The 57,671-nt window shown below is 39.1% G+C and carries 41 protein-coding genes, 1 tRNA gene and 1 other RNA gene (1 of these 43 running past the window's edge); 14 read left to right on the forward strand and 29 right to left on the reverse strand.

What is annotated here, in order from left to right; translation table 11 throughout:
* The 19 genes from Q8S11_RS16225 to Q8S11_RS16315 form a co-directional block, all read right to left on the reverse strand.
* On the reverse strand, positions 1 to 668 hold a 668-nt coding region (locus tag Q8S11_RS16225; protein WP_305663175.1), incomplete at its 3' end, for a plastocyanin/azurin family copper-binding protein.
* Positions 669 to 738: 70 nt separating this feature from the next.
* A complete protein-coding gene (locus Q8S11_RS16230) occupies positions 739 to 2,112 on the reverse strand; it encodes an enolase C-terminal domain-like protein (RefSeq protein WP_305663176.1) in 1,374 nt (457 codons plus the stop codon).
* 35 nt (positions 2,113 to 2,147) lie between these two features.
* Positions 2,148 to 3,221 (reverse strand): dihydrodipicolinate synthase family protein, encoded by a 1,074-nt coding sequence (locus tag Q8S11_RS16235; protein ID WP_305663177.1) that lies wholly within the window; start codon positions 3,219 to 3,221, stop codon positions 2,148 to 2,150.
* Between the two features lie 30 nt (positions 3,222 to 3,251).
* A complete protein-coding gene (locus Q8S11_RS16240; protein ID WP_305663178.1) occupies positions 3,252 to 4,268 on the reverse strand; it encodes an NAD(P)-dependent oxidoreductase in 1,017 nt (338 codons plus the stop codon).
* A gap of 171 nt (positions 4,269 to 4,439) precedes the next feature.
* Positions 4,440 to 5,843: a putative oxidoreductase C-terminal domain-containing protein gene (locus Q8S11_RS16245; protein ID WP_305663179.1), complete on the reverse strand. Its 1,404-nt coding sequence runs from the start codon at positions 5,841 to 5,843 to the stop codon at positions 4,440 to 4,442.
* Positions 5,844 to 5,868: 25 nt separating this feature from the next.
* Positions 5,869 to 6,564: a DUF1080 domain-containing protein gene (locus Q8S11_RS16250; RefSeq protein ID WP_305663180.1), complete on the reverse strand. Its 696-nt coding sequence runs from the start codon at positions 6,562 to 6,564 to the stop codon at positions 5,869 to 5,871.
* 75 nt (positions 6,565 to 6,639) lie between these two features.
* Complete coding sequence (locus tag Q8S11_RS16255; protein ID WP_305663181.1) at positions 6,640 to 8,010, reverse strand: neutral/alkaline non-lysosomal ceramidase N-terminal domain-containing protein; 1,371 nt, start codon at positions 8,008 to 8,010, stop codon at positions 6,640 to 6,642.
* Positions 8,011 to 8,059: 49 nt separating this feature from the next.
* Positions 8,060 to 9,055 carry an amidohydrolase family protein gene (locus Q8S11_RS16260; RefSeq protein ID WP_305663182.1) on the reverse strand — a complete coding sequence of 332 codons (996 nt, stop codon included), beginning with the start codon at positions 9,053 to 9,055 and terminating at the stop codon, positions 8,060 to 8,062.
* Between the two features lie 17 nt (positions 9,056 to 9,072).
* Positions 9,073 to 10,158: an alpha/beta hydrolase gene (locus tag Q8S11_RS16265; protein ID WP_305663183.1), complete on the reverse strand. Its 1,086-nt coding sequence runs from the start codon at positions 10,156 to 10,158 to the stop codon at positions 9,073 to 9,075.
* Positions 10,159 to 10,208: 50 nt separating this feature from the next.
* A complete protein-coding gene (locus tag Q8S11_RS16270) occupies positions 10,209 to 11,309 on the reverse strand; it encodes a S9 family peptidase (RefSeq protein WP_305663184.1) in 1,101 nt (366 codons plus the stop codon).
* A 93-nt stretch (positions 11,310 to 11,402) separates the two neighbouring features.
* The gene (locus tag Q8S11_RS16275) at positions 11,403 to 12,476 is read right to left on the reverse strand and encodes a DUF5017 domain-containing protein (RefSeq protein ID WP_305663185.1); all 1,074 of its coding nucleotides are present in this window, start codon (positions 12,474 to 12,476) and stop codon (positions 11,403 to 11,405) included.
* Between the two features lie 19 nt (positions 12,477 to 12,495).
* Positions 12,496 to 14,310: a RagB/SusD family nutrient uptake outer membrane protein gene (locus Q8S11_RS16280; protein ID WP_305663186.1), complete on the reverse strand. Its 1,815-nt coding sequence runs from the start codon at positions 14,308 to 14,310 to the stop codon at positions 12,496 to 12,498.
* A 19-nt stretch (positions 14,311 to 14,329) separates the two neighbouring features.
* Positions 14,330 to 17,491, reverse strand: coding sequence for a TonB-dependent receptor (locus Q8S11_RS16285; protein WP_305663187.1), 3,162 nt, complete (start codon positions 17,489 to 17,491; stop codon positions 14,330 to 14,332).
* Positions 17,492 to 17,863: 372 nt separating this feature from the next.
* Positions 17,864 to 19,210, reverse strand: coding sequence for a hypothetical protein (locus Q8S11_RS16290; protein ID WP_305663188.1), 1,347 nt, complete (start codon positions 19,208 to 19,210; stop codon positions 17,864 to 17,866).
* Between the two features lie 62 nt (positions 19,211 to 19,272).
* Positions 19,273 to 20,661 carry a DegT/DnrJ/EryC1/StrS aminotransferase family protein gene (locus Q8S11_RS16295; RefSeq protein ID WP_305663189.1) on the reverse strand — a complete coding sequence of 463 codons (1,389 nt, stop codon included), beginning with the start codon at positions 20,659 to 20,661 and terminating at the stop codon, positions 19,273 to 19,275.
* 152 nt (positions 20,662 to 20,813) lie between these two features.
* Positions 20,814 to 22,016, reverse strand: a complete 1,203-nt coding sequence (locus Q8S11_RS16300; RefSeq protein WP_305663190.1) for a Rid family hydrolase — start codon at positions 22,014 to 22,016, stop codon at positions 20,814 to 20,816.
* Between the two features lie 165 nt (positions 22,017 to 22,181).
* Complete coding sequence (locus tag Q8S11_RS16305) at positions 22,182 to 22,565, reverse strand: high-potential iron-sulfur protein (protein ID WP_305663191.1); 384 nt, start codon at positions 22,563 to 22,565, stop codon at positions 22,182 to 22,184.
* Positions 22,566 to 22,606: 41 nt separating this feature from the next.
* Entirely contained in the window at positions 22,607 to 24,709 is a 2,103-nt protein-coding gene (locus Q8S11_RS16310; protein WP_305663192.1) for a PVC-type heme-binding CxxCH protein, read from the reverse strand.
* 236 nt (positions 24,710 to 24,945) lie between these two features.
* Positions 24,946 to 27,441, reverse strand: coding sequence for a heparinase II/III family protein (locus Q8S11_RS16315; RefSeq protein WP_305663193.1), 2,496 nt, complete (start codon positions 27,439 to 27,441; stop codon positions 24,946 to 24,948).
* Between the two features lie 148 nt (positions 27,442 to 27,589).
* Here Q8S11_RS16315 and Q8S11_RS16320 point away from each other — a divergent pair, with 148 nt between their 5' ends.
* The 3 genes from Q8S11_RS16320 (at position 27,590) to Q8S11_RS16330 (ending at position 29,604) form a co-directional block, all read left to right on the forward strand.
* Positions 27,590 to 28,141, forward strand: coding sequence for a fasciclin domain-containing protein (locus tag Q8S11_RS16320; protein WP_305663194.1), 552 nt, complete (start codon positions 27,590 to 27,592; stop codon positions 28,139 to 28,141).
* Between the two features lie 146 nt (positions 28,142 to 28,287).
* The gene (locus Q8S11_RS16325; RefSeq protein WP_305663195.1) at positions 28,288 to 28,794 is read left to right on the forward strand and encodes an RNA polymerase sigma factor; all 507 of its coding nucleotides are present in this window, start codon (positions 28,288 to 28,290) and stop codon (positions 28,792 to 28,794) included.
* Positions 28,795 to 29,604 carry an anti-sigma factor gene (locus Q8S11_RS16330; RefSeq protein ID WP_305663196.1) on the forward strand — a complete coding sequence of 270 codons (810 nt, stop codon included), beginning with the start codon at positions 28,795 to 28,797 and terminating at the stop codon, positions 29,602 to 29,604.
* A gap of 397 nt (positions 29,605 to 30,001) precedes the next feature.
* On the opposite strand, the gene Q8S11_RS16335 is transcribed toward Q8S11_RS16330, so the two are convergent.
* The 3 genes from Q8S11_RS16335 to Q8S11_RS16345 form a co-directional block, all read right to left on the reverse strand.
* Positions 30,002 to 30,535 (reverse strand): dihydrofolate reductase family protein, encoded by a 534-nt coding sequence (locus tag Q8S11_RS16335; protein WP_305663197.1) that lies wholly within the window; start codon positions 30,533 to 30,535, stop codon positions 30,002 to 30,004.
* Between the two features lie 66 nt (positions 30,536 to 30,601).
* A complete protein-coding gene (locus Q8S11_RS16340) occupies positions 30,602 to 31,384 on the reverse strand; it encodes a helix-turn-helix domain-containing protein (protein ID WP_305663198.1) in 783 nt (260 codons plus the stop codon).
* A gap of 236 nt (positions 31,385 to 31,620) precedes the next feature.
* A tRNA-His gene (locus Q8S11_RS16345) sits at positions 31,621 to 31,694 on the reverse strand.
* A gap of 198 nt (positions 31,695 to 31,892) precedes the next feature.
* Between Q8S11_RS16345 and Q8S11_RS16350 the strand changes: the two genes are divergently transcribed.
* Both Q8S11_RS16350 and rnhA read left to right on the forward strand, forming a co-directional pair.
* Positions 31,893 to 34,016 carry a cation-translocating P-type ATPase gene (locus tag Q8S11_RS16350; protein ID WP_305663199.1) on the forward strand — a complete coding sequence of 708 codons (2,124 nt, stop codon included), beginning with the start codon at positions 31,893 to 31,895 and terminating at the stop codon, positions 34,014 to 34,016.
* 22 nt (positions 34,017 to 34,038) lie between these two features.
* The gene (rnhA, locus tag Q8S11_RS16355) at positions 34,039 to 34,506 is read left to right on the forward strand and encodes a ribonuclease HI (RefSeq protein WP_305663200.1); all 468 of its coding nucleotides are present in this window, start codon (positions 34,039 to 34,041) and stop codon (positions 34,504 to 34,506) included.
* On the opposite strand, the gene fbp is transcribed toward rnhA, so the two are convergent.
* Genes fbp through Q8S11_RS16370 form a run of 3 tightly spaced genes read right to left on the reverse strand, consistent with a single transcriptional unit; the run spans position 34,503 to position 36,816 of the window.
* Positions 34,503 to 35,573 (reverse strand): class 1 fructose-bisphosphatase, encoded by a 1,071-nt coding sequence (gene fbp, locus Q8S11_RS16360; protein ID WP_305663201.1) that lies wholly within the window; start codon positions 35,571 to 35,573, stop codon positions 34,503 to 34,505. The genes rnhA and fbp overlap by 4 nt on opposite strands.
* A 21-nt stretch (positions 35,574 to 35,594) precedes the next feature.
* Positions 35,595 to 36,089 carry a metallophosphoesterase gene (locus Q8S11_RS16365; protein ID WP_305663202.1) on the reverse strand — a complete coding sequence of 165 codons (495 nt, stop codon included), beginning with the start codon at positions 36,087 to 36,089 and terminating at the stop codon, positions 35,595 to 35,597.
* Positions 36,090 to 36,102: 13 nt separating this feature from the next.
* Entirely contained in the window at positions 36,103 to 36,816 is a 714-nt protein-coding gene (locus Q8S11_RS16370; RefSeq protein WP_305663203.1) for a tRNA1(Val) (adenine(37)-N6)-methyltransferase, read from the reverse strand.
* A gap of 299 nt (positions 36,817 to 37,115) precedes the next feature.
* Here Q8S11_RS16370 and Q8S11_RS16375 point away from each other — a divergent pair, with 299 nt between their 5' ends.
* On the forward strand, positions 37,116 to 39,290 hold the full coding sequence (locus Q8S11_RS16375) for a glutamine synthetase III (protein WP_305663204.1): 2,175 nt from the start codon (positions 37,116 to 37,118) through the stop codon (positions 39,288 to 39,290).
* A gap of 234 nt (positions 39,291 to 39,524) precedes the next feature.
* Positions 39,525 to 40,718 carry an AIR synthase related protein gene (locus Q8S11_RS16380; protein ID WP_305663205.1) on the forward strand — a complete coding sequence of 398 codons (1,194 nt, stop codon included), beginning with the start codon at positions 39,525 to 39,527 and terminating at the stop codon, positions 40,716 to 40,718.
* Between the two features lie 129 nt (positions 40,719 to 40,847).
* On the opposite strand, the gene Q8S11_RS16385 is transcribed toward Q8S11_RS16380, so the two are convergent.
* Both Q8S11_RS16385 and Q8S11_RS16390 read right to left on the reverse strand, forming a co-directional pair.
* Positions 40,848 to 43,061, reverse strand: coding sequence for a S46 family peptidase (locus Q8S11_RS16385; RefSeq protein ID WP_305663206.1), 2,214 nt, complete (start codon positions 43,059 to 43,061; stop codon positions 40,848 to 40,850).
* Between the two features lie 129 nt (positions 43,062 to 43,190).
* A complete protein-coding gene (locus Q8S11_RS16390) occupies positions 43,191 to 46,487 on the reverse strand; it encodes a TonB-dependent receptor domain-containing protein (RefSeq protein ID WP_305663207.1) in 3,297 nt (1,098 codons plus the stop codon).
* Between the two features lie 243 nt (positions 46,488 to 46,730).
* Between Q8S11_RS16390 and lpdA the strand changes: the two genes are divergently transcribed.
* The 3 genes from lpdA (at position 46,731) to Q8S11_RS16405 (ending at position 49,386) form a co-directional block, all read left to right on the forward strand.
* A complete protein-coding gene (lpdA, locus tag Q8S11_RS16395; RefSeq protein ID WP_305663208.1) occupies positions 46,731 to 48,119 on the forward strand; it encodes a dihydrolipoyl dehydrogenase in 1,389 nt (462 codons plus the stop codon).
* 87 nt (positions 48,120 to 48,206) lie between these two features.
* Positions 48,207 to 48,536 (forward strand): multidrug efflux SMR transporter, encoded by a 330-nt coding sequence (locus Q8S11_RS16400; protein WP_305366263.1) that lies wholly within the window; start codon positions 48,207 to 48,209, stop codon positions 48,534 to 48,536.
* Position 48,537: 1 nt separating this feature from the next.
* Complete coding sequence (locus Q8S11_RS16405; protein WP_305663209.1) at positions 48,538 to 49,386, forward strand: MBL fold metallo-hydrolase; 849 nt, start codon at positions 48,538 to 48,540, stop codon at positions 49,384 to 49,386.
* A gap of 45 nt (positions 49,387 to 49,431) precedes the next feature.
* Here Q8S11_RS16405 and Q8S11_RS16410 read toward each other — a convergent pair whose 3' ends face one another.
* The gene (locus tag Q8S11_RS16410; protein WP_305663210.1) at positions 49,432 to 50,415 is read right to left on the reverse strand and encodes an aldo/keto reductase; all 984 of its coding nucleotides are present in this window, start codon (positions 50,413 to 50,415) and stop codon (positions 49,432 to 49,434) included.
* A gap of 166 nt (positions 50,416 to 50,581) precedes the next feature.
* On the opposite strand from Q8S11_RS16410, the gene smc reads away from it, so the two are divergent.
* The 4 genes from smc (at position 50,582) to Q8S11_RS16430 (ending at position 57,005) form a co-directional block, all read left to right on the forward strand.
* On the forward strand, positions 50,582 to 54,130 hold the full coding sequence (gene smc / locus Q8S11_RS16415; protein WP_305663211.1) for a chromosome segregation protein SMC: 3,549 nt from the start codon (positions 50,582 to 50,584) through the stop codon (positions 54,128 to 54,130).
* A 69-nt stretch (positions 54,131 to 54,199) separates the two neighbouring features.
* On the forward strand, positions 54,200 to 55,099 hold the full coding sequence (locus tag Q8S11_RS16420) for a M20/M25/M40 family metallo-hydrolase (protein WP_305663212.1): 900 nt from the start codon (positions 54,200 to 54,202) through the stop codon (positions 55,097 to 55,099).
* 20 nt (positions 55,100 to 55,119) lie between these two features.
* Positions 55,120 to 55,515, forward strand: an RNA gene (rnpB, locus tag Q8S11_RS16425) — RNase P RNA component class A.
* Between the two features lie 110 nt (positions 55,516 to 55,625).
* Positions 55,626 to 57,005, forward strand: coding sequence for a sigma-54 dependent transcriptional regulator (locus tag Q8S11_RS16430; RefSeq protein WP_305663213.1), 1,380 nt, complete (start codon positions 55,626 to 55,628; stop codon positions 57,003 to 57,005).
* A 51-nt stretch (positions 57,006 to 57,056) separates the two neighbouring features.
* Here Q8S11_RS16430 and Q8S11_RS16435 read toward each other — a convergent pair whose 3' ends face one another.
* Positions 57,057 to 57,671 carry the final stretch of an NAD(P)(+) transhydrogenase (Re/Si-specific) subunit beta gene (locus Q8S11_RS16435; RefSeq protein ID WP_305663214.1) on the reverse strand. The gene runs 792 nt beyond the window's last position, so 615 of the gene's 1,407 nt are visible here — the last part of the coding sequence; its start codon lies beyond the right edge, outside the window; it ends in the stop codon at positions 57,057 to 57,059.

The raw sequence follows: 57,671 nt of genomic DNA on the forward strand, positions 1-57,671 counted from the left end.
CAGGCAAAGCGTAATCTACAGGTACCTGCATCCCAGCAATAGGATAAATCATCGGGAAGACTTACTGCAATAGCCGCCGGACTCGCTCCTTCTATAAAAACCCGGTACAGATAGGGTGATACTGGAGTATATGAATGCAAAGGTTTGATCTTTTTAACCTGATCATGATCCTTATGAGAACTGTTTGCTATGGGATTATCCTCAGTTCTGCGATTTGGAGGTATATTAGGATCATTTTTAAGATCCGGCATTTCCCCCCCGGCATTAACATACATTGCACCAAACATGATAAAGCCATGGCCCGGCAGTGTACATACATAAGGGTATACTCCTTCCTGTATTGGTGCGGTAAAACTCAAGGTCCTCAACTGATTTGGATTTACAAGGGGGATTGCCCATAAAACAGAAGAAGATGTAGGAATAAAATCCAATGAAGGACCCTTCTCCCCTAATTTTAGGGCCTCATTTACAACATCAAGCCTTGTTCCGGGTTTTGTGATGAGAAGGTTATGACTCATATCATCACTATTGCTGAAAATCAGATTTAGTTTTTCGCCCGGCTTCACATTAAACCTAACCAGATCGAATTGAAGGCCAACAAGTACATCTATTTTTATGGTTCTGACTGTACTGGTATCAGATTGCGCATACAACTGTACAAATGCCAAAAAGGCCAGTATTAAGGAAAATATCTTTTTACCAGGCCTTATCATTGCATAATTGTGTCATATTAAAGATCTAAAACATTGACTGATAATGAACAGAAGGTTCAAATATCCCTCCGCTCCTTTCATAAAAATCAGAATTCAGTTCAAATACCCCATTTTTAGGAATCATCCAGGATGCGTGTGCAGCAGGATGATAATTCACCATATTTTTCCAGTTAACATAGTTCATATCTCCGTTTGTCTCCATCATTCCCATATTGATAACAGGAAAAGGAGCGAGATGAGCTGCAAGATTTTTATTCCAGTCAATTAAGATAGGATTCACAGTTAGATCAGCACACATACAGGGAACATTTCTGTCAGCGGCAAGTTTGGCAATTTTTACCGATAGACTGAGTGTCTTAGCGATACCTTTCAATACCATGACCTTATACCCCTGATCAAGGCGTTTTATAGCAGATTGTTCATCATGTACACTTTCGTCTGCACCAATCCTGAGGTCAATATCTGCGACACTTTCATCATTATTTTCATTCAATGGCTCTTCAATTAACAGAATCTGATCAAAAGCGCCAATCTTTCGGGCATGATCCAGGTATCTTAAGAGTGTTTCTTTCTTCTCATACCGGGCATTTGCATCCATTGTGTAGATTAATTTACCGTCCGGAGTCTGCCCGGTTCGCATATTTTTAAGGGTTTCATGAATCAGACTTAGTCTGCTCATATCAGCCTTTAACATCTCTGATTGGGAACCTGGAGCACCTGTTTTAATCTTAAAAACAAAATATCCCTGTTTTACAGCATTTTTCAGATCCTCCATAGGCATACCGTAAGGAATCTGATACATGATCGCTATTTTTTCATTTCTGTGGGATAAAGCCTTTTTATACGGCTCCGGGATCATAGTCTCAAAACTGCTGAACTTATTCTCAGCAGCATAGGTTATCCAGGCAGCATTATCGACACCAACAAGGGCATTATAGACAAAATTGAGGTTCAGATCCTGCTTTCCTGTAATCTTTTTTCCATCCTGAACTACAAAAGGTAATATTTTATCAATTAACTCAATCGGAGTCTTGAATGGAGTTTTTTTAACATGCTCAAGAGATTTATTGACCAGATCGTACATCATTGCATTCCCTACAGTTTCTGAATGCCGGGAGAATAAATCAGCATCCCCATAAAGTACGCTTTGGGTCCCAATTCCGATTCCGGATACACCGGATTCAGATTGCATTCTGGATGCGACCTGCCATAATTCAGTTAGATATCCACCCTTAAACCCGAATGGACGAATCAGTTTTTCACGTTCAAAATCTGACTGAGTCCGGACAATTTTGATCAATTTTAAAGCGGCAGAATCAGAACCATGAAGATCTGGGAGGTTCATAGAACTTAAGGCAGCCAAAACGCCGGCACTTTTAACAAATCTTCTTCTGTCCATCTTGTAATTTATGAAAATTAATATACCTGGAATAGCTATTTAGACAAAAATTCTGAAAGAAGAAGTTCCTTAACAAACTGATCATCAATTAGATGAGGATAGGCTTTACACACCCGATCAATCTCTTCCATCTGACCATTTGACAATTCTTCCTGAGGATTCAGACACCAGCGTCCCTCCAATAAGCCCTGTCTGCGTAAAACCTCGTGGATACCTGGTATACAACCATGGAAATTATTCGCAGGATCAAAGATTGCGGCATTCATATCCGTGACTTCAATTCCTTTCGTCAGTAATTGCGCAATCCCCTTATTGCCATTTGCTTTACAGGCTTTTATTTCATCCAGCAATTTAACAGCCGCTCTTGTCCATACAGCCCAATGGCCAAGTAAGCCACCTACAAACTCCTTCTCAACCCTTTTTCCATCGATAGCGAAGCTGTATTTAGTCAAAAGATCAGGTATGATATTATCATCATTTCCGGTGTAAAGATCAATCTCATTACATCTGGAGGATGCACAGACCGCCCTGACTACATCAAGTGTCTGATAACGGTTAAATGCGGCGACTTTAATTGCCTCTATATTTTTGATTTCGGCAAATTCCTGCCAAAATTTGTAGGTAAATATACGGCCCCCAACAGAAGGCTGAAGATAAAATCCAATAAGAGGCATTACAGCAGCCACATCACGAACACGCTGGAGGATGGCCTCCTCTGTCCAGGATTGAAGTCCGCCCATACTGAGCAGCCCAAGATCAAAACCGTATTTCAATGCCGTTTCAGCCTCCTTTACCGCCTGATCAGTTGGCCCGCAAATTCCTGCAATTTTTATAAATGGTCTTCCCGGATTTGCTGCATCTATCTCTTCTGAAACAACTCTCAAAACGGTTTCAAACAGATTAATTTCAGGATCCCTGATCTCAAATTGGGTTGAATGCACTGCAACTGCAAGACCACCAGCACCTGTAGCTACATAATACCTTGCAAGTCCCCTTTGACGAGCTTCATCAAACTGTCTTGAAGAGTTTAATGCCAGTGGAATTGCAGGTAGAACTGTTCCGCTTTTCAGTAAATTTTTAAGTGCGGGATCTAATGTTTGGGTTGACATATATTAACTAAATTATATACAAAAATATATTTAAAACTGGCCTTTTCTTTCCTGAAAATGGGTAGGCTTATTAATCATCTTACCTCCACCCTGAAGCCATGCTACAGTCATTTCAATCATATCACGGACTGTTACTCTTGGATAGCCAAATAATTTGTGTGCTTTGGATGCGTTATTTAATAAAGCATTCGGCTGCGGATCATAAACAAAAAGAGGTTCTTTATCCATTAATAGTCCAAACTGCTCTGCAAGCCATTTTACTGAGAGCGTCTCCGGACCTGTAACATTCAGAATATTAGCCGGAACTTCACAATGCAACAAAGATCGGATAGCAATCTCATTAGCATCACCCTGCCAGATCACGTTCACACTACCGGTTGTCAGATCAATAGCCCTTCCTTCATTTACTGACTTTGCAATTTCCAATAAAACACCGTATCGAAGATCAATGGCATAATTCAAACGATAAATCAAGGTTGGAATCTGGTATCTTTCTGAGAAATACTGAAAAACACGCTCTCTTCCTAAGCATGACTGACCGTATTCTCCTACCGGTGCAGGGTAATGGTCTTCAGAAAGGCCTCCTGAACCAATTGGAGTAAAGGGATACACATTTCCTGTAGAAAAGGCAACAATGCGTGAATTTTTATATCGCTCAGCAACACGACCCGGCAGATAAGAGTTCATTGCCCAGGTAAAAGGTTCCTTTCCTGTAGTTCCAAACTTAGTACCGGCAAGATAGATAATATTAGGTGCATCAGGTAAAGCGGCAAGGTCTTTTTCATTCAGCAGATCTGCAGCTATCGTTTCAATGCCGTCTGCTTCAAGTTCTTCACGTGTACCGGCTTCTGAGAAACGCGAAATTCCAATAATTTTTTTGTTGATTCCAGCCTGAGTAATTGCTCTGCGAGCTAATTTTGCCATACTCGGCCCCATTTTCCCACCTACACCCAACAGAATTATATCCCCATCGATCTTTGCAATATCATTGATCAAAGCATCTGTTGGCTTTAATAATTCTTGTTCTAATACTTCTAAATCAGTCATTTTAAATCTTAATTAAAAAACAATTCATTAATCGATCAGCTTTTATAAAGATGATCCGGCAAATAGGGAAAAGCCTCCAGCCAATCCCGAAAAATACAAAACAATTTTTATAAGCTTTATTCTATCTCAATAAACCTTTACTATTCAATTAAACGATTTAATTCCATTTAATCATTTGGCTTTTGCCATTTCTGCCGCCTTTGTGGTTGTATAATATTTAGCAAGCATATTTGGCACTTCCCATGCAGGGAGTTCAGTTCCTTTCAAATAAGTCAGGTAATTTTTTACAACTTCAGCAAAGTGTTCCTCATGAGGCACTTTATACTTATCAGGTATAATTAACTCCCATTCCTTTCCGGCTTTCTTCACAGCAATACCAGGATACACAGTTTGTAACCTTCCAATTGCATCCATTAAATTCTTCTCAGAGTTTGCACCTGAATTTAGTAGCTCAAGGTAAACCACGGGCTTATAAGCTTGTTCTTTTCCCTGCCTGATTAATATATTGGCTTTGGTTCCACGCATTTTTGCAAAATGCATATCTCCTGATCCTGCAGGTGCCTCATAATTCCATTTTATCCCTACACGTGCATGAACTCCTTTAATGGTATAATTCATCTCCCCGTTCGACATTACATTTAATATACCGTTTTTAATATATTTCTGGAGATAATCCGGGAACTGCTCCTTCATAGTTGATCTTTGAAACTGCTCTAAATTAAGCTGAGTTGCCCATTCCTTTGCTGAAATCATATTGATATCCTTCTTATAATCAAGAACCACATCGGGGAAACATTCCCATTGGATCAGATCGACCATATGAGTAGTAATATCAACCAATCCACGACCCTCCTGTTCCACATCAAAGAACCATGCCGGCCTAACCAGGGGCTTACCAGAAACATTCTTGTAGAAATGGTGAACACTCTCCTGCATCACCGCAGGATTATCAGGTGTCCCTTTTTCCAAAGAGCCAAAAAATGCAGTATCCTGACTTAATGCTCGCTGAAGAACATAATAAATATTATACCGTTCTGTCATGATATCGTACAGAACAACATTTTTCTCCTTTGCCTTAGCAAATGCATTTTCCAGTGATTTGAATCCATCCTGGTCAATTGCGAGCGGTTTATCAGCAAGTACATTCATGCCTGAGTCGATAGCCCGGCTGATATAGTTTGTCTTCAATTTATTATTACCAGAAATAATAACCACATTTCCCGCCTTCTCACTGAACATTTTTTCAAGGTAATCAGGACCGCGGTAAATTTTATGTTTCCATGTTGTTGGATTCTCTTCCCTTGAATTATAGCTATCAACCAATTTCATGTGATTATCTAATTCTGATCCGTCTGGAGCATAGATGTGAACCACTGAATCGATTTCTTCATACATTGATTTTTGCAATAAGGCAGCATGAAAATGACCGGGGTCAAGTGTGATGATGCGAATTTTCTCCTCTTTCATATCATTTGCAACCTGTTTATTTCCACAACTGCTTCCTGCAAGCATAATGGCTGTTCCAAGGATCAGGAAAGTATTCCCGACGAATGAATAAAACTGTTTGTTCTTCATAAATGTTTGTTTTTATGTTCAATTATTATAATTCCCTTAGTTGAATATTCTTAAAGTAAGCCTTATTACCATGATCCTGCAGACCTATCTTACCTTCTGGCGATAGACCATAATCCGGATATTCTTTCCATTTCCCTTCAGTTCTAAGTTTGTGCCATGCCTTAGTCCATGCTTTAAATTTAACAATCCGGTTTCCATTGAGCCAATGTTCCACCCTTCCATTCTTAAAGATAATCCGGGAAGTATTCCATTCACCTATCGGTTTAAGCACCTTTTTTTCATTTGGAGAATACATTGCATAATCGGCACCTGCCTTTTGCGAGTCTTCAAGTTTTGCAGGGAAATTTTCATCATCAATTATCTGATATTCGGGTGAGGTTTCTATTGCTCTTTTGTATTTTGGATCTTCGACAATGTGATAAAAAACCCCGCTATTGCTTCCCTTATCTACTTTCCAATCCCATCTTAGCTCAAAATTCCTAAATGAGCGATCGCTGATTATATCTCCGGATCCGCTGGGGCCTTTTGCTCCAAGACATACCAGTGAACCGTCTTCTATCTTCCAGTTTGTAATTTCTTTGGTGTTATTAAAGTGGTGCCAACCATTAAGACTGTGCCCATCAAAAAGACTGATCCATCCTTTCCCGGGATCAGGATAATTTTCTCCTTTTGAGGTAAAGCTGATAAATATCAGAGCTACAAGCAACAGTATTCTTTTCATAAATTCTCCGTTTACGTACACGTAAATATAGGGGATTTCATCCTGAATATTAATCAGTATGAAACCTATACTAAATTATTTGTTTTTAATCAGTCCGATTTTCTCTGATAGTTTAATTACTTCATTCAATATCCTTGTCTCGATACCAACCTGCCATTTAGAAGGTAATCCATAAACAGTATGTGATTCTCCTTCATATGAACCTTCTTTTAGTACCAGGGATGAAGGAACATAAGCCATAACATCGTTGGAATAACCATAAACAAATGCTTCAGCACCCAGCATTTGCTTAATTTTTATCGAATATTCGATCAGAAGTTCACCTCCCAGGCTAACAATTGGCTGATCTCCGATAGACCAAACCTGAACCGGAAAAGGATAAGAAGTCATTAACTTCTCCCCTGCCCTGATCTTTCCACGCATACGTTCAGCCCATCTCTTTTGATAAGGTACAGTTGTAGAGCCAATGTATTTTGTGTATTCTGCCTCAGTTGGTGGTGTTGCCAGTGGAAGATCCAATTCTGAGTAAGCAGTACTCAAACCTGAAGGTAATTTTCTCATATCTTCTTCCAGTACCCGCTCAACTGCTGCAGCGAGTTCCTTTCCATATTGCTTAGCTAAAGGGACGGTATGTCTGGGTAAAGGATTCTGGTCGGCGCCGGCACTTTGAAAAAAGAGTGCAGTGGCTCCCGGATAGGTTTTTTCAAGCTCTATCTGGGTAAATCCAGGATAATCCCCCGACCAATTATAATCACTTAAAACTGTGGGATGACAGGCATATCCAAAAGCAATGGCTTTGATATCCCCTTTGGCATTCAAAACTTTGATCACCGGTACAGCAAAATCATTAGGACCCTGAAGTTCGGTAAGCTGGGTAAGTAAGTTTGCTGCATTATTGCGGCGATTGACCTGAAATCTGGTAACACCATTCTGAGCATATAGCGCGGCTGGTTCCAGATTCTTCAAAGCCTCTCCCACCATATTTACAATCTGATCCTCGAGAACTTTTGTGTATTGCTTAATGCGTTCAATCTGTTGATTATCAAGAACATAAATATCCATCAGAGCGTCCCCAATTACAGGCCCTGAATGGGTATGGGAACTGTTCAGTATAATCTGAGCACGATCTAATCCAAATTGCGATTTTACCCGGTCCCTGATCCGATCAGAAACATCTTTAGGAAAACCCAAAAGATCAGTACTGATCATTACAGCCTTATTTCCCTTAGAATCTTCCAGAGCCAGGGCTTTTGCCCATAAGGGATGTAAAGTACCTTCTGATGAATGGGTTCGGGAGGCAAAACCTGCCATAGGCATGGCCATCTTAGGGGTAATATCAGCCTTGCTAACACCGGCTTTCCATACCAGGGCTGCATTATTCTGTGCCTGAACAGGATTGATAAATGCCAGGAAAACGATTAACAAATTAATAATTGAAATTTTCATTCTGAAGGTTTTTATGAGGTGTAAAAATTAAGGAATACCCAAAACTTATCTAAATTTTAAATAGTTTTTGTGCATTCCCGTAGAGTATTTTTCGTTCGATTGATTTATTTGGAGCTAATTTACGGATAGCCGATATGATATTAACCCCAAGGCAGGATTTTCCGGCACCCAGTGAATCAGAACAATCACTGCCAAAAAGCAATTTATCCTGATGACGCTCTAAAAAGCCGCGGGCGTGATCTTCATCCCGGGTGAGAGATCCCAAACCGGAACCTGCAGAAAAATCACCATACAAATTTGGATACTCAGTCAGAAGACGATCAGTAAGTCCGCCCCTGCTGACAGTCCCCTTAGGATATAGAATATTCGGATCGCTGTGATTCTTATCGATATCTGCCCACCAGGTCTGCGCATGACCTATAAAGTTCACTTTTGGGTATTTCTTCAGCATGGTATGGAAGCGTTCAATACCCCTGTTATACATATTGTGCTGCCAGTGCATCAGAACCGGAACATTATAAGAAGTTGCCAGTTCATAAATACTTTGCATAGCAGGTGAATCACAATCAAGCCCGAATTTGAGCTCCCCAATAACAGGTGCACCCAGCTTCAGATATTTTTCAATTTCCTGCACTGCACCCGGCATATCAGGGACTTCATTTGCCCCGAAAATAAATTCATCAGAATGAGTTTTGGCAAATTGATAACATACTTCATTACCGGTAGCTTTCGCCTGCAATCCATTACTATAACCATAATAGGTTGAACCATAACTAAGCGGACGGCCTGCAGGCAATAAAATTGTTTTGGTTATACCCATTGCACGCTGATGTGGAATCAGCAGATCATTTGATCTGCCACTATAATCTGTATGCTGGTGTATATCAATAATTGGCTCTGCCGCATTTCTAAGATCCCGGCCTGCATTATGATCCAGAGTATTTGCAATTAGGGAAGGAACAAATCCCATTGTTAGAGCTGCACCAAGCCCTGCATATGAATTTTTGATTATAAATTCACGTCTTGAGTATTCTTTTTTGAGCATTCCGAAAGCTGATTATATTATTTGAATTCAGTAAATCTGGGTGAATGACCCAATATTTTATCAATAAAAGCATAGGCTTCCTTACGATTTTCGAGTGGAAAATCGTGTTCATCATCAGGATATCGTACCTGCAGATTACTGATTAAACTGAGATCGCGGTAAATTGGTTCTACCAAGGCAATTCCGGCCTGAACTCCTTTATAATCAAAATTAGCATCCCTGGTTGGGGAAACGGAAAAGAATGCCCTGGGTGCTATTGCTGAAATCATCAGATTGAAGTCGAAAGGAACCTTTTTATTGTCGAGATTATACTTTGTTCTTAATAATGGCATATAGCGGGTTTGAGCCCAGGGACCAAGCCTTCCACCATATTTCTTTTCAGCCTCGGCTCCAATATTATAATAGTCCAGTTGGGTCCATCCGCAACTACTGACAGCCACTTTAACACGCTCATCCATTGCTGCCAGAAATATGGAATTATGTCCACCTAGCGAATGACCAAGAACCCCAATATTTTCAATATCTACATCAGCTCTGCTTTGAAGCAAATCAATACAACGCATATGGTTAAAAATACCTTTCATGGTACCAGATTTATAACGATCAGTATCAAAATTATAATCTTCAATATCTCCGAAACTAGGGAAATCAGGAGCTATTACAATGTAGCCTCTCTGAGCAAGTTCCCTTGCATGTGCACGGTTTGCCTTATTTCCCTGACCGTCAACAGCCTTTCTACCCAGTGGGTCAGTCTCGTGTAAAACCAGCATTGCCGGTAATTTTTTTTGGATACCGGTCTGTGATGGAATATACAGATACAAAGGGAGTACTTCATTCTTTGCGACTGTAAAAAGTATATTATAACGGGTGAAACCAGCTTCGATAATACTGTCAACTACTTGAATATCAGAACGTTTTAAAGCTGCTCGTTTAGGCAATTTACCCATTACCTTTTGCATATTCTTCAGTACTTCCTTTCTGTACTTTTGATGATCCCTCAGAACAGTATTGTCCTGAGCTAAGCCCAATGCCGGAAGGAGCAAAAAGAGAATTACCAAAATTGGTAAACAGCTTGTGATGGTATGTCTTTTAGTTTTTATCATGGAATGGAAATAATTTTAATAAATATAAGATCAAAATAAGCAGAAACGAATTACTTAACAGGGGAATATAATGGTGTATGTCTTAATGTTCTATCTAAAAAGCTATAGACATCTTTGCGGTTTTCAACCGGAAAATCATGGCCTGCATCCGGATAACGCACCTGGAGCATCTCAACCGCTCCTAAATTCCTGTAAACCTTTTCAGCCAATTTAACACCCACCCTTACCCCAGTCACATCAAAGTTACTATCCTTAAGAGGTGAAACAGAGAAAAAAGCCCTTGGAGCAATAGCTGCAATGACATCATCAAAATTGAAGGGAATGCGTTTGGCCTCCAGTTTATATTTTGTTCGGATTAATGGCATATACCTTGTTTGTGCCCATGGCCCAAGTTTACCGCCATATTTCTTAGATCCTTCTTCACCGATATTATAATATTCGAACTGGGTCCAGCCACTACTGGAAACCGCTACCTTTAAACGGGTATCAAAGGCGGCAACAAACATCGCATTATGTCCGCCGAGGGAATGTCCGATTACACCAATATTGTCTGGATCTACATCCGTTCTGCTCTGAAGCAGATCAACACAGCGCATATGATTAAAAATGGCCTGCATCGTTGCTGATTCATATCTGTCGGTATCAAAATCATGATCCTTTAAATCACCAAAGCTCGGGTAATCAGGTGCAATAACTACATAGCCACGTTCTGCAAGCTCACGGGCATGTGCACGGTTCGGTAAGGGTCCCTGACCATCTACAACACCTTTTCCGAGTACACTTGTTCCATGTAAAACAAGCATTGCCGGAATTCTTTGGATACTGCCTCTTTGTTTGGGAACATACAGGTAAACAGGCAATCGTTCATTTTCTGCAATTGCAAAATCAAGGGTATACCGGGTAAATTTTTCCTCCTTCAAACTGTCTGTTACCTTAGTATCAAAAGCAGGTAAATTAGAACGATCAGGAAGTTTGCCCATGGCTTTTTCCATATTTCTAAGAATCTGCTGTCTCTTCTTTTCATGAGAAGAAGAACTAGTAGCCGGAAGGTCTTTTACTGTAATTATATCTTTAAACCCTTGCCATACCTGAGCAGGTAAAAGATTAAAAGTTAAAAATAGAACTAAAAGAAATTTTGAAATTAATGCCATATCCTTTTAATTGTAAATATTGGGACTGTGCTATAAAAATAAAAGGATTAACCCGCAATTGCGAATTAATCCTTCTATCTGAATTGAATCCAATTACGGAGTTATTGTAATCGAAATATCCTTTGTAACTACTTTTTGCTGATCTATATTACCGTTAGCCGCAACAAAGGTAGCTGTATAGGTACCAGGCTTTAAATAAGTATAACGATACTCAGTCAGAGCCGGATTAGTAAGGCCTTTAATCGCTGTTGACCAGTCAGGACCTAAATCTATTTTATCAATACTTATCGCTTTACTAACTGCCCAATGCTCACTTTCAGGATCATTATTCGGGCTTGCCGGATCGAAAGGAACAAATGGCTTAAAGACTGCAGTTGGTTGATAAGCTGGATCCTGAGGATCGTAAATTCCATTTTTAGGATCAAAAATTGGATTTGCCGGATTAAATTGAGGCAAGCCTGCATGCAAATAGGTATTGCCTTGCAGGGTTAACCGGGTAGCGGTAACCGAAGACAGAGCAGGAGCTTTGTCTTTCAGGTCGTCAACAATTCTGAATCCTGTACCAGCCTGATCGGCAATGGTTAGTGTTAGTGAATTATCCAGCAATTTTTTACTGTTCAAAGTAAATGTCTGAATGAACCACTGACGGGCTAAACCATTGGTGGCCTGCTTCCTGGTATTGTATCGGAAGGCAAAATAAATTGGCTTACCAGCTACAAGAAGATCCGATATATCAACTGTCTTAGAAGCGAGAAAGGCAGTACCTGTACCAAGATTAAACCTGTTGGTTATATCGACCCAGGTTGCAGCTTTTAATTTAGCGACACTACCATAATCACCATTAAAATTTGTGGAGGCAAGAAGTGAGACCTGATTGGTCTGCGTTCCCAACTGCACACTGCTGGTAAATTGAAGTGTTGCACCAGCTCCGGCAACATCAGCTACCCTTCCGGTTCTTGATGCATAATCTTTCAGCAACTCCCCTGAGTAAAAGGCGATTGATTGCGCTTCCCCACCTGTGATCATAAATTTAACAACCTCTCCTGCTTTATAGGTAGATTTTTCAGCCACCACATCAAATGCCGGCGCCTCAGCTTCAATTGCAGGTTTTTCGCAGGACGCCATTATAAGCGCCGCAGCGAGCATACTATATATTTTTCGTTTCATAATTTCTAATTTTGATTAATTATTCCCAACCCGGATTTTGAGTCATTTTTAAGTTTGAAGACATTTCGTTGATTGGAATTGGCATCAAAAGATCACGGGTACTAACATTTGAGTAATATTTTACAAAATATTGTCCCGGACTTTGTTGCTGTAATTTGTTACCCATATCCTGATGAACTTTCAGGAATGTTCCCCAACGAAGCAGATCGGCCTTTCTGGTATTTTCAAAGTTAAACTCTCTCATCCTTTCATCCTGAATTGCCTCAAGGAATGCAGCTTTTGAGGCTGGATTGATATTACCATCGGTTGCCCTGTTAATGGTAGCAGTTGCAGTTGCACCTGAGCCACCACCACCACTGATAGTAATGGTAGGAACAGTAGTATATTTTCCTTCGTTAAAAAAGGTGACTGCCATCGGATCACGGGCAAGGGTAATTTCAGTTACTCTACCTCCTGAAATAGTTGCGGTTGCAGTAGCACCACCATTTCCACTGAATGTAACGGTTGGAGCTGTGGTATAACCTGAACCGCCATTTGTTACTGTAATGGTTTTAATACCTGTAGACCAGGCTCTTCTTCTAACTTTATTGAATTGTTCAATTGCATCAGCAGTTGGACCTTTCATTTCATTCTCTGCTTCTGCATACATTAACAAAATATCAGAATATCTTAACAGAACCATATTTATTGGAGTAGTAGTCGGACTCTGAGGTTTTAAAGTCTCATATTCCCTTCTCCATTTTCCAGGTTTCATAAGGTTCATCGCATTTTCATTGACTGGCAATAAGCTCATGGTTTTGGCGCCTGCAGCTGTATAGGTAAAATGAGCAATGCTAAACCATTTACGGTTATCTCCTGGCTCAAATTTATTATAGAACTCAGATGTGATATTCATGTAAGCATCTGCTCTTCCGGTTGAAGATGCCGCTCCGGCAGCAGGACCATTGATCCAGCCAATATTACCGGTTTCAACATACTGGTCGGTACGGTTTCCATAAAACTCAACTTCCCAGATACTTTCCTTGATATCATATTGATCAGCGGCAAGTTTCATGAAGATGTCAGGATAACTTGGATTCAAGGAATGACCTGCTTCAGCATCGTCAATTACCATTTTAGCCCATTTGCTAGCTTCTGCATATCTGGTTTTATCCTTGACCGGATCACCAGCCATGTGCAAATTAACCCTTGCCAAAAGACCACGAACTGCCGATTTACTGATCGCTCCACCAAAACCTAACGTTTTAATGCCCGGAACAAGTTTTTCAGCATCTTCCATGTCTTTAATGATTTGTAAATAAACATCCTTAACGGGTGCTCTTTCCGAATCTACATCAACAACAGAAGTAGTAGGAACTACTTTCAATGGAACACCTCCAAAATACTGCACCAACGTAAAATAATAATAGCCTCTCAAAAACAAAGCCTCCCCTCTGATTGCGTCACGCTTCTCTTTGGCGATTGCAGGATTCTTATCTACATTTTTAATCAAAACATTCGCTTTATTAATGCCCGACCAAAGGTTATTCCATAAACCTGCATTATATTGATCTGCAGAGGAATAGAAATAATTCCATGGACCTGTAGTCAATGTAGCTCTGTTCATATAACCTTCATCAGCGGTCCATGCGAGCAAATAACTTGCATAAGTACCATGTAAACCACCGGCACCCAGGTGATCATAGACACCTGCACGTGCGAATTGTAACTGAGCTTCAGTCTGATAGTAATTATCCGGATTCAGAAAATCCGTTGGAGTTGTCTCCAGATATTTCTTACATGAGCCTAAACTCAGTAAGAATAATGTTGCGAGTATATAATATTTAATTTTCATTTTCTTTCAATTAATTTCGTTAAAATCCTGCTTTAATACCAAAGGCAATGGTCGGTGATCTTGGGTAGGATGAATAATCAAATCCCGGTGTTAAGGTATTATTACGGGTAGATACTTCAGGATCCATGCCTGAATAATTCGTCCATGTAATCAGGTTCTGAGCTGAAACATTTACACTCAAATTACTCATATACGCAGTCTTAATTAATTTTGCCGGTAAATTATAATTTAATGAAACCGTTTTCATACGAAGGAAAGAACCGTCTTCTACAACTCTTGAAGAGTGGAAACCAATTGGCCCTTGTCCGCGGGTACGATAGTTTGCATTGGTTTGATTTTCAGGCGACCAACGGTTTGAATAGCTTGCGAACTGATTGATATTTGCCCATCCATTACTGTTACCCTCCATAATCAGTCTGTTAGCATTATAGATATCATTACCATAAGACCATTGGAAGAACACATTCAGATTGAATGCCTTATAGGTGAAATTATTTGAAAAACCACCTGTATGGATTGGCTGACCTCTACCGATGAACGTTAAATCAGCATCATTCATAATCCCATCACCGTTCATATCCCTGTATTTGATATCACCCGGCTGAATAGTATTACGAACGGCTCCATTGGTAGCTATGGAAGGCTTCAGGATGTAAACACCCGGAGAAGGATTTTCAAAATCGTCATACTGATAATTCCCTTCCCAAATAAAACCGATCATCATACCTGCTGGCTTACCAACTTCAGCCACATATAAAGGCTTATTAAATTGAGATACATATTCAGAATTACTGTTCAATGAGCGCTGACCACGGGTAAGTTCCATAACTTTGTTTCTGTTGAAACTGATGTTGAAATTACTTTCCCAGATAAAGTCCTTAGACTGAACATTAACAGTGTTTAAGGTTAATTCAAGACCATCATTTCTCAATTTACCAATATTTTTTACTGCAGAGGTAAATCCTGTAGATGGAGGCAAAATTGCATTAAGCAACAGATCCTCAGTTGTTTTACGATATAAATCAACTTCAAAGGTAATCCTGTCCTTTAATATACCTAATTCATAACCCACATCAACAGTATTCACTTTTTCCCATTGAAGATCAGGGTTACCAACTGCAGAAATGAAATTTGCTGCGATTGGAGTTGAATTATTAAATGAATAACCATTTATGCTTTGCTGCAAACGTGCATAGGTAGCAAAATCTGCCACTCTATTATTACCATTGCTACCATAACTGGTTCTTAACTTGGATGTTGAAATTCCAGGTAAAACTTTTGTAAAAAAGCCTTCTTTATGCATATTCCAGGCTAAAGCCGCTCCAGGGAAATAACCCCAGTGATTGATGAATTTAGAAGAACCATCAGCTCTGAAAGTACCGGTTACAATGTATTTGGATTTATAGTTGTAATCTAAACGAGCGGCATAAGATGCCATGGTGTTAACACTTGAGTAGGAACCCTGATTATAAGCCAGACCTTCATCCAATCCATCCATTCCAAGATTCTCATTCGGCAATAACCTGCCACCATAAGACTTGCCATTTGAATTATTACTATTAATCGCAAATAAGCCAAGGCCTGTAATCGTATGATCCTGCTTAAATGTTTTCTTGTAATTCAGGGTTGTTTCGTTTGAAAAACTATTTGAGAAAATGTTATTGATGGAACCATTAACTCCATTCACATTATTCGGACTTGGTCCGCCCTGAGCTGTTTTTGAATTGTAAAAACGCTCCAGCGTCAATTTATTATGACGGATACCTGCTGTTGTTTTTAAGATCAGGTCTTTATTTATGTCATAACTAATATACCCGTTTCCTTCAACCAGATTAGTGAGATTATAAGAATGCTGATTCTGAAGATCGATAAACGGGTTAACCCTGAAATCGGAAGCATTCATCGCTTCATCATCAACTGCGTCAGCCAGAAGGTCATCGTTTGGATTAGGTGTAATTGGACGGTATAACCAAGTTCTTGCCAAAGCAAAAGCTGTTGGGTTGCCTGAGGTCACCGCTCCCTGATTAATAATCTGACCGTTTTGTTTGATTCCGCTATAATTAGCAGTTACCCCTGCCTTAATTTTATTACTGATTGTTTGGTCAACAGTTACCCGACCTGAATAACGATTAAACCCGGTATTGATGATAGAACCAGCCTGATCAAATAAAGACCCGGAGATGGAGTATTTAGTTTGTTCATTACCACCTCTTAATGCAAGGTTGTAGTTCTGAACTGTTCCCTGTCTCAAAACATAATCCTGGAAATTAATTCCCTCAACCCCTCTGTAATCTTCAAGAGTTTTTCCATTGGCAAAAAATGCCCTTGTAGTTGCAGCATTGGGGTTTAATTCCGTCTGATATTTGATAAACTCATATGGACTCATCAATTCCATTGGTTTGGGAACTGCTTGAAGTCCATAGGAGCTGGAAAAACTAACAGTTGATTTTCCAACTTTTCCACGTTTTGTCTGGATCAAAATTACTCCGTTGGCAGCTCTTGATCCATAGATCGCTGTTGAAGAAGCATCCTTTAATATGGTCATTGATTCGATCTCTTCAGGATTGATCGATGCAGGATCCGGATCTTCAACCGGGAATCCATCAATAACGTACAATGGAGAGGTACTTTGTGTCAAAGAGCCGGCTCCTCTGATAACGATATTGATACCACCCCCTGGCTGACCATCAGCTGCATTTACCTTTACACCGGCAACACGACCAGCCAAAGCCTCAGCGAATGTTCCTACCGGAGCTTTCATCATATCATCCATTGGAACAACTCCAACAGATCCGGTAAGATCGGGCTTGGCAACTGTGCCATAACCAATTACCACAACTTCACTTAAAGAAGAACTTGAAACAAGTAAAGTAACGTCAATTGTGGTGCGGTTTCCAACCACAAGTTCCTGGGTTTGCATCCCAAGAAATGCAAACACAAGTGTTTCATTACTTGCAGCCTGAATACTGTACTTTCCATTTGCCAGGGTTGTAGTACCTCTGGTAGATCCCTTAACCCGTACGGTCACCCCGGGCAATGGCTGTCCATCCTCGAGAACTGTACCCGTAACATTCTTTAATTGCTGGGAAAAAGCCTGCTCAGAAAAACTGAGGAAAAGGATCAGCAGCATTACTACCCCTACTCCGGAGGGATAATACCTTTGTTTTTTAAACTTCATCATGTAAATTTTTAGCATAGTTTATAGTTAATAGTAAATAAATAGGCAAAGTAACTTAACGGGTGCGTACCCGTTTTTAATAAACAAAAAATTGCAGTTATTCGTCATTGTTAAGAAAAATAGTAATAGAATTGGTTTTAGTTTGTGTTAAAAAATGCTTAAATATGAATTTGACAAATTTTAATAATTGGCGGTTTTATATCCAAATAATTGGTGAAATTATCAATTCATACTGATTATACTAATACATTTTTCTAATGCTGCAACAATAGAGAAATAAAAACCGGTTACGTACACTAATATATTAATATTAATAAAATAATTAAATAATACTTATACTTTTTTTGACTGTTGGTAAACCTACAATAAATAAAACTAATTAAATGGATTAGCAACCTTTATCAGATCCGTACGTGTAGATCCATTTTCTGTAATCCTGGCCAGTGCATAAACTTCGCCATCCTTTCCAACAGCAATCGAATTTACATATAAGGGACGGTCTCCGTTCGGGTAAAATACAGGACCATGATCCTGATACTTACCTTCAGGTATATTATAAGTAATTAAGTGAAGATTTTCAAGAGCTTTTGCAGCACCTTTAGCAATTTCAGACTGACCGGTGACTCGTTTCCCATTGCTGTAAACCGGTCCGCCAGTAAGGTAATAAATGGTTTTACCATCAGGGCCAAGTTGAAAACCCAGATAGCCATAACTAAACTGATCGAACATACCACTTTTTGCCGAGGGCTCTGAAGTAATACGTCTTACCAATTCAATTTTGGATTTTTTAGGATCAAAACGGAATAAATATCCGGAATTTCCATGAACTCCATAAGCGACACCCTCGGGTTTATACCAGAAGATTTTTCTCCAGTTATAACCCATACTTCCTGGTCTTGTTGGATCGTATTTGCCAAAGTAATCGAGCCGGAGATTAACATTTTCAAGTTTAATGATTTGCCCGACTTCAGGATTATAGCTAAAAATATCACCTTCTGAAGTCGAAAAATATACAGTCCCATCAGAAGGATCTACCACAAGTGAACGGCATAATGAGCGAAAATCTTCACCAGCTACACCGCCTTCACCATTTCCGGATATTTGACCCAGATCTTTTAGTCTATTATTATCAATATCATAATGTATAAAATTACCTTTCGGCCAGGAAATACCAAAGATTTGGCCACGTTCCCGATCCATTGTCATGGATACCATACCTTCTCCATTGGGAACAAGGGCAAGATTTTCGAATACTCTGCTTTGCAGGTCATATGATAAAATCTGACCACCCGGATAGAGCTTGTAACCGGCGGGAGGGTTAACCGGCAGACGGTCCATTCCATCGATTAACTCATAATACCCCACATGGGTTGAAAAGTAAAGTTTACCGTTCATTTCAAAGAACCGGGCATGGCTTTTCCCCTGAGGGATAAACATTTGATCCTTTTCACCGCATATTTCAGTCAAATCTCCAAGCAATTCAGTTTTATCAGTCTCCGGATCATACAGGTACAGTTTACCTCCTACATGGATTTGGTCTGATGATAAAACATAATAGATTTTACCATCACTGGCAGCTGTCAAAGCATTGTATGTATCGTGTGCCTCTTGAAACCCCGAATTATAAGTCTTAGCAGTCAGATATTTTTCCTCAGCAATTTCATCTATAAAAGCAGTAGTATTTAATTGGTTCAACTCAACAATTCCGTCTAATTTGTTCATGCAATATTATTTCGTATCAAAAAATTCCAATAATTCAATTGGTTTGTTTGTATTTAGTTTTATTATTTTTCTAATGATTTTTTTACTGATTCTGCACTTGCCTGTATCTTGTTGATGGCATAGGCAATCGAATCCATATCTTCCCTGCTACCAAGAAGCAAGTTCTGAGTGAACCACACCATTTCGGTACATAAAAGGTCATTCTCAGGGCACTGATTTTGTTCCATATATTTATCATAATCAAGCATATCTTTATGATACATTCTCTTATAATTTTTTGAAGCAAAAGCATCTTTAAGAAATTCCTGTTTATTCAAAGGAGTATAACCGCCAGAACAAGGCACACCTTCTGCGCGTAAAGCCTGTAAAAATGCATTTCTGGATAAGCCTTTAAAGTCCTCTTTCTTATATCTGAATGAAAACAAATGGAATGAAACGCGGGTTGCACAATCATGTAGCTTATAAGGAACTATCCCTAGAATATTCTGAATCTTTGATTTTAAATACTTCGCATTCTCTTCACGAACAGTGGTTTGTGCATCAAGTCTTTGTAACTGAGCTAAACCTATGGCTGCCTGATATTCTGTAATACGTACTTTTGTTCCAATCCTGATGCTTCCGGCATTAAATGTCCCAACTGCGGTTCCAAAAGGCAATCCGAGATTCTGGAAAGAAACACAGCGATCCATAAAGGAGATATCATTACTTAGAATCGCACCGCCTTCACCAATCGGAATATTTTTTGAGTTTTGAAAACTGAAACATCCTGCATTCCCAATTGTACCAACCTTTTGATTATTAACTTCAGTAAGTGGTGCCTGGCAGGCATCTTCAACTACATATAGATTATGTTTTCTGGCAATTTCCATTATTCTTGGCATATCTGCCGGCATGCCTAAAATATGAACGGGCAAAATTGCTTTTGTACGAGGCGTAATCTTTGCTTCTATTTTAGCAGGATCAATCTGGTATGTTTCCGGATCTATATCAACAAACACCGGCATAGCTCCGTTCATCAATATGGCCTGAACCGTAGATATAAAAGTATAGGGTGGAACAAGAACTTCATCACCCCCCTTAATATCCAGTTGATTCAATGCAACAATCAAAGCATTGGTTCCATTGTTTACAACTAAACAACGTTTAGCACCGTTGGCATTTGCCCAGGCTGCTTCAAATTCGTTGACTACCCCGGCACGCGACCAAACCCCACTTCTAAGAACTTCAAGAACACGCTTTTCATCAGTTTCAGGTATCCATATTGGCCATTTGATCCATTTGGCTTTATCCCATGCCGATGGACCACCCAGAATTGCGGGTCTTGCTGAACTATTCAAATCCCCGGCTAACAATGAAGGAGTTAATCCCATTGTTAAAACAGTTCCCACGCCTGCCATGGAGCTCTGTTTTAGAAATTTGCGTCTCGATGAATCGGTGTTTTTATTTTTCATGGTTATTTTTTTGTAGATTAATTTATGGTTTTCTTATATAAAGAAAGAAAGATAAATTAACGTTTACGTACCCGAATATATAAAATATTTTTTTCTAAAACAATATTATTGATTGATAATCTATATGTAATATTTTGTTTTAAAGAATAAAATTACCTGATTACAACTCCAATCATGTCAATAGAAATTCCAGCATGTGGAAAACCAACATCTTTTACCATAGCCTTGGAGGCTGCCGGCGGACGAAGCGGATCATAGTATTTAGGACGAATTTCATTTAATTTTGCACTGTGTACATCGTTGCTAACATAATATGTGGCCTTCACAAGATGCCTGAAGTCACTTCCCGTGTTTTTCAGAATTGTACCCATTGATGTGAAAATGGAGGTCAGATCAGAATCTGCATTCCCCGTAATTTGTCCGTATAATCCTGATATAAATATCTTTTGCCCATAATTAATCCGGGTAACCTTACAGTAAACAGGTGAAGCTGTCATTCCCGGAGGTGTAATAAAATCCAATTGCTGATTGGACTTAGTTGCTGCATTTACTGATGAAGCAATTAATTCTATTTCAATAACAGGGTCTGTACTTGTCCACTCCACATTTACAAGTGGTGGAATTGTAGCGCCTTTAAAGAATTTGGCAAACTCCTGCTCTACAATCTTCAGATCAGACATCGGCCTGATAAAAGATTTAATCTGAACAATATCTTTTTTATCCAATCCAATGGATAGCAGAGTGGCCTGAAGTTGCTCTAATGTCCCCCGTGTTGCTTCAGCAAGTTCGCCCTTTATAGCCTGGCCTGAAACATAAACCACCGGACCTGCAGGCAAAATTGCAGCCCTGGCAGTGCCCTGATCAGATGACAAATCCTCAGGCATGTAATAATTAACACTTTCAGGCCTCATTTTACCTGCAACTGCAACGGCATCCATAGAAACCAATATATCAGGATGGGACAGATCACCCGCAACAAAACTCAAAGCAGGCTTTTTGCCTGTTTTAAAGCGCTTATTGATATGTGCCTGAACTACAGTTATCTGGTTTGAATTCCTGAGATAGACATTAAGTTTAACCACCATTTTCAGGTTTGAATCTGCCTTTTTTAAAGCTGAAGAAATATTAGAAAAAATCTGGCTGATCTGAGCATTGATATCACCGGATCCAACAATATTACCGGATTTATCCAAAGGGAGAAATTGGGTGGTATGAACAAGAGGTACATCATCAACAATTACTGCATCAGATGATCCTAAAAGGCTTGAAGTTCCTGAATACTGAATGTGTTGACCTTTTTGGGCAAAAACATATGTACCAAGAAATAAGAAATAAATACAGATCAGAGTTCTCATAAATAGTTGTCTGTTGTTAATTGTTAGATGTCTGTTATCTATTGTCAGTGATATCCTGCTAAACGTGAAAAGAACTGGGAATAGTCATTATTCTTTGTTTATTGTTCTATAACATTAAGCTTTCAATATACCTAATTCTCCTAATTTCTCAATACTCAACACCCCCTAATTATTAATCGGTGCCCAATAAGCACAATAACCTTCGGCGCGAACCGGTCCTTTAAACAACATACATCCACCACAAGGTTTGTCCTTAGCCGGTGGAAGATAAAGTGCACAATTGCTGCAATGATTATCCGGAATGGGTGTATCATTCACGTATGCAAGTTTTTTACGTTTTGCAACTTCTTCGGTACTTACTCCAGTAAGATCGTCACAAGGGTTTTTTTTAACAGGCTGAGGAGTTTTGGGTTGTTGCTGTGAATCTCCTTCTTTAGCCATGCTCATTACTGAACTGCCGGCAATCAACATACCTGTTCCTAATGTAACTGAACCGGCAAGTATATACTTACTAATGAACCTTCTTCTTGAAAATTTTTGCTTTTCCATCCTTTTTATTTTAACCGGTTAAATATTCTGTAAGAAAATTTTTAATTTTTTCTTAGTAATTGGAATCCTTCCTTAACATCTTCAATTGAACTGGCATTTAATTGCCCTGAAAGCTCTTTTGTATTCTCGTTTTTATTTAATCCTGCTTTTAGTCCTTTTAAAGCTGCAATTTGCAGGTTTGGTGCTGAAAGTGCAGCAGTAGAAAGAGTATTTAAATATGCTGAAAACTGTTCCTTGTTATACCTGGCTCCTATAATATTTGACAAATCCTGAAGAAAACTAAGTTTCCAGGTTTCTTCATTGCTAAAGAATTCCTTATCCTGAACAAGGGAATTTAGAATTTCAACTGAAGATCCGGCCTCTGAGCTAATTACTGCACTCCTGAACCAATCATTCTGGCCGTATTTCTTAATAACCTCTGCCAAAGCTGCATGCACCTTTTTACCTTTAAATTCCCCCAGACTAAGTGCCGCCTGCAAAGCAACGCGCTTTGATGGATCATTAATCATTGAAATTAACTGCTTACTACTTTTCGGATATCGTTCTGCAAGTATGATGCCATTTTCCCGAACTCCGGGTTCAGAATCAAGCAATGACTGTTTCACAATCTTTTGCGTAAGTGCATTCAAACCTTCAAGTACATAAAGGGCATGTAGCCTTGTTCTTGGATCAGGACTATTCGAAAATAATGAAATCACAGCAGGAACAACAGTTTTATCCTGACGTTCCAGCAGCAAACGTTGTGCATTACTTCGATGCCAGCCGTTTTTGTGCGACAGATAGTCCACTAATTGAAGACCAGATGCATTCTTCAGGTCTACTTTTGCACCCTGATAGGTGCCATTTTCTGGTAATAGCCGGTAAATCCTGCCCATATCACTACCGGCCATAAAATCCATTTCGGCTTTAAGATCATCAGGTATTGATACGGGGGTTTCGATATGTTGTCTGTAATAATCAAGAATATATAAATACCCGTCGGGGCCAACTGAGAAGGTAACCGGACGGAACCAGGTATCAGTAGAATAGATAAACTCTCTGTCCTTTTCAGTTTCAGCACGTTTTGCGACGAATACAGGACTTGTTTCACTTGGACTTAAAATATCTCTGTGGACAAGGCTTCCCGATACATCAGTTGTAAATATATTGCCATAAAATTCCTGTGGCAGTGCATCACCATTGTAAATAGTACCTCCGGATGCACCTGTAAAGTGATCTTCTGCCCATTCTATTCTGTTCAAGTTTGCCTCTTTAAACATCCTGTTTCTACGGGCACTTCTTTCAGCTCTCCAATAGGCCGGCGGAATCTCCTGAAACATGATCTCTTCATGGTCTGTAATAGATACATTGAACTTACTGCTTGGCATAAATGGATGTCTGTGGGTATATCTCCATGGAATGACAGCTTGTTGTAAGTGAATGGAATTTTCAGTAAAGAATCGATGTCCCCAGTCGTTAATTGTTTGTCCAAACTGTCCCGGGCCGGTCTCCAGCTCAAAAACATCCCGGTCTAATCTGAAACGGAAATCAGCTCCCCTAACTTCAACTGGTGCCGCATCAGGGGTTTTACTATAAGTTACTTTACCACTCTGACCACGGTTGTTTGCGTAGATCCAATTATCGATCCCTAATTTCAAACTGGTAACCTGAGCCTCCGAATTATTCTGAAAGAACCCGGAAAACAAAATTTCCCTGATATCAGATTTCCCATCCCCATTGGTATCTTTAAGGTAGAGAATATTAGGAGCAGCGGTTACTATTAGTCCGCCTTTCCATGGGAGCATACTGGTAGCTTCTGTTACATTCTCGGCAAATATGATAGACTGATCGATTTTACCATCACCGTCAGTATCTTTCAATATCCTGATACGGCCATGGCCTTTTCCAGGCTCAACCTCATAGGGATAATCGGGCATTTCAATAACATAGGTATTTCCCTGCTCGTCAAATTCGAGTGCTACAGGGTCAAAAACGTGTGGCTCTGAGGCAAACAAGGAAACTTTATAGCCTTTAGCTACATTTAATGTCTTCATTGACTCCTCCGGACTTAGAGGTCCGGGATAGCGCTGAGCTATACTGTTTACTGCTAATAAAATAAATGTTAATGATAATATGGCTGATTTGCCATTGAAATTAGTCTTCATTCCCTGCTTGATTATGTATGATCTGGTAATTTTTTTTTAACCTCTTTCCACATCGACAGAAAAAGGCCTCGGTTAATATTAATTATCTATGCTATTATCCAGCGTTCTCCTCTGAATAATATTTTTTCTCTACAAGAGTACGTATTAATTAAAAATATATTTCGGGGTACCGATAAATTTACATTACGGTAACGTACCCGAAAAGTAGGTATAAAATCTTAATATCCAAATTATATTTAATTAGGGCTTTTACTAAAAACTGTAAAATGTACAGGATCGGAATACTCATTATGGGGGAAAGTATGAAAACGAACCCTCCGATCTTTGTCCATTGAAAATCCGGGATCATTCTCCAATTGAATGATGCTGCCGGAAATATGTTTTGCCGGAAAATACAAACTTGACCGATCGGGAAAATCTAAACGAACATGAGAAACATCAGAGACATCAGCATCGAGTTCTAAATTATACTTACCTGCTGCATGATGTATACCTTTTAATAATCCGGACTGAGACGTGCCTTTATCATACTTCCATCCTGCACTTGATATAAGGCTGATTTTATCCCCTTGCAGACTAATCCGGTCTTGAACATTTTTGCCATTTAATTCATAATCAATTAGATAAGTATCACCTTCCGTACGCACTGACTTTATCCAGGGCTGGCTTTGGAAAGGTTCATGAACGGCAATAAAACTGGATCTGCCTCCTTTTTGTCTTTGCATGATTCCAATGCGCATATAATTATCGAGTTTATTATCATCTTCAGCAGCAAGCCTGACAGATGGGGCACGAAAACTGAAAATCTCAGTATCTTTTTGAGGGATATGATGGGTGCGAAGTCCGGAATTTTGATATTTCCAGGTTGCAGTCCAGGGTTTTACTGCGGTACCTGCCTTTATATCTTTCATATAAGAATAGGCATGAATTTTCTTCCCAATGATATCAGAATCATACTGGTTAAGAGGTACACCAGTCCCCCCCCATTCTGGTACCAGTGTTTTAACCGGGCGTTCCATTGAAATATTCGTTTCCAATATTCCTTCTTCTTCACACATTCCATGCAAAAACCAGTCGTGCGTCTCCCCTCCTTCCACATCAAAACGATCGATCACATAATCCCTTCCTTCTGCTGCATGAACAAATATCAGCCTTCTCCGGTATTCGCCGGCTATTGAATAGGCTGGAGATGCATCAAGATCAACAACCTTTACATGCGGGTTTTGGTCATCATAATACATTAATCGGCCCGTCACAGGTTCTGTTACTGTTCCATGATCCTGTGCTTTCTGGTCTATAACAACGGTATTATGAGAGGCGGTATGTAATGTCCAGCCACGATATTTGGAATGGGTATAACCAATATCTGAAAGCAATTCAGCACCATTGGCAAATAAGATAATGGAAGCATTATCATAGTGAGAATGACCATAATTGCCGCTCCAGTTTACATTGATCAGGGTTTGATCCTTTCCGGTACCGGCGGCAAGGGCTGCATTACCAAGTGAGGGCCAAAGGCGTGAAACAGAAACACCGCTGGTTTTCACTGGTGTAGCCCTGTTAGCCCAGGTATCATTGAGAGGCAGTTTATGCCCGTTTGGGAATACTGCATGTTGGCTTACATTGATTGCATTCTTATAAAAAGGCATAGATTCAGTCAGATCAAGGTTTTCAAAACGTTCGCCTTTCCAATCCGCAGGATCTGTATAACCTTTTGCGGCCTTTGCCACACTCTCAAGTCCGCCAATTGTCTGATCATGATAAGAAACTGTACCTTCTTTCCACCAGCCATCCGCAAAAAAACCAAGTTTTAAAAATTCTCTGAACCGATTCACCCCATCGTGAACAATATCCGGCCTGTTCAGTATCCGACCAAGCCTCACCATATCCCTGTACATCCCGGGCGACATATTGGTATAAATTTCGGGATTCGCGGCAGTAAACTCATAGCCTGAAATTAATAGGTCCTTTACAATTCTTTGATCAGTATTTTTACCTATTTGTGAATCCATTCTGCTCCAGTCATAAGCTCCATCCTGTAAATTTTCATATGCCGTAGCGATCTGTACCGGAATATCTCCATAAGCCCACCAATTCCATTTGGCTCCCCTATAAGGAACCAGTCCTTCATAAGGCCATTTCTGATTTGCAGGAAAAAACTTTTTTGGAGCACTAGGATAATCATAGCGGATCGCATAATCAGGGAAAAGCTGTGCGAAACGACCTGCAATCAGCGCAGCCCTGTCGCCATAGTCAGGATCTTTGGTCTGTGCCCATATCTGAGACAGTTGAACAGCCATTTGCTGAATCCATTTCCAGCGATCGAACCAGGCATGGGCCTCATAATAATACTGAGTGCCTTGCGCATTTTGATGATAGCGGTAAACCTGTTTTATGCCGCTGGGAGCTATTATTACTTTTTCGCCATTATGGGGATATTTTTCATTTGGAAAGGTCATGCTGCAGAATTTGCATTTAACCTGATCAGCCATTCCCGGCTCCCAATTTAATATCCCCATCTCCTGAGCACCCCCGTTGCAATTCGGACAACCGATAAAAAAAATACCCGATCCGGGTGGTACGAGATTCTTTATCTCATTGAGGGGCATCTTCATCAAAGCATCAACTGATGCAATTTGAGCCTCAGTAATCTTTGATTTTTGTTGTCCATTAGCAAGTCCGGGAAAAACAATTGCCAGAACTAATATTACTTTAAATGCCCCTTTAATCATAATTCTGATATTAAAATCTAAAATAAACGTGTACGTACCCGAATTTAGGCATAATATTCAGAAATATTTAAAATCGTTCAAAAAAAATAATAAAATTAAATCCATCCCTGGCTACACTTCGTAAATGAGCCCAAATAATAAAAAACAAATGAAAAAAATAATAATTCTGGCTGTTGCATTAGTAGCTTCTGTAATCAGCACAACAGGTTTTGCACAAGGAACCAAAATGGTAGGTGGTGCTGAGATGTACCCAAGTAAAGACATTGTTGACAATGCGGTGAATTCTAAGGATCATACTACATTAGTTGCAGCAGTAAAAGCCGCAGGTCTCGTAGAAACACTAAAAAGTGATGGACCATTTACAGTTTTTGCACCAACAAATGATGCATTTAACAAGCTTCCTGAAGGAACAGTTGGTACACTGGTTAAACCTGAGAACAAAGCCACACTTACAAAAATCCTTACCTATCATGTTGTGTCCGGTAAATATTCAGCAGCGGATATAGTAAAGGCGATCAAAACCGGTAAAGGAACTGCACAATTCACTACGGTAAGTGGTGGTACCTTATCTGCTATGATGAATGGTAAAAATGTAGTTTTAAAAGACGAGAATGGAGGCACTTCAACAGTGAGTATTGCCGATGTCAATCAGAAGAATGGAGTTATCCATGTGATTGACTCGGTTGTTTTACCTAAATAAATAATCAGTTAAATGTCAAAATATCCCCGGAACATATCCGGGGATATTGTTTTTATATATTTGTCTAACAGGTTGAAAACTGAGGTGAACATATTCGAACATTGAGCCCGAGAACAAAAATATCCTTATCTGAAGATGAATTGGTTATGGCTCTCCGTAATAAGGAAAAAGCCGGAGCTGAAGCTTTGTATGACATGTATTCATCTTCACTTTATGGTATAATTTTCAGAATTGTTCAGCACGAAGAAATCGCTGAAGATCTACTTCAGGATACTTTCGTAAGAATCTGGAATTCCTTTTCTTCATACGATGAATCCAAAGGTCGCTTATTCACCTGGATGGTTAATATTGCACGAAATATTTCGATAGATAAAACCCGTTCAAAAGATTTTCGTAACAGTTCAAAAACCGAAGACATAGAAAATAACGTATTATCATTAGAAATGCAGTCAGGTAATACATTAAATCCTGAAACTATGGGATTAAAAGAACTTGTTGCTAAATTGAAGCCCGAACAGAAAATAGTTCTTGACATGATTTATTTCCGTGGCTTTACGCATGCAGAGGTCTCGGAAGAACTTGAAATTCCATTAGGAACTGTCAAAACCAGGTTAAGAAATGCTATAATCAGTTTAAGAAAGGTATTTAATTAAGTGAAAAACCTCAAATCATATATGGAGAGCGGCATCCTTGAACAATATGTTCTTGGAGATTTAAGCATTGAAGAGAGGCTTGAGGTTGAAAAAAATGCCCTGAAATATCCTGAGATTAAAGAAGAACTGGTTGAAATTGAATCTGCACTTTTAAGTTATGCGATTTCAAATGCGATTGAACCTTCAGAAGAATTGCGGAATAAGGTTATAAATTCACTTGAAAATCCGGCAGCAGATGTTCGTCCAATTTATGCTGCTTCATCAAAGCCAGGCCAATTTTATAAATACGCGTTCGCTGCATCCCTGGCACTTCTTTTTATTAGTATTGCCTTACTGGTAAATCTGAACAATAAACTTAATGATTCTTACACCCAAATTGCGGTCCTGCAAACCGGAAATCAACGTTTTTCAAATCAGGTGAATTATATTGATGAAGAATTAAGGGATACCCGAAATGCATTACACTTTTATAAAAATCAAGCCGCCTATAAGCTTGTTACACTTAAAGGATCGGCCAAAGCACCTGCTGCCAGCATGCTGGTTGCGTTCAATCCCGAAGAAGAAGAAGTCATGATCGATCTTTCCTCCGTAAAAATGCCATCTAATGATAAAGATCATCAATATCAGTTATGGGCAATGGTCGATGGCAAACCTGTTGACTTAGGGGTATTTGACTCTGATGCAGATAGTACCGGAATGAAGAAAATGAAGTCTGTCAAAAATGCTCAGGCATTTGCAGTCACACTCGAAATTCGCGGTGGAAGCGCCAATCCAAATATGGATCAAATGATGGCAATCGGAAGTATCTGATTATCTGATCTCACCTCCAACAAAATCGTATTTAAATATTTCAGGTAACCGGGGAAGCGTTTTGCAGAAAATTTTATTTGAAAATTTCATGTCATTCAATAAAAAAAGGGCCGAATAACTAGTATTCGACCCTACATCTACCTATGAAAAACATGCCCTTTGGGGGGCACTTAAATAAGACAATTTATATGCCATTTGGCAAACAATGCCAATCGCTCAAAATCAATGCCTTTACAGGACAGGGATTCCCAGATTGAAGATATAATACCCCAAAGTGTAGATATATTTCCCCGGTATGATTTTTTTTTAATTAAATTAAGTGCTAATCTCATTTGAGATTTTGAAGGTAAAGAAAGCTGGACAACAGCTGAACCTTATCTGCACTACCGTCAAACGTTCAATAATCAATACTGTATCGCAGTGATATCAAACCGGTATCATAAGTTTTGGATTCCAGCAAACTCATTTTAGTACGACTTTCCTTTTCCCGGAAAAGAGCTTTGCCACTTCCAAGCAGAATAGGATGTACCGACAACCATAATTCGTCTATCAGTCCTTCATTAAAAAGTGCATCAGTGAGTGATGCACCACCGAAAAGCCAGATATCTTTACCAGGCTGCTCTTTTATCCTTCGCGCCTTTGTCATACTATCTTCGGATACAAGCACAGCGCCTTCCTTAACTGAAGTAAGTGTTCTGGAGAACACGTACTCAGTCATTACAGGCATGCCGGGGATCGTTTCCCCATTATTGCTATCTGCGTGCTGCTGAGCTATTTCGTAGCTTTTGCGACCAATGAAGATCGTGTCTACACGGGTAAAGAATTCATTTAAACCATAGTCCTGGTCTGTAAAACACCAGTCGTATTCACCATTTGGCCCTTCAATGTATCCATCTAAAGTAATGGCCAGTCCCAATATAAGTTTTCGCATACCGTTCATGTTTTTGTCCAACAAAATTGTACTAATCCAATTATTTCTAATTGTACAAAACGGACATCAATATAAAATATGTGTCGAAAGAGCGAACTGCCCGGGCGTATGACCTGTAAAAGATTTAAAATCCCGAATAAAATGTGCCTGATCGTAATAAGCACTTTGGTAAGCTACCTCGGTTAATGAGAGTAAAGGATACTTTTTCAGATGATCAAGTGACCTGATAAACCTGAAGACTCGCAGGTATTCTTTGGGTGACAAGCCGACAATTTGCTGAAACTTTCGTGAAAGATGGCGTTGGCTGAGGCTGGTATCAGTACTGAGTTGGCTTACAAGGATATGACCAGCTGATCGCTGTATTTTCCTCAAACATTCAGCTACCTGCTGATCTCGTTCATTTCGTATCAATTGTTGCAAGAGATATTTCTGTAGGATTGCTGAACGTTCCTTATGACTGCAGGAATCAGCCAGTTTGCTCTCAATCTCTCCCGCCATACCATTCCATAAATCAGATAATACCAGAGTTTTGTCGGCCAGCTGATGCATAGGTAAATTAAAAAACCGGTAAGCCTCTCCGGGATAAAAGCAAATGGCGATACAACCAGCACCTTTGCGCATCTGCACGTCCGAATATCGGCTCATACGGGATGTAACAATGCTCCGATCGTATAACTCATTTCCAATAATGGCAAGTGGTGTACTGGTGTAGTTCACAAATAGCTCCACACATGCATCGGGTAGTACCCGAATATGATTAGTATCTGCACCATCATCGCAGTCCATTGTGCATATCAGTTTTACGTAGGGCTGCAGCTCTGGAAGAACTTCAAACTGCTGTATTAACATATGGATAAATATAGTATATGTCAATAATTTATGAGCAAAATTGATTAACTGAATCATGCAAAAATTCTGTTAATGGTGTATTGAGAGTTGATAGGAAAAATTGTATTCCTGGGGTTTATAAAAAAAATTGATCTTTTCAGAACTGCTTTAATCCCCGATTCTCATCAGGAAAGCTATAACCTACCATAAACCTAAAAAAAAAGGCCTCAGCTATTAACTAAGACCTTTCTATAACGGGTGGCTGATGGGGCTCGAACCCACGACCCTCGGCACCACAAACCAATACTCTAACCAGCTGAGCTACAGCCACCGTTTTATTTCTGCAAAACTAAGCATTTCGGGAGATATTGCAAATTTTTTAAATTAAATTTCCTCATTGATAATCAGCATGATGACGTTCCAGAATAGCTCAAAGCTCATTTAGCCTCAACCTGATCATGTAAACCTTGTCATATTTTGAACATTATAATCTCTCAATATAAGTTTAGCCTTCATAAGTTTTAAATTTGTGCAAAGAACCTATGAAATTGGTATGGAAAAAGAAGAATTAATTGAACTTCAGGTAAGCGGAATGCATTGTAACAACTGTGCATTATCAGTCCATAAATTATTAGAAAAAAAGGGGCTTAAGGAGATCTATGTAGATTTTGCCAATGACGAGGTAAAATTCAAAACCAATCATCCTTCAGAAACTCCCTTAATCATCAGTGATATCGAAGGTTTAGGTTATAAGGTAAGTGAGGAAAGTATCCCTATACTTGAAAAATTTCATGAAAAAGTAGAGAACAAATTCTATTTCAGTCTCATTTTTACAATTCCCCTCTTCTCACATATGTTTCTGCCTTTCCATTGGCTGCACAATCCTCTGGTTCAGTTAAGCTTATGTATTCCGGTTTATATTTTAGGATGTATCCATTTCGGCAAAAGTGCTTTCAATTCATTAAGGAATGGAATCCCCAATATGGATGTCCTCATCTTTATCGGCTCCAGTGCTGCCTTTATTTATAGTTTGTACGGGACGATTCAGAATTTGGGCCCTGATTATCTTTTCTATGAAACTGCAGCCACCATTATTTCATTGGTCCTGTTAGGAAATGTTTTAGAAAAAAGGTCTGTTTCGCAAACCACCTCTGCGGTTAAAGATCTGATGAAATTTCAGGAGGCAAAAGCAAATAAACTGGTGAATGGAGAAATACAAATAATAAACTCACAGGAGGTAGTTACGGGAGATACACTGGTCATCAATTCGGGAGATAAAATTCCTGTTGATGGGGAGATCATCTGGGGCGAAGCCTCAGTCAATGAATCGATGCTTACCGGCGAGAGTCTGCCGGTTGAGAAGTCGAAATACGATCAGGTAATTGGCGGTACTTTGATTGAAAAAGGCAGTATACATATTCTGGTAACTAAAACAGGAAAACATACTATTTTATCACAGATCATTGATCTGATGAAAAAAGCACAGTCGGCAAAACCGCCCATTCAAAAACTTGGAGATCAGGTGGCTGCCATATTTGTGCCGGTAGTGGTTGGTATTGCCGTTTTAACCTTTGTCCTGGCCTATTATTCCTTTGATCTCACATTCCAAAAATCAATGTTGAATGCAATAGCTGTGCTGGTTATTTCCTGCCCCTGTGCTATGGGTTTAGCTACACCTACAGCGGTGATGGTTGGTTTGGGCAGGGCTGCTAAAAATGGCATTCTGATCAAGGGTGGAAATACACTTGAAGAGATCGCCAGGCTAAAATATATGGTCTTTGATAAAACCGGAACACTCACAACGGGGAAATTTAAAATCAAAAAAATTGACAGTATAAGTATTCCACAAAAGAGAGCTGAATCGATTATTTATGGTATAGAAGCCTATTCCAATCATCCAATTGCACGTTCCCTGGTTTCAGAGCTTAGTGCAGAAAATCCTGAAAAAATAATATTCACGAAGGTATCGGAAGAAAAAGGTTTAGGAATGAACGGGACTGATTCAGAAGGCAATACCTATCAATTCGGATCAAGGCAAATTTTAAATCCGGAAGAAGAACAGGGAGATTTTAGCCTTTTCCTGAAAATGAACGGAACCCTTTTAGCCAGGATTTCGATTGAAGATGAGATCAAACCGGAAGCATCCGGTCTGATCAAAACTTTAAAAAGTATGGGGATTAAACCGATTTTACTGAGTGGTGATCTGAAAAAGAAATGTGAAGATCTGGCTGCTATTTTGGGTATTGAGGAAATATATGCCGAAACCCAGCCCCATCAAAAGCTTGAGATTATTGAGGTGATTAAAAAAAGAGGTAAAACGGCAATGGTTGGTGATGGAATAAATGATGCCCCTGCTTTAACTACTTCTGACGTCGGAATTTCCATGAGTGATTCCAGTCAGATCGCAATTCAATCTGCCGAAGTGGTCCTGTTAAAGAATGAACTGGGGGTGATAGATCATATGTTAAGAATCGGGAAGCATACACTTTTAACGATTAAACAAAATCTCTTCTGGGCATTTTTCTATAATGTTGTGGCGATACCTGTAGCGGCATTTGGTTTTCTTAACCCCATGGTTGGAGCCTTAACAATGGCATTTTCGGATGTTATTGTAATTGGCAATTCTATCCGCTTAAAAACTAAATCACTATAATTGCGCCTTAAAAGCATTTTTAATGATCAATATCTATACTGACGGAGCATCGAGCGGAAATCCAGGTCCCGGAGGATTTGGAGTAATACTCCAGTCAGGTAAGCATTATAAAGAAATTTCTGAGGGTTATCGAAAGACAACCAATAATCGCATGGAATTGCTTGCCGTAATCACCGGACTGGAAAGCATAAAAAATCCGGGGCAGGAGATCATGATCTATTCAGATTCTAAATATATCATTGATTCAGTTGAGAAAAAATGGGTATTTAACTGGGTCAGAACTAATTTTAAGGATAAGAAAAACAAAGATCTCTGGCTGAGATTTCTGGAAGTCTACAAACAGCACAAAATTCGTTTTACCTGGGTAAAAGGCCATAACGGACACCCCGAAAATGAACGATGTGATGAACTGGCTGTTCAGGCTTCGAAACAAAAAAACCTGCTTATTGATACGTATTTTGAGAAAGAGGAACTCAGATTGAATCTTTAATCCAGTCCTCCTATGATTCCTAATTTTTCCATTGTTGCTTCTGCTTTCTCATCGGGGGTTTTTGATGAATAAGTTTGCATCAATTCCTCAATCTTAAGAACCATGTTCTTTGAACCTATAAAAATTGCAGATCGCTGATGCAGGGAAGTAACATCCTTATCGAGAATTCTGTTAAATCCATCTGTTGCCCGACCACCAGCCTGTTCAATAATAAAGGCCATTGGATTACATTCATAAACCAGGCGAAGCTTGCCATTGGGAGCTCCTGATGTCGTAGGATAAATAAATATTCCGCCCTTAATCATATTACGATGTACATCTGCAACCATAGAACCAATATAACGTGAGGTATATGGGCGTGATGTTTGCTCGTCCTCAACCTGGCAATATTTCAAATATTTCTTCACTCCTTCGGGGAAATGAACATAATTTCCTTCATTAATCGAATAAATAAATCCATCCTCAGGAACTTGCATTTTGGGATGTGAAAGACAAAACTCTCCGATAGAAGGATCTAGTGTAAATCCATTTACTCCTTTGCCAGTCGTATAAACCAGCATGGTAGAAGAACCATAAATGATATAACCCGCAGCTACCTGTTCAGTACCATTCTGAAGTACATCTTCCAGGGTGGCCCTGCCATCGGTTGAAACCCTTCTGTATATAGAAAAAATGGTACCCACTGCGACATTTACATCAATATTTGAGGAGCCATCCAAAGGATCCATTGCAACAATATATTTTGCGTTTTTTGATACTTCACCATCTATCTGAACAAACTCATCATTCTCCTCTGATGCAACGATACAACACTCCCCTCCACTCTTCAGTGCAGCTATAAATTGTTCATTGGCAAACACATCCAATTTTTTTTGTGATTCCCCCTGAATATTGATCGTACCAACATCTCCAAGAATATCCATCAGGCCCGCCTTATTGACTTCACGGTTAACAATTTTTGCGGCAATTCCTATATCTCGTAACAATCGTGACAACTCGCCTTTAGCATATGGGAAATCACTTTGCTTCTCAATAATAAATTGTCCTAATGTTAAAATGCCTTTCATATACTTAGTGTACTTTTTACGTTATCTATTTGCCAATTCTATGACGTCTAAGTTATGAATTTTTTCTCCTGAAATGCAAAACCGAAGCAATGTGCGAACTTTGTGCCAGCCTTGTTTGCCGGCAGCTCCGGGATTCAAGTGTAAACAATTAATTTTTTTATCATAAATAACCTTGAGAATATGTGAATGACCGGAGATGAAAAGTCCCGGGGGATTTCGGTAAATTTCTTCCCTGATTCCGGGGGAATATCTTCCCGGATAACCTCCGATATGAGTGATCCAAACTTTTAATTCTTCACAATCAAATTTTAAATGCTCCGGATACTTTGACCTGATATCCTGCCCGTCGATATTTCCATAAACTCCCCTTAATGGTTTAAATGCATTCAATCGATCTGCGATTTCAATCGTACCAAAATCACCTGCATGCCAGATTTCATCGCAGTTTTCAAAATGCTTAAAAACAGCCTCATCCAGGTATCCATGGGTATCTGATATTAGTCCGATGGTTTTCATTAATGAATATGCATTAAAAAATTGTAAGATAGTCCTTTAATAGATTACTATAATTGCTGGAATAAACCCCCTGGCTCTGATAAATAACCAGTTCCTGCTGTATTGTAGCCAGACTTTCAAAACCCATAACCATAATCGTGCGATGGGGTTTAGATTCGGGAAATGAATGAATCAATATCTCCTTCTGGATTTTTAGAATTCCGGAATTCGAAACCATTTTTTTTACCCGGACAGCTGTTTCAAGAGGAAGAATGACACAAAGATGTCCCGATTGGTTTAAATGTTTTATTGATTCAGTAAGAAGTATATCGAAAAAAGAGAGATTCGTATGTCGGGCAAGGCCTTTATCCGGGCTTTGAGAACTTAGTGAATTAATAAAAAAGGGCGGATTAGAAATAATCAGATCATATAGTTCATTAGTATCTGCAAAATAATCTCTTATTGAACTGTGGAATAATTCTATCCTGTTCGAAAATGGAGAATTTGAAAAATTCCCCTCAGCGGTTTTGGCAGCATTTCCATCTATCTCAACGGCATGAATTAATGCGGATGTATATTTTTGCGCAAGCATTAAAGCGATCAGTCCGGTACCTGTTCCGACATCAAGTATTTTAGTTGGGCCCTCAAAATCGGCAAGTGCAGCAAGCAATACTCCATCGGTATTTACCTTCATTGCACAATTTGCCTGATCGATACTAAACTGTTTAAAGTAAAAAATGGTAGACATCAGCTCTCGTACAAATCTTCATAATCAGAATATATCAGCTTCAAAATTAGGAAAAAGCTTTGCTTTCATTTGAATGATTATGAAATAGGCTAAGCGTAAAGTTAATGCACATTCTGGTGTCGAATAAATAAAAATCACTATATTTAAGAGACATTAGGCCAGAAAACACAATATTTTTATAATTTTTATGGTTTTCGCTCAAAATTTTTGATTTTTTTATGATTTTTTTGATAATTTTTATGATTATCGCTAGAAAACATTTATTTTTATCAAAATTTTAATCAAAACCAAGCAAAACGATGTCATCTTTAAGATTCCAAGCATTAAATGCGGTACTTTCTAGGACTATTCCTGAAGCTAAATCCCCTACATCAAAACTTTCTGAACTATATGGTGTCAATGTCTTCGACCAGAAAAAAATGAAGGACACCTTATCGAAAGAAGCTTACAATGGTATTATCGACTCTGTTAACTCGGGAACAGCCATTGACAGAAGTATTTCGGAGCAAGTGGCCTCAGCAATGAAGTCATGGGCAATGTCTAAAGGCGCAACACATTATACCCACTGGTTCCAGCCTTTAACAGGAAGTACTGCTGAAAAGCACGACTCTTTCTTTGAACCAGGATCAGACGGTCATGGGATTGAAAAATTCTCAGGCGAAGCATTGGCACAACAGGAGCCGGATGCATCCAGCTTCCCGAATGGTGGAATCAGAAGCACCTTTGAAGCACGCGGTTATACTGCATGGGATCCATCATCTCCTGCATTCATTATCGGGTCTACTCTATGTATACCTACTGTATTTATTTCCTATACTGGCGAAGCACTGGATTATAAGGCTCCACTATTAAAAGCCATAAGTCTGATGGACAAGGCAGCAGTTGCAGTGGCTCAGTATTTTGACAAAGGCATTGAAAAGGTGAACAGTTCTCTAGGAATTGAACAGGAATATTTCCTGGTTGACATAGCCTTGTTTAACGCCAGACCGGACATGTATCTGACAGGCAGGACTTTATTCGGCCACATGTCAGCCAAAAACCAGCAGCTGGATGACCATTATTTCGGATCAATTCCGGAACGTGTTCTTGCATATATGGAAGATCTGGAAATTGAAGCAATCAAACTTGGTATTCCATTAAAGACCCGTCACAATGAGGTAGCGCCTTCTCAATTTGAATGTGCTCCTTTGTATGAGGAAATGAACCTTGCTATCGACCATAATTCATTACTAATGGATTTGATGGATAAAGTAGCCAGAAGACATAACTTCAAGGTTTTACTACATGAGAAGCCATATGCTGGTATAAACGGCTCAGGTAAACATAATAACTGGTCCTTAATTACCAATACCGGTAAGAATCTTCTTTCTCCGGGCAAAACCCCAAAAAACAATTTGATGTTCCTTACATTCTTTGTCAATACGATTAGGGCTGTATACGAATATTCCGATTTGTTAAGAGCATCGATTGCTTCAGTTAATAATGATCACCGTCTGGGTGCCAATGAAGCCCCTCCGGCCATTATCTCAACCTTTCTGGGAAGTCAGTTGAGTGATTTACTGGATGAGATCGAAACATCAAGGGTAACTTCGAAAATGAAGCAGGACTCAGCATTGTGGACTAATATCCCAAAAATACCTTCTATCCTTCTTGACAATACCGACCGTAACCGTACTTCGCCCATGGCATTTACCGGGAATAAGTTTGAGCTTCGCGCAGTTGGTTCATCAGCGAATTCGGCAAATCCGATGACCATATTAAATGTTATCGTTGCTGATCAGTTGAATAAATTTAAAGCGGAAGCTGATAAACTGATCAAAAAAGGCGAAAAGAAAGACGTAGCGATCATGACTATCATTAAACGCTACATCAAGGAATCTAAAAACATCCGTTTTGAAGGAAATGGTTATAGCGATGAATGGGCTAAGGAAGCTGCGAAAAGAGGTTTATCTAATATTAAAACTACTCCCAAAGCGCTGGATGTCTTATTGGATCCTAAAACTGATAAGTTATTTGAAGATACCGGTGTATTCAGCAAACGCGAATCGCATGCACGTCATGAAATCTTACTGGAAAGCTACTTTAAAAAACTTCAGATAGAAGCACGCGTTATGGGTGATTTGATTGACAATGTGATTATTCCGACTGCAATCAATTATCAAACATCATTGATTGACAACGTTAAAGGCCTGAAAGAAATCGGACTTGGAGAAGATACTTACACTGCTCAGCTTGAGATCATCAAAAAAATCTCCACGCATGTAAACTTTATCAGGACATCAAATCTGGAAATGGTTAACGAGCGCAAAAAAGCCAATAACATTGAAGATATCCGGGATAAGTCCATCGCCTATGATGAAAAAGTGAAATCATATTTTGAACCGATACGTTATCACGTTGATAAATTGGAGCAACTGGTTGATGATGCAAAATGGCCTCTTCCAAAGTTTAGAGAGTTGTTGTTTATTAAGTAGTACAGAGTATTGAGTACAGAGTATTGAGATTTGAAAATTTTGTACTAAGTTCAAAAAGAGTCCTCCTTGTTGGGGACTCTTTTTATTTATGACCCATTAATATAATACAGAATTAGCAGATTGTTTTTGATTACAAGTATATAATAATAGTCAAAAACAAAATTTATTGTATTGAGTACTAAATACTCAATACTCAATACTCAATACTCAATACTAAGTATTATTTTTGTATCAATGTCAGACCTAAAATATAACCAGAGGGGCGTTTCTGCCGATAAAGAAGATGTGCATAATGCAATCAAAAATATTGACAAAGGTATTTTTCCGAAGGCATTCTGCAAGATTATCCCGGATATTCTGGGATCGAATGAAGCCTATTGCAATATCATGCATGCCGATGGTGCCGGCACAAAATCATCTCTTGCCTATGTATATTGGAAAGAGACCGGGGATCTGTCGGTATGGAGAGGAATTGCTCAGGATGCAATAATTATGAACCTTGACGACCTGCTTTGTGTTGGTGCTACTGATAATATATTATTGTCATCAACTATCGGTAGAAATAAAAATCTTATTCCGGGTCAGGTCATCGCCGAACTGATCAATGGAACTGAAGACATTCTAAGCGAACTACGCAAATTAGGGATAGGAATTTATTCAACCGGAGGTGAAACTGCTGATGTTGGGGATATTGTCAGAACAATCATTGTCGATTCTACAGTAACCTGCAGAATGAAAAGGTCTGATATTATTTCGAATGATAAAATCCGAAAAGGTGATGTAATAGTTGGGTTATCTTCTTATGGTAAGGCCAGTTACGAGACAGAATATAATGGAGGAATGGGATCCAATGGTCTGACCTCTGCAAGGCATGATGTTTTTCATAAATACATTGCCGAGAAGTATCCTGAGAGCTATGATCCTGCAGTTCCATATGAATTACTTTTCTCAGGAAATAAAAAACTGACAGATATGGTTGATATTCCTGCAACTGAATTTAATGAACATTTAAGCATTAGTGCAGGGAAGCTGGTACTTTCTCCAACCCGCACTTATGCGCCTATCATAAAAAAGATTCTCGATCAATACCGTTCTCAAATTCATGGTATGGTTCACTGCAGCGGAGGAGCTCAAACCAAAATATTGCATTTTATTGATAATCTGCATATTATAAAAGATAATCTAATGGCTGTTCCTCCTCTTTTCAGCTTAATTCAGGAACAATCAGGAACAGACTGGAAAGAGATGTATAAGGTTTTCAATATGGGACATAGGATGGAATTCTATGTACCTTCAGAAATTTCTGAAGATATTATCCGGATATCCAAGGAATTTAATGTAGATGCCCAAATAATTGGACGGGTTGAGGATTCAGAAAAGAAGCAAGTGACGATTCGCTCGGATTATGGAGAGTTCGTCTATTACTGATATTAGGATTGTAGGATTATAGGATTAAGAAGAAGGCTGACAGGGTTTGGAACCCTGTCAGCCTTCTTTTTTAATAGATTAGCATTATAAATTGCCGGGCTGGTAAACGGCAAAGGTAACTGACAACACTTACTCCGTCTTCTTCATTATCAATTTATCCTTTGGAACAGGTAACTTATTAGTTCTGATATCCATTTCATTGATGATATTCTTTGCTCCACCCAAAACATCGATACACCAGAGTACGAAACGAATGTCTACAGAAATTGTCCGCTTGTACTGCTTATCAAAGGCAATATCTCCGCTCATAGCTTCCCAGTTACCATCAAAGGCAATCCCGATCAGCTCTCCGCTCCCATTCAGAACCGGTGACCCGGAATTACCTCCTGTGATATCATTGTTGCTGATAAAACCCACATTAAGGGTTCCATTCTCAGCATATTGCCTGAAATCGCGTTTGGCATAAGCGTCAATTAAGGATTGAGGAAGATCAAATTCATCATCACCGGGTTGATACTTAGCCATCATCCCATCGATTGTGGTAGTAATGTTATAGGTAATTCCATCCTTCGGACTATAATCCTGAATTTGTCCGTAGCTGATACGCATGGTTGAATTAGCATCCGGATAAATTAAAGCACCTTTATTTTTTGCCAATAATGCCTTCAGGTAAAGATTATCCAGACGATTTTTCTCGGCCTGAAACTGACTATATACCGTACCAAAATTATTCTTCACATAATCCTGAGGAATTAGATTCATTGCATATTTATATGCAGGATCATTTTGCAGCTCTTCAATTGAAGGTGAACCTAAAAATTTTCTCAGGCTTTCCGGTTCAATTAGTTTGCTGTTTTTCCATAAATGATCGGCATAATTCTGGAAAGTAGCATCTGCTGAACCTTTCCAAAAATCTTCGGCTATTAACGTAATGAACTTTGGATGCTGTGATTTAGGAACATCCTGGTAAAAGGAGCTTAATATCTGGGCAAAAATCTTCTTATCAGCAGTCTCATTATAGGTCTTCTGATAGCTATTAACCATCGTATTTAAATTCTGATTCAGCTGGGAAATATAGGCTGCATCATCTTTACGGGCATTCATAGAATTGATTGTATTTCCAAGCTGGGAAACATTTCTAACCCATGGAGAGGCAAGCAGACCTTCATTTAGGTAGGTAAAATGAACAGCATAGGGTTCGAATGCCGAATAGGAATTATTATATTCAGTCATTAATTTTGCATATTCTGGTGATGAGGCAGCCCATTGGGTGAATTCATTTTCCTGCTTTTGTTTCACTTCATATATCTTTAACCTATTTAATTGCTCTGTCTGACCGATAAAATACTTCCAGTAATTTGCAATATTGGCATAGTTTGATGATAAGGCAAGTCGGGTATCTGCACTTTTATCCATCTCTTCCTTCCAGGCTTTCAAGCGAATATCACGCAGCTTAACAATTGTTGGGTTTGTTTTTTCAACGGCCAACTGCACACCATAAGAGGTTAGATAGCGATCTGTACGGCCAGGAAAACCATAGACCATAGAAAAATCACCATTCTTCACTCCTTTTATAGAAATGGGCAGTGATTTTTTAGGAGTATAAGGTTTATTGCTGGCAGAATAAGTTGCCGATTTATTATTCTGATCCGCATAAACACGAAAAAGAGAAAAATCACCGGTTTGTCGCGGCCATTCCCAATTATCTGTATCCCCACCAAATTTACCGATAGACTGCGGAGGCGTACCTACCAAACGGATGTCATTAAATCGCTCATTGATAAAAAGCAGGTATTGGTTAGCTTTATATACATCCTTCACATCTGCCTCCCGGGTAGTACCGGCTGTTGCATCAGCACTGATAGTTTTGCTGATCTCAGCAATTTTTGCAGCTTTATCTTTTTCTTCAACTCCATTTAATGCAGCCATTACTTTTGGGGTAACATCCTCCATACGGACAAGAAAGCGAACGAAAAGACCCTGAATTGGCTTCTCATCCTGATGGGATTTTGCATAAAAACCATTATCCAGAATATTGTTCTCTATGGTTGAATTTGAAGCAATTGCCTCATATCCACAATGGTGATTCGTTAAGATCAAGCCATTTTTTGATACAATTTCACCCGTACAGAAACCCCCGAATGATACAATCGCATCTTTAATACTCGCCTTATTGACACTATACAGATCCTCAGGGGTCAATTTGAATCCCTGCTTTTTCATTTGATCGTAATTCTTGCCGATATACATTGGCAGCCACATCCCTTCATCGGCTTTAACCGGATTTCCAAAACCCAGCACAAATGCCAGCAGCAGCGCTACGGCATAATTCACTTTCTTCATAAAATTGAATTTTAATTAATTGGTTAGGGCAAATATACAGCCAAAACACAGAAAACCTGTAGGTAGATATATTTTTTCAAATAAAAAGCTCCGGATAAAATCCGAAGCTTTTTATTTCATATAAAATTGTTACTGGAAATTGTAACGGAATCCAAATTGCATGTAATAAGTTGATGCAAAAGTCTGAGTAGTTCCAAAAGTTGAATCAACCGGCTTGTTATCAAAAGTATTTAACCAGAATGTAGGCCTGACTGTACCTCCTGGAGTTAGAGCTGCTACGTTCTGTGGTACAAGTACTCCCGCAGTCTTAACAAAATTTACATTACCCCAATTGCTGTTTAACATATTTCCGAAATTCATAATATCCATTGTGAACTGGAAATTGTTTTTGCTTTTGCCAAAGTTCTTAAAAATCTCCTGAGTTAACCTGATATCGACCTGATTTCTCCATGGCATCACTCCTCCGTTACGCTCAGCATATTTCCCTTTGTTCTTCTTCAGGTAATCATCCTGCTCAATATAAGCAAAGAATAAATCACTTTGTTGCTGTGCTGTGTAAGCTACATTGCCTGTTGCAGTAGAAGCAGGGCGTGCTGCAAAAGTAATTTCACTAGGATCTCTTGGTATATAGATCAGGTCATTGGTCTGTCCATCACGGTTAAAGTCAGTAGAATAGGTATAAGAAAATCTACCCTGATGTGAAGCCTCTAAGAACATTGATACTGAAGTAGCAAGATTTTTGATGTATTCTTTACGGTATGAAATACCAGCAATAACACGATGAGGTATATTAAAGTTTGAATAACTCAATCCCGGATTATTTCCGGTATTTGAATTTTGATTTAAGGACCAGGTATTAAGCAACTGGTCACCATTTCCATCATAAAGAACTTGCTGCTTACTTCTGGTATAGGATACCTGTGCTGAAAAACCTCTGCTGAAAGATTTGTTTAATGATGCAGTTAGGAACCATGAATGTCCATCCTGGGCATTAGATAGAACAATGGGATTTAATGCTGCAGTACCAGTTGCACTTGCCTGACCTGTTGGAGTTAATTTGTTTATGAATTTACTAACGTTAGCAACAGGATACATCGGACGATTATCAGGATATCCTGAAACATTTAGTCCGACAGGATCTACTAGATTCACATTAATTCCTTTAGCAATATTAAGATCCTTATTGTAAATACCCTCTAAAGTACCAACTATTCCCCATGGCAACTTAGCATCTAAAGCTAAACTGCTTTTCCATGTTTGTGGAAATCTAAAATCAGGGTCAATGGCACTGATCGTTGCTGGGATAGATGTTCCGGCTGTTGGTGGTGTTGCAGGAAGATATTTCCGGATATCCTGACTGAATGGTCCCGGAGTATTTGCAGTACCATTCCAGTTTTGGGTAAACTGTATTAAACCAGCATCACCCGATTGAGCAACAATCCATACAAATGGAACTTTGGTAGTAAAAATACCGGTTCCACCTCTCAATTGTAAAGACCGATCTCCTTTTACATCATAATTGAAGCCAATTCTTGGAGACAACATGATTCTTTCCTTAGGTAATACTCCGGTATCCAGTTTTCTGCCTTCAGAAAAAGTTAATGGTGCAATTAATGGATGAGTTTTAATTTCGGGTACATCCGGGTAAGTAGGTAATTCAAAACGTAAACCTGCAGTGATGTTCAGCTTCTCTCCTACACGGAAATTATCCTGAAAATAGGCCGAATACTGTTGAAATTTAAAGGTTGGGAATGCCTGTTCATAACCCGGTGATAGCGAATAAGTGATTGCATAATCATTAGGTTTTGCACCATTCACAAAATCATCCCAGGAATTAAAACGGTATGCTCCGGTTCCAAAACGCTGGAAACCATTTTTTGTGGTACTGAAGTCCATTTGCAAACCAAGTGTTAGTTCATGATTTCCTAAACTCATGGTTAGGTTATCAGTAAAACTATAGGTTTGAACATCTCTTAAGTTTCCATAAGTAAAGGGCTCATATCCAAAAGTTGTAAAAGCCGTTCCATCCTTCATAATATCTACCAAAGGAAAAACATCACTTGCAGAGCCTCTTGGGTCATTTTGATGTGTAAAACTTCCCCTTAAAGTATTTGAAATTTTGGAACCAAATGAAGAGTTCAATTCAGCAGCCAGGGAGTATTGATTAGCTTCTTGTGTATAGTTTGAGTTACTAAAATGCAAGTGACCCGGATTATTCCTGCCCCCATTATTAGGAAAATTATATCCTGTTCCACCTGTTGAGGTACTGATAAAGGAAGGAGTAGCACTTTCAACCTGATTATAGCGGATATTAAAACGATGGTCTTTATTAATATTCCAGTCTAATCTGGCCAGGATTTTATTATTATAGCTTTCGTTTGAATATCCCTGGTAAATACCCGGATCATAATTGTAGGTTCTCATCAAATAGCTGCGAATATCATTAAGTTCAGCAGCCGTTGGGCGTGCAATGTTAGGATTTGAGCCAAATGGTGCGGCAGGTGTAGCAGCTAGCCTATTCTGACCCGGTCTAACCTGAGCGGTCCGATCGATATTTGCGAAGAAAAAGAGTTTATTTTTAATAATTGGTCCTCCTAAACTAAGAGAATATTGAGTTTCATCAAGAGGTTGTAAAACAATGTTGTTAGCACCTACCTTATTACCCTGATTACTCTCATTTCTAAAACCAAAAAATGCATTTCCAAAAAAATCATTTCTTCCTGAGCGTGTAACCGCATTAATAGCACTACCCACAAAACCAGACATTCTAACGTCATATGGTGTTACATTCACTGAAATCTCTTCTATTGCATCAATAGAGATAGGAGAACCACCTGCAGGTAAATTACTACCAATTCCGAATTGGTTGTTAAAATCAGAACCATCTACAGTAAAGTTGTTCTGACGATAATTTCCACCACCAATAGAAGCTCCGTTTGCCTGAGGTGTAAACTTAGTCAGATCGTTTACACTCCTGGTTATGGTTGGAACAGATTGAATCTGAGCTCGGCCAAGGTTTGTTGTTGAGCCTGTACGGTTTGCGTTCAATACTGAATTTGGATCCTGAGCTGTAATTACAACTTCCTGTAGCTCCCTTCCGGAGGCATTCAATAATACATTCAATACAAATGGCTCACCAAGTTTCAGAAAAATTTCACTGAATGACTCAGATTGGTAACCCACATAAGATACCACAATAAGATAAGGCCCCCCTACACGCATGTTAGGAATATTAAACCTTCCGTCTATGCCGGAAGAGGAACCATAAACAGTCCCTGTTGGCTGATGAGTAGCCTTTATCGTAGCGCCAATAAGTGATTCTTTGGAATCCCGAATAGTACCTGATAAACTACTTGTTGTTACCTGTGCATTCAGATTAAATGCAATGAGTAAACCAACAAGCGTTGAGAGTAAAAACTTCTTCATAAATTGTATTTTAAGTGAGAATGATTAATTGGTTATTATAATCAGGGCAAAGATAAATAGCGATTCTGAATATTAGGCAGTTAATGTATTAACTTAATGTTAATTTTTGAAGTATTTATTGACAATTCACACTTTTCAACATTCTGTTTTCAATTCTGAGAGGATAGTCCATTCAAAAATTTCCAACCCGCTAAGTATTTTGTTAGATTTGCGCCGAATCTCTATGTATTAGTAATATAAAATATGAACTACGATATCATAATTATAGGAAGCGGGCCTGGTGGTTACGTGGCAGCAATTCGCGCATCTCAGTTAGGCTTAAAAGTTGCTATAGTAGAACGGGAATCCCTTGGGGGAATCTGTTTAAACTGGGGATGTATTCCCACAAAAGCCCTTTTAAAAAGTGCCAATGTTTTTGAATACATAAATCATGCTTCAGATTACGGCATAAGTGTTAAAGAGGCAAATGCTGATTTTGGTGCTATTATTAAACGGAGCCGTGGTGTTGCTGACGGAATGAGTAAGGGGGTTCAGTTCCTGATGAAAAAGAATAAGATTGATGTACTTACCGGAACCGGGATAATAAAAAAAGGCGGAAAAGTTGAAGTTAAAGACCCCGATGGCACCGCTAAGGAATACACTGCAAAACATACAATACTTGCTACAGGTGGAAGATCGAGAGAATTACCAAACCTAAAACAGGATGGGAAAAAAGTAATAGGATACCGTCAGGCAATGGTTTTACCTCAACAACCCAAATCAATGGTTATAGTTGGCTCAGGAGCCATTGGTGTTGAGTTTGCATATTTCTATAATGCTTTGGGAACCAAGGTTACTATTGTTGAATATCTTGACAATATTGTTCCTGTTGAAGATGAAGATATATCTAAGCAACTATTGAGAAGCTTTAAAAAAGCAGGCATCAATGTGATGACCGGAACCAATGTTGAATCTGTTGACACTTCCGGCAGCGGATGTAAGGTGCTCGTAAAAACTGCAGTTGGAAATGAGACAATCGAATGTGATATAGTTCTTTCTGCTATTGGAGTAAGTCCCAATATTGAAAATATCGGACTTGAAGAACTTGGTATCACAATTGACAAAGGACGTGTTCAGGTTGATGATTATTACAAAACCAATATCGATGGCGTTTATGCTATTGGTGATATTGTAAAGGGACAAGCTCTGGCACATGTTGCTTCTGCCGAAGGTATTATTTGTGTCGAAAAAATTGCAGGTCATCATCCTGAGCCCTTAAATTATAATAATATACCGGGATGTACATACTGTTCTCCTGAGATTGCATCTGTAGGATATACAGAAAAAGCTGCTAAGGCAGCCGGATATGAGATCAAAGTCGGCAAATTTCCATTTTCTGCTTCAGGAAAAGCAAGTGCTGCCGGTGCTAAAGACGGCTTCGTAAAAGTAATATTCGATGCCAAATACGGAGAGTTCCTGGGTGCTCATATGATCGGTGCCAATGTTACTGAAATGATTGCTGAGGTTGTAGTAGCCAGAAAACTCGAGACTACTGGTATGGATATTGTAAAAACAGTACACCCACACCCTACTATGAGTGAAGCGATTATGGAAGCGGCTGCAGATGCTTACGGAGAAGTGATTCACTTATAATTGACAGTTGACAGTTGACAATTGATAATTGACAATTACCGGATATCAGTTGTCAACTGTCAATTGTCAACTATCAATTAAATGACCATGGCCTGGATTTACCTTATTATCGGTGGATTATTCGAAGTAGCCTTTACAAGCTGTCTGGCTAAAGCAAAGGAAGCAACAGGTATTGAATTTGTTTTATGGATAACGGGCTTTCTGATCAGTGTATCTATCAGTATGTATCTTTTATTCCTAGCCTCCAAAACCTTACCAATGGGCACATCCTATGCTGTTTGGGCCGGAATTGGTGCGGCAGGTTCGGTTATTGCAGGAATAATTCTATTCAAAGACCCAACCGACTTCTGGAGGATGTTTTTCCTGTTTCTTTTAATATCTTCAATCATTGGATTAAAACTTTCAAGCAAAGTCTGAAATGAAATTATTTACAATAAACGCAGGATTTTTTAAACTGGATGGTGGGGCTATGTTTGGTGTTGTGCCCAAATCTATCTGGCAGAAAACTAATCCTGCAGATGAGAACAACCTATGTAACTGGGCAATGCGCTGCCTCCTGGTTGAAGATGGAGATCGCAGAATCCTGATTGATAATGGAATCGGATACAAACAGGACGAGCGATTTTTAAAGCATTATTACCTGCATGGTGAAGATACTCTTGAAAAATCCCTCCAAAATAGTGGTTTTACAAAGGATGATATTACTGATGTATTTTTAACCCATCTTCATTTCGACCACTGTGGCGGCTCTATTGATAGACTTGAAGATGGAAGTCTTGTGCCTGCATATAAAAATGCTACATATTGGAGCAATAAAGCACACTGGGAATGGGCTGTTCATCCTAATGATCGTGAAAAAGCCTCCTTTCTGAAGGAAAATATTTTACCCATCCAGGAAAGCGGTAAGTTAAAGTTTATTGACACCACTGATGGTGTAGACTTTACAGATCATATAAAAATACGCTTTGCATACGGGCATACCGATGCAATGATGCTACCTCAGATAAGTTACAAAGGAAAGACCATACTGTACATGGCTGATATGCTCCCTTCTGTCGGACATATTCCAATGCCTTATGTCATGTCCTACGATATGTTTCCGCTCAAAACCCTGAATGAGAAGAAGAAATTTCTCACAGAGGCCCTTGAGAACGATTACATCCTCTACCTGGAACACGACCCAATAAATGAATGTTGTACCCTGCAGGATACAGAAAAAGGCATCAGGGTTAAGGATACCTTTAAATTAACTGATATTAAAGGCTGACAGGGTTCAAAACCCTGTCAGCCTTTAAACCCTGTCAGCCTTATTCTAAGGAATGATCACCTGAGGTTTAGTTCCTGTAATTTCATCAATTTCCAGCATAATTTCATTGGTGAGCAAAGGCACTACTTCGAGTGAAGTGAGGTTTTCTTTTAACTGTGCAGTCTTTGAAGCTCCTAAAATAACGGTACTGACATGAGGGTTTTTTAAACACCATGCAATAGCGAGTTTAGCTAAAGAGGTATTCAGTCTCTCTGCAATTGCCTGCAATAGTTTAACCTTATGTATGTTTGACTCCACAAGCAGTCTGTTTCTGAGCCATTCAAGATTATCCATGCTGAAACGGGCATCTTTGGGATCAGCATTGTTGTATTTTCCAGAAAGTAATCCGGAAGCCATTGGACTCCATATAGTAGTGCCCATACCAAAATCCCTGAACAATAATAAAAACTCCATTTCCATTTTATCCCGCCAAAGCATATTATACTGAGGTTGTTCCATCACTGGTGGGACGAGGTGATTTTTTTCTGCGAAATAATGAGCCTGCATTATTTCCAGAGCACTCCATTCAGAGGTCCCCCAATACAATGCTTTTCCCTGTTGAATCAGTTGATGCATCGCCCAAACAGTTTCCTCAATCGGAGTTTCCTTATCAGGTCTGTGGCAATAGATCAAATCCACATAATCCAGCTGCAAGCGTTTAAGGGCATTATGAGTCCCCTCAAACAGGTGCTTTTTAGACAAGCCGATCATATTTGGTTTTTTCTCCTCAGCTCCAAAAAAGATCTTACTGGATACAATGTATGAGCTGCGGTCCCATTTTTTCTTTTTGAGAATGTTTCCCATCACAATTTCCGATTTCCCACCTGCATAGCCTTCGGCATTATCAAAGAAATTCACTCCGCCTTCATAGGCGATGTCCATTAATTCTTCTGCAACCTTATCTTCAATTTGCTGACCAAAAGTTAACCAGCTTCCTAAAGAAAGGGCACTAACTTTCAATCCGGATTTACCTAAACGTCTGTATTCCATAGTTTTATATATTTTAATTGCACTGTTTGTATCTTAGTTAAAAATACGTTTTGTAAACATAAAAAATACTTACAATTTCATTCTTTTAATTGTTAATTGATATGGGGAATTTTATAAATTGAACCCTTAAAACTAATCACAATCTGCCCGTAGCGGAAAGAAGAAAATGCAGCTTACACAACTGGAAATCAAAGGTTTTAAAAGCTTTGGCGATAAAATTACGATCAATTTCAATGATGGTGTAACCGCTATCGTGGGCCCGAATGGCTGTGGCAAATCGAATGTTGTCGATGCTATACGCTGGGTACTGGGAGAACAGAGTACCCGGATGCTACGCTCCGAGAAAATGGAAAATATCATTTTCAATGGGACTAAAACACGAAAGCCTTCGAATCTGGCCGAGGTTTCGCTTACCTTTGATAACACCAAAAACATTCTTCCCACTGATTTTACAAAGGTTACCATTACCCGTAAGCTCTATCGTTCGGGCGAGAGTGAATACCGTTTAAATGATGTTCAGTGTCGTTTGAAAGATATTACAGATTTATTTCTTGATACAGGGATAGGATCAGACTCCTACTCTATTATCGAACTGAAAATGATTGATGAGATCATTGCCAATAAGGATAATTCAAGACGGGCCTTATTCGAAGAGGCCTCAGGTATATCCAAATACAAACTAAGAAAAAGACAAACCCTCAATAAACTAAAAGATACAGAAGCCGATCTTAGCCGTGTTGAGGATCTGTTATTTGAGATCGAAAAAAATCTGAAAACTCTTGAAAATCAAGCCAAAAAAGCAGAAAGATATTATCGGCTAAAGGAACAATATAAAACATTAAGTCTGAGCCTGGCCTCCTTTCGTATTATTGGATTCAGGGATTCCTTAGCTAAACTGGAAGAAAAAGAGCAGCAGCATTCACTGGATAGCATCGGAATAAACACTGAAATAAGCAATCTGGAAGCCTTTTTACAGAAACTAAAACTTGAAAACCTGAATCTCGAAAAGAATCTTTCGATTCAACAGAAGGCTACCAATGAGTTTATTGCGAAGATCCGCAGCTATGAAGGTGAGAAGAAATTAAAAAATGAGCAGTTACGCTTTCTTGAAGATAAAAAAACAAGACTAAGTGATGAACTTGAAAAAGATCAGAATCAGCTTAACCACGTTTTTTACAATCAGAAGCGTTTAAATGAAGAGCATCTACAGGAAAGTGAAGTTCTTGAGAAACTGCGTATTTCAACAGAAAGTCAGCATCAGGGAATCATTGAATTAAGGTTAGAACAACAAAAATCAAAATCCGCACTCGATACCATCAGCATTGAAAATAATGAACTCCAAAATCAGGTATATAAACTTGAAAAAGAGATTGCCATATTGAATATCCAGAAGGAAGCGCTTCATCAGGAAAGTAACCGGAATATGGCCGATACTGAATCGAAAGAAATTGAATTAAATGAATTTAATAAAGTAATTACCGAGTTAAAGCACCGACTGGAAACCAAACAAAAGCAATACAATCAAAATAAGGAGATTGAGGACGAATTGGAGCGACAAATTCGTCGAAGCACTGAGCAGCTAAAAGATCAAAAAGAAATTCTCAATCAGCAGAGCCGGATCCTAGATTCCAAACAGAATGAATATAACCTGACCAAGTCGATGGTTGATAATCTGGAAGGATTTCCGGAATCTATCCGTTTTCTAAAAAAAAGTGCAGGCTGGACAAAGCAGGCTCCGCTTTTTTCGGACATACTTTTTTGTAAGGAAGAATACCGGGTAGCGATTGAAAACTACCTCGAACCGGTCATGAATCATTATGTCGTAGAAACACAGTCCGAGGCAGTTCAGGCAATTCAATTACTCAGCGATTCCTCAAGGGGGAGAGCTAATTTCTTCATACTTGAGTCTTTAAGTATGGCAGGGAAGCGACCTTCAGTAAATACTGACCGTAAAGACCTCGTTTCGGCTTTGGAAATTATTGACACCGATGCCAAATACCGCCCTTTATGTGAAATGCTTCTTTATAATGTTTATCTGTTACTATCGGGGGATGAGAATGAATTACGTTCGCCCATGCCCTCAGAACAGGTTGTCATTTTAAGTAAGACAGGGATGTTTACAAAGACAAGGATCGGAATGTCGGGTGGGTCTGTCGGACTATTTGAAGGTAAGCGTATTGGAAGGGCTAAAAATCTCGAAAAACTTTCAAAAGAGATTAATAGCGGCGAGGCTTTAATTTTTAAACTTAGGAATTCAATTGCAGCAGAAGAGATCAAATTAAAAAATCTGATAGATTCTTCACAAAAAGAACTGCTTCAGGAATCTCAGATCGAAATTAACAACTTAAGTAATGAATACATCTCTGTTAAAACAAAACAGGAGCAATATCTGACATTTATTGAAAACAGCCTCAACAGAAAACAGGATATCGGGCAAAAAATAGCAAGTATCAGTAATGAACTACTTGCATCGGAACCACTTCTTATTGAATTAAAGGTCAACAAACAAATTAAGCAGGATCAACTTCTTAATGATCAGCAAAGCTATAATGAGCTTGCTGAAACCTTGAATTCAAAGTCGGCACTCTATAACCAGGAAAATATTCGTTTCCATCAGCAGCAAAACAAAGTATCGGGAATAGAAAAAGACCTTGAATACCGTGAAAGTCAGCAGAAGAACCTTGAATCCCGTATAGAGTTAAACCAGGCAGAACTTGAAAAAACACAAATTGGAATTAAGGAAATTCTTCAGCATGCCGATTTTTCAGATGAAGATCTGATTGCAATGTATGTTCAAAAGGAGGAATTTGAAACAGCTGTAAGCGAGGCTGAACAGAGCTATTATGCTTCCAGGGTTCAGATCACAGAAATAGAAGAAAAAATAAGCTCCCTACGCAGGAATAAAGAACAGGCTGAACTGATTTCCAACGAATTAAAAGAACAGAAAACCACAATAAAACTGGAATTAAATGCCTTAAAGGAAAGACTATCAGTAGAATTCGATGTTGATATATCAATATTACTGGATGAAGAAATTAATCATCAGGGAATTGATAATGAACATGATATCCGTGAAAAGACTGAGCGGATTAAAAAACAACTGGATGAATTTGGGGCAATCAACCCGATGGCCATGGAAGCGTATCAGGAAATGAATGAACGGTATAATTTTATTCAATCTCAGAAAAAAGATCTGGCTGAAGCCAAATCATCATTATTACAAACAATAAAAGAAATAGATGATACAGCGAAGGAAAAGTTTATGGCCGCATTCAGCGATGTAAGGACTCATTTTATCCAGGTTTTTCGTTCTCTTTTCAATGAAGAAGATAGCTGCGATCTGGTACTTGTTGATCCTGGCAACCCACTCGAATCTGACATTGATATTATTGCCCGTCCGAAAGGTAAACGGCCACTATCCATCAATCAATTATCAGGAGGTGAAAAAACGCTGACGGCCACTGCACTGCTTTTCTCACTATATCTTTTAAAGCCAGCCCCCTTCTGTATCTTTGATGAAGTGGATGCACCACTGGATGATACAAATATTGATAAGTTCAATAATATTATCAGGGAATTCTCAGACCAGTCACAGTTTATTATCGTTTCGCATAATAAACGAACCATAGCCAGCACAGATATTATTTACGGTGTGACTATGGCAGAACAGGGTGTTTCAAGGGTTGTGGCTGTTGACATTCGTGAAGTAGCTTGAGGTCAAAAATCACCGGCTTTTTAAAACAGCATGAATAAGATGAATTCTGTGCTTGATTTTTAGTCTAATATGAAAAAACTCTTATTAATTCTGGCTCTATTTTCCGTTTCCAGTGCCAATTCCCAAAATATTGACCGGAAAATATTACTTAAGGATATAGAAACACTTTCATCCGATAAGTATGAGGGCAGGAAAACAGGTACTCCCGGAAATTTCATGGCTGCCGAATATATCATTAATCGATTTAAGGAAACCGGGCTGGATGCATACAACAAGGATTATAGGCATCCTTTCACTTTCAGTGACAGAAGTAATAAGGAAATCAGAGGAGTTAACCTGATTGGCTATGTAAAAGGAAGATCTAATGAGGTAATTATAGTTTCTGCACATTATGATCATGTTGGAATAAACAATTTTGTGATCTTTAATGGTGCTGACGATAACGCCTCAGGAGTTGCTGCTATGTTATCCATTGCAAAATATTTCAAAGAAAATAAACCAAAAAACACCATCTTATTCATCGCATTTGATGCAGAGGAAATGGGCTTACAGGGTGCTTATTCCTTTTTAAAAAAACCAGTCCCTTCAAGGAAACAAATCAAACTCAATATTAATCTGGATATGGTTTCGCATAACGATAAGTCTGAACTATATGCTGCCGGAACCAATAAAACCCCGCTTATAAAAGATATTATAAAGTATGCAGATAAGAACACGGGTATCTCTATCAGATTTGGGCATGATGAACCCGAATCAGGTAAAGATGACTGGACAATGCAAAGTGATCATGGACCATTTGCGAAGGAGAATATCCCCTTTCTTTATTTCGGTGTTGAAGACCATGTTGATTACCACAAAGCAAGTGATGATTTTTCTAATATCAACCCTGACTTCTTTTATTCTGCCAGCAAAGCTATCCTGAAAAGTATCATCAGCCTTGACAAAAATCTTGCCCGCATCCAGCCTTGATAACAAATCACTATCTTTGTAATGCAAGCCGTTCTATCGCTCTCCCGCATTTGCGGGTGAGAGGAAAGTCCGGGCAACACAGAGCATCCTGCTTCCTAACGGGAAGGCATCGCGCAAGCGGTGACGGACAGTGCCACAGAAAACAAACTACCCCCAAACTTCGGTTTGAGGGAAAAGGTGAAAACGTGAGGTAAGAGCTCACGGTTCTGTATGGTGACATGCAGTGCGGTAAACCCCAGGAGTTGAAAGACCAAATAGGTTCCGGAAGTGAAGCTGCTCGCTTCCTTATGCCGCAAGTGCGGCATTATCCGGGATGGGTAGGTCGTTAGATCACGTAAGCAATTGCGCGACCAGATAAATGATAGAAGTCCCGCATATGCGGGATACAGAACCCGGCTTACAGGCTTGCATTTTTTATTTTTCAAAACCTCTGAATAATAGGGTTTTCGGCATCCTGTTTGTTATAGCAGACAGGATTCCGATATTCGGTACTTAAAGAAGTATTTTAAAAATCTGCTCAATACTTATGGCAAAAATATTAATCATTGATGACGAGAGGGCAATCCGAAGTACATTGAGGGAAATTCTTGAATATGAAGAGTATCAGGTTGAAGATATTGATAATGGAATAGATGCATTGGAGCTGATCAGGAAAAATGAATATGACCTGGTTCTTTGCGATATAAAAATGAATAAAATGGATGGACTGGAGGTGCTCACCGATGCACTAAAAATTCAGCCGGATCTGCCATTTATAATGATCTCCGGACATGGGACCATTGAAACAGCAGTAGAAGCCAGTAGAAAAGGCGCCTATGATTTTATTTCAAAACCACCTGATCTTAATCGCTTACTGATTACTGTAAGAAATGCATTGGAGCGTAAAACTCTGGTAACAGAAACCAAGGTTTTAAAGCGTAAAGTCAGCAAGACCCGTGAGATTCTGGGAAATTCTGCAGCCATTGAACGAATCAAAGCTACTATTGAAAGAGTAGCGCCCACCGATGCAAGGGTACTTATTACAGGTGCAAATGGAAGTGGTAAAGAACTTGTTGCGCGTTGGCTTCATGAGAAATCAAATCGGGCCAATTCAGCACTAGTGGAAGTAAATTGTGCTGCAATACCTTCTGAACTGATAGAAAGCGAGCTTTTTGGTCATGAAAAAGGATCTTTCACTTCAGCAATCAAGCAGAGAATCGGAAAATTTGAACAAGCAAGCGGGGGCACATTGTTTCTTGATGAAATCGGGGACATGAGTCTTTCAGCACAGGCAAAGGTTCTGCGTGCACTTCAGGAGAACAAAATTACCCGGGTTGGCGGCGAAAAAGAGATAGAAGTTGATGTCAGGGTAGTTGCTGCAACAAATAAAGACCTGCAAAAGGAAATTGAAGCAGGAAACTTTAGAATGGATCTCTACCATCGTTTAAGTGTAATATTGATTCATGTACCTCATTTAACTGAGCGTAAGGAAGATATACCACTTATCGCACAAAACTTTTGTGAGGAGATCTGCAATGATTATGGTATGCCGGTTAAAAAAATCAGCGATTCGGCAATGAGTTCATTACAGGAAATGAACTGGACAGGTAATATCAGGGAGCTTCGTAACATGATTGAGCGACTGATTATTTTGAGCGATAAATTAATTACAGAAGATGATGTTATCAACTTTGCAAATCCATCTTCTTTTTCATTAGGCTCTGAAAATACCCCTGCTAAGCCACATACAAATTTTGATCAGTTTACAAACTTTCAGGAATATAAGGATGGTGCTGAACGCGATTATATCAAGTACAAGCTCGAAAAAAATAACTGGAATGTATCTAAAACGGCAGATGATATTGACATCCAACGGAGCCACCTCTACAGTAAAATTGAAAAATATGGCCTGAAGAGAGCCGATTAGGAAGCTTAAAACAGAAAGCTATCCTGCTTTATCCTTTCAGCTTTTAACTTACTAGAGTGTTTTGATCTCAGTGACAAGTTGCTGAAGCACTGATTTAGCATCTCCAAATAGCATTGAAGATTTAGGCTGAAAGAAAAGTTCATTTTCTATACCCGCATATCCGGGATTCATGCTTCGTTTATTGATGATCACAAGCTTGGAAAGTTCTACATCCAAGACAGGCATACCATAAATTGGTGATCCAGGGTCTGTTTTTGCTGCCGGGTTAACTACGTCATTGGCACCTAAAATCAAAACCACATCAGTCATAGGGAATTCTTCATTTGCCTGCTCCATTTCGAGTAATTTGGCATAATCAACATCTGCTTCAGCAAGGAGAACATTCATATGCCCTGGCATACGTCCCGCAACCGGGTGAATAGCATAATTTACCTCTACACCTTTATCACAGAGTAATTTCTCCAGTTCATGGCATACATGCTGTGCCTGTGCCACCGCAAGACCATAACCCGGTACAATCATTACCCGTTTAGCATAACTCATGACCACAGCAGAATCACTAATGCTTATTTCTTTGTATGCTCCCTGTTCTTTACCAGATGATCCGGCAGAAGAACCACCAAATGAACCAATTAGTACATTACTCAATGGGCGGTTCATTGCTTT

It is taken from the genome of Daejeonella sp. (assembly GCF_030695525.1).
Taxonomy (GTDB): Bacteria; Bacteroidota; Bacteroidia; order Sphingobacteriales; family Sphingobacteriaceae; genus Daejeonella.

Coding starts and splice junctions, on each gene's coding strand:
- Q8S11_RS16240 (WP_305663178.1), bottom strand. CDS start 4,268: ATGACTGATTTAGAAGTATTAGAACAAGAATTATTAAAGCCAACAGAT.
- rnhA (WP_305663200.1), top strand. CDS start 34,039: ATGATCAATATCTATACTGACGGAGCATCGAGCGGAAATCCAGGTCCC.
- Q8S11_RS16280 (WP_305663186.1), bottom strand. CDS start 14,310: ATGAAAATTAAATATTATATACTCGCAACATTATTCTTACTGAGTTTA.
- Q8S11_RS16265 (WP_305663183.1), bottom strand. CDS start 10,158: ATGATAAAAACTAAAAGACATACCATCACAAGCTGTTTACCAATTTTG.
- Q8S11_RS16430 (WP_305663213.1), top strand. CDS start 55,626: ATGGCAAAAATATTAATCATTGATGACGAGAGGGCAATCCGAAGTACA.
- Q8S11_RS16305 (WP_305663191.1), bottom strand. CDS start 22,565: ATGGAAAAGCAAAAATTTTCAAGAAGAAGGTTCATTAGTAAGTATATA.
- Q8S11_RS16315 (WP_305663193.1), bottom strand. CDS start 27,441: ATGATTAAAGGGGCATTTAAAGTAATATTAGTTCTGGCAATTGTTTTT.
- Q8S11_RS16235 (WP_305663177.1), bottom strand. CDS start 3,221: ATGTCAACCCAAACATTAGATCCCGCACTTAAAAATTTACTGAAAAGC.
- Q8S11_RS16255 (WP_305663181.1), bottom strand. CDS start 8,010: ATGAAAATTTCAATTATTAATTTGTTAATCGTTTTCCTGGCATTTATC.
- Q8S11_RS16390 (WP_305663207.1), bottom strand. CDS start 46,487: ATGAAGAAGTTTTTACTCTCAACGCTTGTTGGTTTACTCATTGCATTT.
- Q8S11_RS16380 (WP_305663205.1), top strand. CDS start 39,525: ATGTCAGACCTAAAATATAACCAGAGGGGCGTTTCTGCCGATAAAGAA.
- Q8S11_RS16400 (WP_305366263.1), top strand. CDS start 48,207: ATGGCCTGGATTTACCTTATTATCGGTGGATTATTCGAAGTAGCCTTT.
- Q8S11_RS16290 (WP_305663188.1), bottom strand. CDS start 19,210: ATGAACAAATTAGACGGAATTGTTGAGTTGAACCAATTAAATACTACT.
- Q8S11_RS16260 (WP_305663182.1), bottom strand. CDS start 9,055: ATGCTCAAAAAAGAATACTCAAGACGTGAATTTATAATCAAAAATTCA.
- Q8S11_RS16270 (WP_305663184.1), bottom strand. CDS start 11,309: ATGGCATTAATTTCAAAATTTCTTTTAGTTCTATTTTTAACTTTTAAT.
- Q8S11_RS16375 (WP_305663204.1), top strand. CDS start 37,116: ATGTCATCTTTAAGATTCCAAGCATTAAATGCGGTACTTTCTAGGACT.
- Q8S11_RS16340 (WP_305663198.1), bottom strand. CDS start 31,384: ATGTTAATACAGCAGTTTGAAGTTCTTCCAGAGCTGCAGCCCTACGTA.
- Q8S11_RS16300 (WP_305663190.1), bottom strand. CDS start 22,016: ATGAGAACTCTGATCTGTATTTATTTCTTATTTCTTGGTACATATGTT.
- Q8S11_RS16405 (WP_305663209.1), top strand. CDS start 48,538: ATGAAATTATTTACAATAAACGCAGGATTTTTTAAACTGGATGGTGGG.
- Q8S11_RS16285 (WP_305663187.1), bottom strand. CDS start 17,491: ATGATGAAGTTTAAAAAACAAAGGTATTATCCCTCCGGAGTAGGGGTA.
- fbp (WP_305663201.1), bottom strand. CDS start 35,573: ATGAAAGGCATTTTAACATTAGGACAATTTATTATTGAGAAGCAAAGT.
- Q8S11_RS16410 (WP_305663210.1), bottom strand. CDS start 50,415: ATGGAATACAGACGTTTAGGTAAATCCGGATTGAAAGTTAGTGCCCTT.
- lpdA (WP_305663208.1), top strand. CDS start 46,731: ATGAACTACGATATCATAATTATAGGAAGCGGGCCTGGTGGTTACGTG.
- Q8S11_RS16275 (WP_305663185.1), bottom strand. CDS start 12,476: ATGAAACGAAAAATATATAGTATGCTCGCTGCGGCGCTTATAATGGCG.
- Q8S11_RS16310 (WP_305663192.1), bottom strand. CDS start 24,709: ATGAAGACTAATTTCAATGGCAAATCAGCCATATTATCATTAACATTT.
- Q8S11_RS16325 (WP_305663195.1), top strand. CDS start 28,288: ATGGCTCTCCGTAATAAGGAAAAAGCCGGAGCTGAAGCTTTGTATGAC.
- Q8S11_RS16420 (WP_305663212.1), top strand. CDS start 54,200: ATGAAAAAACTCTTATTAATTCTGGCTCTATTTTCCGTTTCCAGTGCC.
- Q8S11_RS16320 (WP_305663194.1), top strand. CDS start 27,590: ATGAAAAAAATAATAATTCTGGCTGTTGCATTAGTAGCTTCTGTAATC.
- smc (WP_305663211.1), top strand. CDS start 50,582: ATGCAGCTTACACAACTGGAAATCAAAGGTTTTAAAAGCTTTGGCGAT.
- Q8S11_RS16365 (WP_305663202.1), bottom strand. CDS start 36,089: ATGAAAACCATCGGACTAATATCAGATACCCATGGATACCTGGATGAG.
- Q8S11_RS16230 (WP_305663176.1), bottom strand. CDS start 2,112: ATGGACAGAAGAAGATTTGTTAAAAGTGCCGGCGTTTTGGCTGCCTTA.
- Q8S11_RS16245 (WP_305663179.1), bottom strand. CDS start 5,843: ATGAAGAACAAACAGTTTTATTCATTCGTCGGGAATACTTTCCTGATC.
- Q8S11_RS16370 (WP_305663203.1), bottom strand. CDS start 36,816: ATGTCTACCATTTTTTACTTTAAACAGTTTAGTATCGATCAGGCAAAT.
- Q8S11_RS16250 (WP_305663180.1), bottom strand. CDS start 6,564: ATGAAAAGAATACTGTTGCTTGTAGCTCTGATATTTATCAGCTTTACC.
- Q8S11_RS16335 (WP_305663197.1), bottom strand. CDS start 30,535: ATGCGAAAACTTATATTGGGACTGGCCATTACTTTAGATGGATACATT.
- Q8S11_RS16295 (WP_305663189.1), bottom strand. CDS start 20,661: ATGAAAAATAAAAACACCGATTCATCGAGACGCAAATTTCTAAAACAG.
- Q8S11_RS16385 (WP_305663206.1), bottom strand. CDS start 43,061: ATGAAGAAAGTGAATTATGCCGTAGCGCTGCTGCTGGCATTTGTGCTG.